The organism is Streptomyces cinerochromogenes (assembly GCF_014648635.1).
GTDB classification, from domain to species: Bacteria; Actinomycetota; Actinomycetes; order Streptomycetales; family Streptomycetaceae; genus Streptomyces; species Streptomyces cinerochromogenes.
Window position 1 is genome coordinate 1 of record NZ_BMRM01000033.1, and the last position, 56548, is coordinate 56548.

Here is a 56548-nt window from a genome sequence, read left to right on the forward strand (position 1 = left end):
CCCGCGGAGCGGGTAAGAAGCTGCTGCGCAGCTTCCCAGCGAACCCCCGCGCGTTGCGCGGGGGTTGACGAAGTGTCACCCCTCGCGTTGCGAGGGGTGGGCTCTGCGCTGCGCTCCGAGCCGTGTTTCCTTCGGTGGGAACTTTCGGTGAATCCAGGATTGGGGCTGGTGTCTTCCGGCCCTGCGCTGCGCTTGAGCCGGTGGCCCCTTGCGCTGCGCTCCAGGGGCCTGAGCCTGCTGAAGCAGGCTCAGGCGGCCGCGGTTCCGCGGCCTTGGCGTCCGTCCGCTGCGCTCCCGGACTTGGCCCGCTTCGCGGGCGGCTGGCTACCAAGGGGGAGGTGGGGGTGTTTCCTTTGCTCAGAAGTTTCCGGGAATCCGGATCTGGGGGTAGTGCCTCCCGGGTGGAGATCAGGTTGGCGGTCGCTGGGGTCGCGTGGGGCAGCCTCGGGGTGTGTACCACGGCACTAGGCGCAGCAGGAGGTCGAGGGTGCGGGTGGCGGCTTGGCGGGTGGAGGTGTTGGGGGCGAAGACCGCGGTGAGGGCGAGGGTGACGGTGATCGCGCCAAGCACGGCGGTGAGGAAGGACAGGAGGCTCGTCAGGTGGCCGGCGTGGTGGAGGGCGAGGGTGATGAGGGTGGTGAGCAATCCGGTGGTGAGGGTGGTGGCGGTTCTGGTTCGGGTGTTGGTTCGGTGCTCTGGGGTCATGGTCGGGCTGGCTCCTTGGAGTTGGCGCGGGTACCGGGGTGGTGTCGAAGGCCAGTGAGCCAGATGCGGGATTCCGCAGAAAATGTCACTTCCCGGGGTTGTAATGGATGGCATGGCACGAGGAGCACCGAGCCCGGCTGACCAGCAGGTGATCCGTGAACTCGGCGGACGTGGAGTGGTGGTGACGGCCAGCCAGCTGGAGGGCTGGCGGCGGGCCGGGCTGCTGCCGCGGCACCGGCGCCGGGGGCTCGGACGGGGCCGGGGGTCGGTGGTGGACACCGTGGACCGGGTAGTGGTCGAGAGCGCGGCGGCGCTCGCGCGGCACCTTCGGCAAGGGCGGGATAGGCGGCTGGCCGTGCTGGAGTGGTTCGCCGAGGCCGGCCTACCGGTGCGCCCCGGAGCGGCCCCGGTGCCGGAGCCCCCGATCGGGGCCGTCCGGGATGCCCTTGTGTGGGTGCTGGAGAGGTCGGTGTCGCAGCGTCTGGTGGCGTTCGCGCGCAGCGTGGCCGGGGCCGGTGAGGAGGGGCAGGATGCGCTGTACGAGGTCGCCGGCCGGCTCATGAAGCCCTACCGTGGGGCGGCGAACCCGGCCCTGGTACGCGCCGCGCTCGAAGCCGGCGGTGACGTGCCCGTCGAGGCGGAGGGGCCGGACTCCAGGAGCATGGTCCACCTGGTCGCCGCGATCGGCTTCGGGGCGCAGGAGGTCGGGGCCGACGCGCTGGCTCAGGCCCTCGCCGCCTCCGGCATGTTCGACCTGACGGTCGAGGACTGGGCGCAGGCACTCGGCAAGGCGGAGCGCGGTGAAGGGCCGCCGGTGGACTGGGGGCTGCTCCAGCAGCACGCGGACACCGCGGGACCAGTGCGACGGGCCAGCGACGAGGGGCTGGTACGGGCGCGGGAGGTACTGGTCGGCCTGCGCGGGTTCTACGGGCTGTACATGCTGCACGGACTGCTCCTGCCGGACACCCCGGCACAGGCCGCACTGCGGCAGCGGATCGACGCCTGGGGCATGTTCGCGTTCTTGGACCACATGATCGCCATCAGCCCCTCCCCCGTGCAGTTCGCCGAGTCCCTGGCGATGTGCACGGAGCCGCTCCTGGACAGCCTGTACGAGACGCTGATGGAGCAGCTCGGCGAGGACCCGGGCATCTTCAGTCTCCCCGGCGACGACACCGGGCCCGTTGGGTTCGGCGAGACCTGGATGCGGACCGTACGCGAACTGTCGGCCTCAGGGGGAGCCATGAGCGGCGGCGAAGATGACGATCCTGGAGAACGGGCGTCGGGACAGCCGGATGACGTGGTGGCGCCGCAGCCTGGGTGACTGCTGCGCTTGTTGGCGGAACCGCAAGACCGGTGGGAGCGATCCGAGAGTGCGTCTTTCCGCCCGGGAGACTCCGCAACGCGGCGGCCGGCGGTCGGTGAGGGGACCGCGAGGGGCTGGCCGTGATCATCTGAGTGGCGCCTCGGGCTGTGCGGGGATCAGCGCCGTCGGCCTGCGGACTGTCGCCGAGTGATCGGACTCCGGCGGCGACACGGCCGCTCGGGCGCTCGGGCGCTGAGCCGGCGGGCTGACCGGGCTGGCTGCCTCCCCATCGCCGTCAGCGCGTCCGCTGTCACGGCGCCGGTGACGCGGGGGCGACTGGCGAACCGCTGCTCCACTCTATAGCACCAGTTGTCTCGTGTCTCCGCAGGTCAGAGGGGGTGCCGAGCATTTTGGGCAGCACAAAATTATGGGAACCAGTGGCCGTTGCTGCCTCAGAAAACGACTCGCTGAGCGTTTCCGGGTCCGTCGACACATGGTACCGACGGACCTGGCAGAGCATGCTTCACGCGACGACTCAAGCCTCACTGCCAGCCAGGCATGGGCAGTTGAGGCTCAGCTTGTGGAGGTCCTCGGCGTCCCTGCCGCAGCGTCCGACTGTGGCAGGGACGCCCGTGGCCTGCCGCATACATCCCGCAGACAACCTGCTTCTGAGCTGGCGATACGCGGGAGTCACTGCCTGTGGTGACGCGACCTGCGGCGCCCAGAAGGGATGCGGTTTGGCACCGGGACGGCAACCGCCGCAAAGTTGTCTGCCCTAATCGCAATCGCTCAGCCTCAATTAGCGGCGGCAGGCGCGCAGCAATCGCCGGGCGACGTCAAAGCCAGCCGCCGGGTCAATCGTGCGACCGGATCAATTTGCAATCACCGGGCAAATCAAACACCCCAGCCCAAAAGTCGGGGAGCAAATGTTGGTCACCAATTAGATTTGGGAACGTGCTAGCCTAGCGGTTAGCAGTCCACACATGGGTGTGGGCCTCGCACCCTGGAAAACGTGCACGAGGCCCACACGGCACGACGTGGACTGAGGGCCCGTCCCGTTGCACCGGGGCGGGTCCTCCCCGCTTTTCCGCAGCTCAGTCCGTCAGTTCGTCCAGCACGCGCAGCGCGTAGTAGACAAACCGCAGGACAGTGGCCACGAGCCGCAGGCGGGCGATGGCCCGCAGGATGCGGCGAAGCAGCTTGGTCCTCGCCGGCCTGCCGTCGGGAGCAGGCTCGGACATGCGTCATACCTCCCTTCTGGTATCCAGACCGCCAATCGGCGATGATCCGTCAGGGAAGGATCACATTACCGCAAGCCCACGGCCGGGTTGTTCGCTCGGCGACCTCTCGGGTGACCTCTCTCCAACAATCCTTAGCGATTTTCCAGGGTTCCCGGGTCGCGGAGCGCCTATTCGAGGTCCTCATTTTCTGTAGGGTTCTCTATAGACTTGCTGGTCAGCGACTCGGGCCAATCGACGGTCCCCGGGCGACCCGACACCCTCTCTCGACGAGGGGTGACGTGGGTCACATTCTCTCGACGGAGCTGCGAAGCCACCCGTTCCGGCCGCGGTCGCGGCGCACCAGCACCCCGGGCAGCGGTAGCTGCGGCCCGGTGCAACGAGGAGCACCGAGTCGGATCTGCACCGGCACAGCCACGCGGCGGAGCGTGGAGGGCCGGCCGGCCGGGGCGCAGAGATGAACGGCTCCTCGGCGGCGGGGATCAAGTCGTTGAACTAGCGGCCTGTTCGGTCTGCCCCGCGGTAGGTGTGAGGGCACTACGCGCGGCAGGAGATCGAGGGAGGCGGACTGCGGTGCGGGCGGCGTCGGATAGAGCGGGTGCTCGCCCCCGTGCAACCGACGGGCGAGCCCTGCCGCGGAGCGCCAACAGGTGGGCGGCGCGCGATGAGCAGCACAGGCCGTTCCCCGCGCCGGTCTCCGGCGAGTGCCCGGCGCCGGCCTCCCGGCGAGTGCCTGTGAACGGGTGTGGACGGCATGCGCGTCGGTCCGGCACCCGAGTGGGATGCCGGACCAACGTGTCGGCAGACGCGGGTCCAACGCGCCTGCCAGGGTGCCGAGACGGGTTCGGGCTTGCGACCAGGAACCGTCAGGAGGACACCGCCGAACTCGCCGCCGGTGTCGTGCTGTCCACCACCATCTTGGTGAAGGGACTTAGATGACAACTCTGCCGGAACGAACGGTGGGCCGCGCCCACGACGGGGTGCCGGCAGGTCGCCGGTGGGATGCCGGTGCTGACGCCTCGGCCGGGCTGCGGATTGGATTGCGGAGTGGGGAACACCCGTGGGGCCAGAATTGCCCATAACGGCCAAAAGGGACCCAGGGTGCGGCGGGGCGACGGCCGTGCGTGGAAGGCTTGTGCCGCGCAGCCCGATGACCGGCAGGGTCCAACTGCCCGCGGGCCAAGCAGTGTTGCGACCAGTACCCCGGGCCCTGGCGTTCTGCCGGCGGCCCCCGTCAGGACGGAGTCCTGCGCACCATGAGCGACACCTTTGCCGCCCTCCCGGCCCACCCAGCCGCGCCTGCGGTCGGCCCGGCTGCACCCTGCTCGTGCCTCCACCCTGCCGCGGCGGACGGCGCGGAACCGGCCCGGCCCGCGGGGCGGTTCGGCCCCACGCATGCGCTGATCCTGCTGCTGTCCGTCCTGGTGTTGGGCAACGGCCTGTTCCTCGCCGGGGCCCCGCTGGAGACCATCTTCACGCTGCTGGGCGGCCTGGGCGCGATCGGCGCGGCCACCCTGGCCGCGGCTGGCAGCGGCCGCCGTCTGCTCACTGTCCTCGCCGAGGCCGCCGTACGCGGCGCGGGCAAGTAGGAGGCCCGGCATGACCCGTGTCCCCGCCGACACCCCTGAGCGTCCCTTCGCCCGCCTCGCCGACCATCTGACCGCCCTGCGGCGCGCCGCGCGGCTGCCCCAGCGCGCCCTGGCCCAGGCCGCCAGCATCTCCCGCGGCGCCGTCCAGCGCGCGGAGTCCGGCACCGCCGCCCCCACCCCGGCCGTCCTCGACGCCTACGTCCGGGCCTGTCGAGGCGGTCCCGACGACTTCGCCAGGGCTCGCCTCCTGCGCACCCGCGGCCGCACCGCCCAGCGCGACCGGATGCGCCACCTCAACGCCCCCCACCCAGCCCTCATCCGCACCGCCGACGACCTCGGCGCCGCTCTCGCCGCCGCCTACGAAAACGCCGGCGCCCCGCCCCTGCGAAACCTCGCACGGGTGCCGCTCGCCACGGCCTCGCGGATCGTCAACCGCAAATCCCTGCCCGCTTCCGTGTGGCAGATGCAGGCGTTCCTGACCGCCTGCAGGGTCCGCCGCCCTGCGCAGCAGCGTCCCTACATCGACGCCTACCTCCGCATTACCGACAGCCTTGGGGCACGCCCCACACCCCCGCGCTCCCTGCGCACGCCCCTCGGCATCCATCCGGACCCCTGGGCCCGCGACGACACCACCGCACTCACCTCGGGGCTCAGGGCCATCGCCATCGGTCTCGACCTCATGAAAGTCCGCCGCGAGAAGTTGACCCCCGGCATCGAGGTAGCCCTCAACATGCTGGCGCGATCACTCGGCCGGGAAGCGCACCGCAACGGAAGATCTCTACCCGCATACCTCGCCGCCGGCCTGGAAGACGTCGCCGCCGTGCTCCCCGAACTACTCCCGTTCCACGACCGCCACCGCATTCAGGTCCGCCACCTCAGACACGGACAGGATCACGCCGAACAGCCATCCACCCTGCCGCCGACCACCGCCCCGCCGACCACCGCCCCGCCCTCCATCTGACCTCCGTCGCCTGCGGACAAGGCGAGGGACGCGCAGCAGCCCGCGGCCCGGTCCGGGCGGCCACGCGGCGGGAGTTCCCCGGCGCACTGTTCTAGGCGGCGCATGTGGGGGCTACGGTGCCGCCTCAGCAGCACCGTAGGACCTCCAGCGGACATCTCGCGTACCAATCGCGGCCGAAGGCCGTGCCCGCGCCGGGCGTATGGCACGTTTCCTCTACCCACAGTAGAGGCACGCGGTAGAGTGAGGAACATGGCAGCAGACGAGACGAGCATCAAGGTGAGCACGGCCGCGCGGGACCGGCTCGCCCAGCTGGCCGCCGAGCACGGCACCACCATCCGCAGCCTGGTCGAGGACCTCGCGCAGAGCACGCCCACGCAGGCCGAATACGCCGAGCGGGCTGAGCTGGCCCGCGCCGAGCTCGCCTCCGCTCTCGGCAGCGCGCCGAGCCCCGAGGCCGAGGCGAAGGCCCGGACACTGCTGGAGCGCCTGGGCGGCGCCGCGCACGGTCCGCGGGCAGCCGCGTAGTGGCGGGCATCGCGGTCGTCCTGGACCACACGACCGCAGGCGCGTTGTACGACCCGAAGGACCCGTTCAACGAGGCGGTCGCCGCGTTCTACGTCCAGGCCTCCGGCGGCCTCGGTGATCTATATGCGCCGGTGCTCTCCCTGACGGCCGGCGACACCGAGCGGCCCGGCCTGCTCGGCTACATCAAGGGGCTGCGGTTCATCCGGATCGAGGCCTTCGATACCGACGCTGCGGTCACCGCTACCGAACTCCTGCGCTTCGGGCACTCCTGGGCCGCCGTCCACGCCATCCACGCCGCCCGCCCCTCCGCCGCCCACCCCGCGGGCCGGTACCTGCTCACCCTGACCCCCAAGGCGTACGCGGGCACCGGCATCCAAGCCGTCCACCCCGACCAGTAACCGTCCGCCGCCCCGGCGGCAGAAGGCGGTGCCCGCGCCGGCCCTGCCGTCGCGACCGGCGCACCGCCCCGGGCCTGGGCCGCCGCCTGACCTTGCGAAGAGCCCGACTGCTTCGCCGGGAACGCACCGCTCGTCCAAGGGCGGCTTTCTGATACGCCCGGCCGCAGGCCGAGGCGCCTTCCGGAGGAACCGTGCAGTTCGCTGTCCTACCCGTCCGCGGGCGGCCCGTCTCTCCCCTGCCGGGGCAGGCCTTCCTGGTTCGGGACAACTGGGACGACTACAGCTTTAAGACGACTTTCCAGCTGCTCTGTGTCGGTTCAGGCGGTGAGGTCAGGGAGATCGGCGCCGTCAAGATCGGCCAATTCGGCATGGTGGCGCCGGCCAGGACGCCGCTGCCGGACGGTTTCGAGACCCTGGACGGAGACTTCTTCTCGCTCGGGCTGAGGGACACGTACTACGAGCGGCTGCGTGAGCTGGGTTCCGATCTGCAGCACACCGTCCTGCGGGCCCTCAATGACGTCTCCTTCGATCTGGACCTCTTCTCCCGCGCCCGCGCCGAGAGCGTGACGGGCACGTCCTTGCTCCGCACCGTTTCCGTCGACACCGTCGTCGGCCGGTTCCGGGGCAGCGACCTATCCGCAGGACCGTCGGCGGCCATCACCGACGTCACCCGGCGGCACCTGTTCGATGCGCTGCGCGGAGCCGGTGTGAGCTGGTCGGGGAGCCTGGACGAGGTCACCTTCCTGCGCAGGCTGTACGACCTGGACCGCCTGAAGAGCCATGACCTGCGGTTCACCACAGCCGAGGGCGACATCCTCCAGCACCGCTACAACAACCCCGAGGACTGGGACGACGACTGGGTCTTCGATGACGAGCGCTTCGGGCTCGCCGACGGCGCCGACGAGGTCCTGCTCCGTTTCCTGGCGGAAATGATCCACCCCGCGGTGCGGACGGACCCCGGTGAGGTCCAGCAGCTGCTGACACTGGTCAACGGCCATCTGGCCCCCGACGGCTACGAGCTCGCCGAGAAGCGCACCGTCAGCGGCTACCCGGTATACGCGGCCCGCCGGATACCGGCGCACCCCGGCACCCCCCACCCTGCTCCCCCAGCCGCCCCGCCGTTTGCACCCTCCGGCCAGGACGCCTACGCCGCGGTCCGCCATGCCGCTCGTGGCGTGCGCAAGGACTACGACTGCCCGCGCACACCGGTCCCGGACGGGGGCCAGGCCAACGTGTTCAAAGCGACCCACAAGACCCTCGGCACCACCGTCGCGCTGAAGAAGCTGCACAACAAGCACCCGGCCGAGCGCCAAGTGGCCCGTATGCGGCGGGAGATCGAGATCGGCCAGCTGCTGGACGGTCATCCCCACGCCATGCCGATTCTCGACTTCGGCGCCGAACACACCTGGTTCGTGATGCCCTGGGCGGACGCGACCGCCGCAGAACGCCAAGAGCTGCTGCGGGAACCAGTCGAGCTGCGCGCCCTGGTCGACGCCCTGGCCTCGGTACTCGCCACCGCGCACGAGCACGGCTGGCTGCATCGCGACATCAAACCGTCGAACATCCTCTACTTCAACGACCGCTGGACCCTCGCCGACTGGGGCATCGGCCGCCGGCCGCGAGGCCAGACCACCAAGGTGGGCCGCACCGGCCACTTCATCGGCACCGAGGGATTCGCCGCCCCGGAACTGTTCAAGGCACCCCACGACGCCACGGCGTCCAGCGACATCTACAGCATCGGCAGAGTCATCGCCTGGGCCCTCACCGGCAAGCTGCCGGAGACCAACCTGCCACTGCTGCCCCCTCCCGGGCCGTGGCGCAGCATCGTGCGCGCCGCCACCCACCAGGATCCTCAACGCCGCCCCCAGACCGTCAGCGACCTGCTCGCCATGATCGACCGCGAGCACGCGGTCATCGCCGAAGACCCCCTCCCTACGGCCGAGACACTGCTCGAAGCCGCCGGCACCGGCGACTCGGCCGCCGTCGACACTCTGCTGACCCTGATCGGCAGCCACCCAGAGGACTACGAACTTCACATCGGCGTGCTCGCCCGCCTCGACACCCGGCAGGCGGGACCGGCCCTGGCACGAGACCCCGCCCAGGCTCACAGCCTCCTGCACGCCCTGGCAGAGCACGTGCACGGAGACGACACCCACACCGTGCAGTTCGGCGACGCCGCAGCGGTCGTGATCTGGCTGCACGGCATCTGCTCCTACGCCGCCGACCACCGTGACTGGGACCTGCTGGAGGAGGCCGCCCACGCCATGTGCACCTGGGACGGCGCCTGGGACCAGTGGAGCGCCCAGGACAAAATCGGCCCCTGGCTGCGGGCTCTGACGAGTGAGGCCGCATCCGTCATCGCCGACGTCCTGCGCGACCACCCGGAATCCGCACAGCACTTCAGCCATATAGCCGACGACCGCACCGCCGACACCCGCATACGCCGGGCACTACGCCCCGGTACGGCTAACTGAAGCGGCCGTCGCGGGCGATCTGCCGGCCGACGGCCGTCCAGACCGGCTCGGCCGCTTCCTCGGGAACGGCCCCGGTCAGGCCGTCGAGGTGCTCGACGGCCTCAACGGTGATGTAGCGGTCGGGGTCAGGGGACTGCAGGTAGCGGCGCAGCAGGTCGGGGTCGAGGTGCTGGCGCTGGAGGTGGGCGGCGAGGGTGCCGACGAGGAGGTGGTTGTGGGCGAGGGCGTCGGTCAGGGCGTACAGGACCAGGCGCTGCCACTGCCTCACGCTGTCGCCGTGCAGGGTCTGCAGGTGCTGGGCGCGGGCGAGGTAGGCGTTGATGCGGCGGCAGTGGTGGGACACCAGCGCCAGCAGCTCCGGTGGCACCCCGTCGCCCACCGGGCGCGGAGCGGGCTCGACCGTGCAGGGGGCGGGCGCGGGCGGCAGGGCGTCGCGGATCTGCTGCAGGCCCGTGTCCTGCTGCGGGCCGTGAGGGATCTCACTGCGCCGCTGCGGCCGCTTGCGCGGGTGGGTGGAGGTCATGGCCGTGCCGTCCCTTACGGCCGGTCCCACGATCCCGGGCCTACTGTGTGGCGTGGCCACTACGGGCGGGGCGCTGTGAGTGACGCGGCGCGTCTAGGGCCTACCCGTCCGCGTCAGTCGTGGGCTGACGCGGCACTCGGCCGGGCACCGTCACAGCGCGGGCAAGGGGCGGCACCAGCCAGAACAACGACGGCCGTCGGGCCGGGGTCACGGCGCGGCGGCCAGCCTGCCGGGACCTGGTCGCGAAGCGGCGTGCAACGGGCCCGGGGTGGGTGCAGCGTGCGGTGCGGGCAGGTGCATCGTCTGTGCCAGGTGGCGGTGTATGCGATCGGCTTCACCACGTACCTGGGCGGGGACGTCGCCGTGTTCGGCGATGAGACGGCTGTAGATAGGGGTGTGCTGGAACACGGGGGTCTGCTCATTCTCGTCTGGGTGGGGCGAGCTTCTGGGTGCTCAGAGCTGCGGGTCGAGGCCGAACTGGTTCATCACGTCGGTGAACAGGTCCTGTGCGGTCTCCTTAAGGGCTTCGGCCTCGTCGAGCGGGGTCAGTGTGGCGGTGACGGGCTGGATCCGGCGGGGGTGGCGGGCGTGGGCGGGAACGTCGGTGAAGCCGCCGAAAGCGGTGATGACCGGGACCAGGGCGGGCGGCGGTGTCGTCGGAGAGGAAGGGACGGCGGTGAGGGTTGCGGTCAGTTGCAGCGCGCTGTCCACCCGCAGCCGGCGGGCCAGTTCCCAGGCGGTGGTGGTCAGGTCGCGGCAGCAGGCGCCGATGAAGTCCTGGGAAACCGCGACGCCCGCGTCGGGCAGGTCACCGGCGACCAGGTGGCGTGCGGCGTTCCAAGAGACGTTGGCGGCCAGCAGCACGGTCCCGTCATGGTGGAGTTCGGCGTGGACTTCGCGGGCGCCCGGCAGGAGGAGCGTGCTGAGGACCCAGCGGCGCAGGCCGGGCCGCGGGTTGCCGGTGACGACCTCCAGGCTGGTCAGGGGGCCGGGTCTCATCGGATCACCGCCCTGGCGGCGGGCGGCCTGGACCACCGCGGTGGTCTCTTCGCGGGTCAGGCGGGGAGCGCTGCGCGGCAGCGGGCGCTCGGGGCGGGCCAGGGCGAAGACGTAGGCGGCCGGCTCGATGTACTGGGCGGACACGGTGTCCGCAGCGTGGGCGAGCAGGTGGTGCGCTTCGTCCTCGGCGCGCTGAGCGCGGGTGAAACGGTCGCGGTAGGCGCGTTCGAGTTGGTGCTCGGCCATCCAGGCGGTGTGGTCGCGGTCGCGGTAGGGGGCGACGGCGGCCTGCTGGTCCTTGTCGCGGGCGGCGGTGCCGTAGACGAGGTGGGGGGCCATGGGGCTGGCCGGGACGTCGGCGACGAGCACGCTGGTGGCGCCGTCGGCGGACCCACTGGGCGTACTGCTCGACGTTCACCTCGTCCGCGTCGATGCCGACCAGCTCGCACGTGGCATCCCGCACGCCGAAGATGATCAGGCCGCCGCGGGTGTTGGCCATCGCGGCGACGTCCTTGGCCAATTCGTTCCAGCGGCCCTCCCGCGGGGGCTGGGGAAGCTGTTCCTTCCAGTCCAGGTCGTCTGACTCCGCCAGCCGGTCGGCAGCCGCCTTGGCGACCATGTCGAAGTCCACGGGGCCGGGCGCAGCCCCGAGATGCTCATGCAGTCGTGTCCAGGAACGGGCCATGCCCGGCACCCTACGGCGCGGCACTGACAACGCCGGCCGGTCGAGGGGAAGGTGCATCCTCTCTCTGGCGCGCCGCCGATGGTGGGTTGCTGCGGGACGGCGGCCCGGGCGAACGTGGTGCGTCGTCCGCTTCTCGTACTGCGGTGATCGGCAGGGACGTGGTGTGGTGTACGGGCCGGCGGTCCGCGCTTCTCAAGGAGCGTGGCGGAGAGCGCTACCGCTTCGGGGTTCGCCACATTGGACAAGATGACGGAATGCCATGCCCTCACCTAGCTGACCTGCGGTGATGGGAGGTGGAGGCCTCGCGTGACGACGGCACGTCCGTGTGGACAGGGGTGCCGGAATGCGGGTGATCGGCCTGGCACGCCGGGGCGGTCGGGTGCCACGATCGAGGCCTCGCCAGGGCCCTCGGGGCGCCTCGCCCCCAACGGCCCTGCCGCGAGCCACATCTGTTGCGTCATCAGTTCGAGGAGCACCATGTTCGTCTTCTCCGCCCACCGGGCCACGGCCGGTGCGGTCGTCGCGGTGGCCGCCGAGTGCGGCATCCCATACCCGCTCGCCGACCGCCTCCCGGCCGGCGACGCCGTCGTCATCGTCATCGTCGTCCTGGCCGTCACCGCGGTGGCCGTGACCGGCCACGAGGTGCCCGCCGTGCTGGGGGCGCTGGCAGCCGCGGCCGCCGGCCGGCTCGCGCGGGCCCGGCCGGGGTCCCGCCTGGACGTGCGGCGCCCGATCGTCGGGGCGCTCTGAGATGGCCGGCCGTCCGCTCAGCCCCATCCCGGCCAGCACGCCCCCCAAGCTGCGGGCTCTCGTCCAGCGTCTGCGCGACGCCAAGGAGGTCTCGGGCAAGACCTTCGCGGCGCTCGCCAAAGACAGCGGGGTCTCGGAGCGCGCCGTAGGCCGCTACCTGGGCGGAGAGGAGGTGCCCCGGCTGGAGACCGTGAAGGCCATCACCCGCGCCTGTGGCCGCAAGGAGGACGACCTGGTGCGGGCCTGGTACGCCGCGAAGGCGGAGGAGGTCCTGCCGCCGAGCGCGCGGAATGTCGGCCCGGAGAGGGTCACTTCGCGCGCCCAGTTCGTCGAGTCGATGATCTTCATGCGGATCGAGGGCGGGTATCCGCCGCTGCACCAGCTGGAGAAGAACGCGGGCCGCGACGAGAACGGCGAGACGCGGTTGCCCCACTCGACCCTCCACCAGGTCCTGCACGGACAGATACCTCCCACCGAGACGCTGCTCACCGCCTTCATAGACGCCCTCTCCATGCCCGCCGCCCGCAGGAGACACTGGCTGGACGTCCACCGCAGTCTCTTCGCCGACGCCCCCGCACGGCGCCCCTGGGGACAACCGCCCCCCGTCGTGCGCGACGAGCCGCCTGCCCTCACCTCGTGCGAGGCGGCCGACCGCGCACTCCTGCGCTTGGAGCAGAGCGAGGACATCAAGCGGAAGACCGGCCAGCTGAAGGAGCCGGACGACTACGAAGTCCTCGGCCTGGGCTACCTCAACTCCCCCGCGCCGGACTTCCTGTGGCCGGAGTACGACGATGAGGAGATCGCCGCCCGGGAGGCCGAGGCAGCAGCTCGGCTTTCCGTCCAGGAGCGTGTCGACCTGCGCGAGAAGCTGCGCGCCATGATCGACCGCAGCGAGCCGGGCTGACTCGCAGGGTCGGCCAGCCACCCCTCGTACCAGGCGGCCTCAACACAGCGGCTCCCAGCAGCGTGCCAGCGCTGCATGGCTCGGTGGAAGTGCGGAGACAACACGTCGAGGGTGTACCGAGGTGGTTCCAGTAGCCCCCGGCCGCTGGTGCGGAAGATCGTCGCCCACCTTGGCATCCGTGGTTGCCGGCCGCCGGGCACACGGTGCGGGACCGGGACGGCGGATCCCTGCCCCGCACCGTGAGATTCGCGGCCGGCCCAGCCCGGCCGGCGTTGTGAGCAGGAAGGAACAGGCATCACCACGCCGGGGGCACTCTGCGGGCGTGCGAGTTGCCCGTCGAGGAAGTGTGACGGGGCCGGCCCGCTGTCGGGCCGGTCCCGCCGGTGCAGGCCCGGCGTCAACCGGTCTGCGGTGTCCCTGGGTTGCTTCGGTTTGCGGCCAGTAGCGTGTCAGGGAGGCCCGAGGTCGGGATGGTGTGGGGGCGGCCCCAGCAGGCCTGCTGGGGCCGCCCCCACACCATCCCGACGCTCGAACGTGGTTAGTAACCAGGTTCCCGTCACAGCCCGGCCGCGGCAAGGCAACGTGGAACGCCGGTGAGCCCACGAACAAGGTGGCCTGCCCGTCGAACTCGACAGAAGGCACTGGTCGGCGAGGCGTGGGTTGGGCGGACGCTCTCGTTCCGGCCGTTGAGCAATTGATAAGGCGCCTAGAACGTACGTGAGCCGAGGAACCACGCGGGTGTGACGGGGCGTGGCATCCTGCACTGCACCGGGGCACGGCAGCGTCAACTGCCTCAGGGGCACCGGTTTTTGCGGCCAGTAGCACATCGCCCGTGCGGGTCGTCGGCATCGAAGTCGTCGGCGGCCCGCCCGTCTGTCAGGAAGGCAGTCCAGCATGTCCACCACCCTCAAGGGCACCCCCACGCCCGACCGCGGCCGCGGCCGCCCGTCCCGGGCGCCGGTCACCGCCGCGCAGGCCTTCGGCATCAGCGTCTTCCCCCTCCTCGGCGCACCTCTGGCCGCCACCGGCATGCCGGTGCGTGACGTGCTCATCCTCCTCGCCGGGTGCGGGGCGATCGGCGCCGCCGTCTACGCCGTCGGCGGGGGCGGCCGTCTGCTGCTGCAGGCCCTCGCGGCCGCGCTGAACGCCGCCGCCCGCCGGTAGAGGGGGGCGAAGAGCATGCGTGCGGTGCGAACCGCCCCCGCCGGCTCGCCCGGTGCCGCTCTGGGCTCGATGCTGGAGAACCTGCGGCAGCGGGCCCAGCTCACCTTCGCCGAACTCGCCGAACGCACCGTCGCGCTCGGCGATCCGGCCCTGGCCGTCTCGGCCGCCACCCTCAAGCGCGCGGCCGGCGGTCACGCCCTGCCGAAGGAAACCACCGTCGTGGCGTATGTGCGCGGCTGCGAGGCCACCCCGCAGCAGGAGCACAAGGCGCTTCAGCTGTGGAGACGGGCCCGGGCCAAGGACCGCGGCATCCTGCGCCAGCTCCACGCTCCCGGGGTCGACAACATCCGCACCCGCCAGGACTTCACCGCCGCACTCGCGGCCGTCTACGAGAGCGCCGGGGCGCCACCGCTGCGCACCGTTCAACAGCGGGCCGGCACGGTCCCGCAGCCGAGTGGGATCCCCAGCGAGCGTGAGGTGTTCCTACTTCCCCTCGGGACCCTCTACCGGATCGTCCACCGGAAGGTCAAGCTCCCCGCCTGGAACCACTGCGAGGCCTTCCTGCGGGGCTGCGGTGTCACCGGCCAGCGCACGCTCGCCCAGTGGCAGAAGGCGTGGCGTCGGGCCTCCACGGGTCCCGTCACGGCGCCTCACGACGCGCAGCAGCCTGTGCGGACAAGGGAGCAGCTCCGCCGTGTCCTTGAGGCGAACCCCGGGGGTGGCTCCGCCCTTGACCGTAAGACGCACCACACCTTGATGTTGCCTGTGCGCGGTTCCCAGCCGGACACCGCCTTCGCCAATCTCTACCGGGAGCTGATGGGTCCCGCGCGGCGCAACGGCCTCGCGTCCGACACCGGGGCCGACGCCATCCTCGTATCCAGCGACGGCTACGTACGGCTCGTGGAGATCAAGTCCACCACACGGCCGTCCGGGGCGGACGGGCGCGGGAAACGGCCTCAGGGAAGGACGGTGTGGCTGGAACCGCGCAGGGCCCACCGGCCTGGTGGGAGCCAAGGGGCGTGACGCAGGTTCGGTCACCGTCCGGGGGCAGCTGTGCGGCTGGAGTGTCGGGGCGGCTGCGCCGTGCTGCAGGCGGGGCGGTGCCTACACCAGGACGGCGGGGACGGCGTCCTCGGTCGTCCAGTCCCCCTCGAACAGGGCGGCAGCACGGGCCGCGCGAGGTAGCCGTTTTTGATGCCCCGGGCCGGGGTGCGGGTGACGCGCGGGCCTGGCAAGTTCCAGCCGTCCTCGTCCTTGGTGCGGAAGGCGCGCTTTCTGGCCAGTACTCGCAGGTAGCGGTACGGGAGACCGGCGGGTGGGGGCATGATCGCGTTGTGTTAGGCGACGACATGCCCGCTTGCGTGCGGTGGGAGATCCTGATGCACGAACGGTTCAGCGGCGTGTGGATTTGCAAGGACTTCGGTCGGGCGACCACCGGCGCGGACCCCGCCGAGCTGGGCCGGACTGTCCTGGCCGCCTACCTGGCCGGCCGGGACAGCCGGGGCGAAACGTTCCGCGTCGTCGTCCGCACCGACCACGGCTGCGACGTCGTCATCACTGCCGACCAACTCACCGCTCCTGTCTGGGAAGCGGACCCGATCATCTGCCAGGCGCTGCCCGCCTACCTCCGCAGCGCTCTCGCCTGACGTCGGGCTCTCGACGACCGAATCGGCAGCCCTGCCCTCCCGCAGAGGCCGGCTCACCCTGACGAGCTCGCCGGGTTGGGTGACTGGCGAGGCGGTCGTCCTGCTGGACTTGTCCGTTCGGCCGCCCCACCGCCCCGTCACCGCTGGGGGATCTCACCGTCCATGAAGTCCCGCAGGTGGTCTTGGCAGTTTGGGCGCCCCTCCAGCGGAGACAGTCCGGCGGCCTCGCCCGCGTGCCACATCACCTCGACCATGATCCCTGCCGCTTCGTACCACTCCTCGTCCCCGTTGAACGGGACGGCGGCCGCGCGGGCCATCGCGCGGGCGGCTTTCCTGGCGGCCACGGCGGTCGGTGTGCCGGGGCCGGTGAGGCCGGCGGCGGTGTCGTACGTGAAGGGGGACCGTCCCTTGGAGCGGATGACGTCCGAGCACCACGTCGGGTCATCGGCGAAGACGTCGAGGGCGGCGCGGGCAAGCGTTCGGCCGTCGGGCAGCGTCCCGGCCTTCGACAGGGCGAGGAAGGCCGCGTGGTACACCTCGGCGTCGGAGTCGTATGAGAGCCTGTCGAACCCGGCCCGCTTCAGGGCCGCGTCAGCGGCGTCTGAGCACGCGTTATACGTCCGCTGGACCCGCTTGTTGTCGGTGTAGTAGAAGAGCCGCTCAATCTCCCCTCCCGCAGAGAGCCACGTGCTCGCCTCTGTGGTCACGGCATCGACGGCCAGGAGGTGGTCGGCGGCCTCGATCAGGCCCGTCGCCCGCAGTTCGCGGGCAAGTCGGGCCCAGCTGCCCTCGGAGGGCTCGAACATCTTGAGGCATCGGGTGTACGGCAGGCCGGTCACAGCCTGGATCTGGCGGGCAAGCTGAGCGGCGCGGGTCTGCTTCTTCGGCATCGTCGTCTCGGATTCCGGCGGACCTTGCCCACGCCGTGCCCGCCCCGGTTGCTCGATGCGCTTGATGATCTACGGGGACGCGGGCCTTGTGAGACCTTCACCCGGGATCGCCTGCTGCGTGGGAGCCGACGGCGGGGGGCTGTACGCGCCTAGCCGTTCGGCAGCATAGCGCGTCGCTCCTGCGGGACAAACCCGACCCTGACCAGCCGTGGTCGGGGCCATGGTCGGGTTCCACCACGCCGCGAAATCCGGGTTATCCACAGGCCGGAGCGTGATCGGTCGTTTCTTCGTACGCTGCTGTCCGAGTCGATCAAGTGGAACCAGTACGGTGCCGCTGCCCGAGCACCGCCGCGAGCTGGCTGTGGCGCCGTTGTCCGGTACCGGCCGGGACGGTCTACCGTGTCGTGTCATGACGGTCTTGGTCATCGGCGGCAGTGGCTTCCTGGGCACGGCGTTGATCCGGCAGGCGGCAGCGGCCGGGCACGCAACGGCCGCGACCTACGCGACCAGGCCCGGCACCACTTCCCACGCCGCGTGGTACCCACTTGACCTGCGGGACCCCGGACGCGTGGACGCCGTCATGGCCGAAGTCGGCGCGGACATTGTCGTCAACGCCTCCAGCGGCAAAACCGACTGGGCGGTGACGGCTCAGGGGCCCATCCTGCTGGCGATGGCGGCGGCGAAGCAGGGAAGCCGCCTGGTCCACGTGTCCAGCGACGCGGTGTTCTCCGGCGCCCGAGTCCACTACGACGAGTCGTGCCTCCCTGACCCCGTCACCCCGTACGGAGCGGCGAAGGCGGCAGCAGAGACCGGGATCCTCCTCGCGCATCCGCAGGCCGTCGTCGCCCGCACGTCGCTGATCATCGGCGACGGGGATTCCATGCATGAGCGCGTTGTGCAGGAACTGGCCACCGGTACCCGCGACGGTGTCCTGTTCACCGACGACATCCGCTGCCCGGTGCACGTCGCCGACCTGGCCGCCGCCCTCCTGGAACTGGCGTGTGGCGACGCGGCCGACGTCCACCATCTCGCAGGGCCCGACGCTGTGAGCCGTCACGAGCTCGGCATCCTCATCGCCAGGCGTGACGGCCTGGACGCCTCCCGGCTGCCCACGGGCCTGCGGGCCCACAGCACGCTTCCCGGTGCCCTCGACGTACGCCTCGACAGCCGGGCCACCCAGCGGAAACTACGCACCACACTGCGCGGAGCCCACCAGTTCTGCACCACACCAGCATGACCGCCCAGGCCGACACCGCGCTGCGGGCTCCGGCCAGGCCGCAGATGGAGGTGGGCGGGCAAGCTGGACGCGCGGACAAGGTGACCCCCGGCCGGAGGCAAGGGCGCCAGGCGACCCCCGCCGGAGCTGGTGAGCCAGGTGTCGGCCGCGGTGGCCCGCGCGCGCGTTTCACGACGCCGGTTCCGGGCGAAGCCAGCCGCGCACCGAGAGCCACGCGGGCGGGAACCGGGAGCGGTCCGCTCCCTCGATCCGGCAGCTGGAGGTCGGTCTCCAGGTCGTCGCCGAGGCCCTGGGCTGGAACATCCACTACTGAGCGGGATGCGGGGCTGGCACCGGTGGTCCATCGCGGCCGAGGGGTGAGGCTTGGTCCTCGCCCCGCCTTCCAGCGCGACAAGCCCCTCCGAGCGCTCGAGGCGCCACAGGTCGGCCCCGGCGCTCTCCCGCTGCTCCGGCCGGGCCGCAGCGGGCAGCGCGCGTCGCGGTGCGGCTGCGGGGATCACTTCCACGGCCGTGCCGCGTCCGCGCGCCGCTGAGGCCCGCTGCCACTCCACGTTGTCGGCGAGCGGCCGAGGCCGGGCCATCGCGGCGCCGGTCACCAGGCGGAGAGACCCGGCGGGCGCAGGCGGGGCCGTCGCCCGGGAGCGAGCAGGCACTGCCGGGCGGGCCCCGCGGACGCTGCTGTCCCGGCTCGGGGGTTACACGGAACGGGAGCCCTCCGTCCATCTTCCTCGCCGCACGCCCGGACACACAGCCAGTGCCCGGGTCCGGCAGCTGCAGCGCCCTGGCGTGCAGCACGGCACGGGCTTGATGTGGCTCTCGTGCATGGGCCCCGTCCCCGGCGCCGGGCATCAGGTCGCTCAGTGCCCTCTCGGGTATGGGACGTGCGCGGGTCGCGGGACTACCGGCCGCTCGGGACCGGCTGGCCCAGCTGGTGGCCGAGCGGGCCGAGCTGGCGCGCGCCGAGCTCGCCTCCGCTCTCGGCAGCGCGCCGAGCCCGGAGGCCGAGGCGAAGGCCCGGGCGCTGCTGGAGCGCCTGGGTGCCTCCTCGCACGGTCCGCGGGCGGCCGCGTAGTGGCGGGGATCGCGGTCGATCCTGGACCACACGACCGCGGGGGCGCTGTACGACCCGAAGGATCCGTGCAACGAGGCGGTCGCGGCGTTCTACCTGCAGGCCTCCGGCGGACTCGGGGACCTGTACGCGCCGGTGCTGTCGCTGACGGCCGGCGACGCCGAGCGGCCCGAGCTGCTCGGCTACATCAAGGGGTTGCGGTTCATCCGGATCGAACCCTTCGACACCGACGCCGCAGTCACCGCCACCGAGCTGCTGCGGTTCGGGCGCTCATTCGCCGCCGTCCACGCCGCCCGGCCCTCCGCCGCCACCCCAGCGGCCGGTTCCTGCTCACCCTGACACCGAAGGCGTACGCGGGCACCGGCGTCCAGGCCGTCCGCCCCGACCAGTAAGCGGCGGCTGCCGTCCGTCGCGTTGGCCCAGGTCTGGCGAGCCACGGCCTGACAGCCGAGAAGGGCCCGGCGCTGCTTCGCCGGGAGCAGCGACGCTCGCACGAGGGCGGTTGCGTTCTCTGTTTCTGACGCGCCCGGCCGCAGGCCGAGGTGTCTTCCGGAGGAACCGTGCAGTTCCCTGTCCTGCCCATCCGTGGGCGGCCTGTCTCCCCCGCGCCGAGGCAGGCCTTCCTGGTTCGGGACGACTGGGATGACTACAGCTTCAAGACGACTTTCCAGCTGCTCTGTGTCGATCCGCGCGGCGAGGTCAGGGAGCTCGGCGGGTAAAGATCGGCCGGTTCGGCATGACCGCGCCGGCCGCCAGTGAGGCCGCATCTGTCATCGCCGCCGTCCTGCGCGACCACCCCGAATCCGCCCAGCACTTCAGCCACATCGCCGGCAACCGCACCGCCGCCCCCCGCATACGCCAGGCACTCCACACCAGCCCTGCTAGCAGCTGAAGCGGTCGACGCTTCGCGGAGACGTGGAACCCCAGCCCGCGGGTCCTGACGAACGGCCAGCAGACCCTGGGCGGTCACGTTCAGCGGTCTTCGTTCAGCGGTCTTCGGCTCTTTTGGCGGAGGGGGGAAGCGCCAGGTCCAGCAGGGCATCGACGGTCTCGCCGTCCAACTCGCTGTCGAGGTGGAGGGACCGTCGCAGGAGGTCACCGACGTCCCTGGGCTCCAACCCGAGGCGCACGCGGGCGAGCAGGCAGATCTCGCCGAAGAGTACCGGCGTCCCGCCCGGCTCCCGCAGGATGTACCAGTCAAGGAGCTTGACGACGTCCCTCCTGATGTCCCCGAGGGAGACACCGGCCCTATTCTTCTTCCCGGCCCGCTCGACGTCTTCGGCGAGGCCTCCGACAACCGCCTCGACCAGCGTGGTGCGCAGGGCCGCGACAGGGATGAAGCCGTTGGTGTCATCGCTGAGGGCGACCGCGGGCCACCAGGCGAGCTGCGCAGCGGACTCCTCAGGTGTCGTCTTGCCTCGCTTGAAACCGCTCTTTCGCTGGGGGCTGTCCGGGTCCTTGAGGACGTCGCTGATGATCTTCGTCAGGCGGTTGTGGTCGGCGACAAGGCCGCGGGGCTGCTGGGTACCGAATGCCGTCGTCGCGGACAGGAGCGTCTGCGGTCCGTGAACCCTGCGGTGCTGCTCGGCCCAGTCGCGGGCCACGGGTTCGGACCAGCGCGGGCCCTCGGCGGTTTCGGTCTGGGGAACAGGCAGTTTGCTGCGCCCGTACTTCGGGTCGGGCAGGTCGTCAGGTGCCAGTCCCGCGATCTGCGCCAGGCCCGTTCGGTCGACGAGGCGAGCCGGTTGGAGTTCCGGGGCCCGCAGGTCGATGACGCATCGGTCGAGCGGCAGGGCGCCGGGCCGGCGGGACGCGGCCCACAGGGCGAGATGATCGCGCCAGTGGGGCAGTGGTTCATCCAAAGCGGTGAAGTCCGCGATCTTCATGATCCGGGCGTTGCCCGGTTCTCCCGGGTGGGTCAGGAGGTCTGCGGCCGTGACGGTGACGGCGTCCTCCACCGGGCGGGCGTCGTAGTTTTCGTAGGCGCGGTCGACGACCTGACCCGGCCGGTGCCATGCGGTTCCGTCCCACCAGTAGCCGCCGTGCCGGTAGAGGAACCCGTTGCGCCCGTACGTCCAGTCGTGGTGCAGGTCACTCATGTCCTGGTCGCGGATCAGCAAGACGGTGCGGCCGTACGTGGGGTGCTGGTGGACAGCCCACGCGTAGGCGCGGTTCTTCGTTTCGGTCGTGAAGGCCACCCATCCCCCGTCGGGTAAGGGATCCGTGCGCCCCCACAGCCCTTCGCCCTGGTTGCGGCCGGTCCGCTCGATCGCGTCGGGGTTGTCCAAGGGCAGCCGCTCGTCGTTGATGAACGGCAGTCCCGGAACCGGGTGATCGCTACGCAGTCCATTGGCGACCGGCTGAATCCAACTCATAGTGCCCCCTCCGATGCGGCATCCCCAGCGTCCCGGACACCTGAACCCGGACACGCTCCCCCCATCCCTGCGACACGGCGGACACCGCCAAACGCGAATAGCTGGACCGGCTGTCACCGCGCATGAGGGTACGGGGCCCACCCGCGCGCCTGATCGACGGAGCCGCGCCTCGGTGGCTTCCCAAGCGGGCGGCCCTGTGAACGCCCGGCCGCGCGACGCGAAGGCCCCACAGCTACCAAGCCGCCGGTCAGTCGGCCCGGGTGACGGCTGGCCGTCCGGTGCAGCCCCGACCTGGTCGAATGCACACCGTTCAACACTGCTTGGAGGCAACCGGCTGACGGCACCGCCACCGGGTCCCGTCAGGCAAAGGCCTGTCACCGCTCTGCCCGAGCGGCCTGCTCCCGCGGCCTGGCCCTGGGAAGCGGTGGCAGGCTTTGGCCTCAGGTGGTGGTGGGCCAGGTCCGCAGCAGAGCGGCGATCTTCCCCGCGGTGCAGGCGGGGTCAAGGAGCAGGTCCTTCAGAGCGATGGCGTCCTCACGGCCAGGCTTGACCGAAATGCCGGCGGCTTCGAGATACATGACGCCGGACGCGGCGGCGACGGCCATGTTGGAGCGCTCCAGCCAGCGGCACCGGCCCAGTGTGTGCACCAGGGCGGCGGCTTTGGCGTAGGGGCCGCCGTAGACGGGCTGCTCGAAAATCTCGGCCCGGTGGCGGGCGACCGCCGAGACGGGAACGCCGTAGTCGTCGGGGGCCGGGTCGTCCGCGCCGGCGGCCTCGGCGACTTGCAGGATCCAGGGAACGTCGATGTGCAGGTCCATCAGGCCGCGTGTGCTCCCCGGGGTGTCTGCTGGGCTTGTTCGGCCTCGTCGAAGACGGCCTGGTGTTCGGCCAGGAAGCGTGCGGCCGCGTCCACCGCTCGGGCGCGCAGGCCGCTGGCATCGTCCTGTACCAGCCGGGCGAGGTAGTCCCCGATGCTCAGTCCCAGGTCGGCGGCGCGCTTCTTCGCGAGTTCGGCAACGTCCTCATCCACGCGCGCGCCCAGTTGTGTCTTCGCCATACCGCTATGGTAACAGCTGTTACCGGAATGGAGGGGCCGTCGCCGGAACGCCGGCCCCCGTCCAGTGCCCGTCGAAGAGGGCGGGGCGACCCCAGCCCGGCGCTTGAGGGACCCCCGGTCTTGGCCGCCGCCGACCCGGGTGGTCACGACCGGCCAGGAGGGGGCCGCGGGCGGGCGCGGCCGGACCGGCGACGCCGCGGAGGCCGGCCTCACCCGGGAAGATGCCCCATCCATGTCTCCAGAGTTGCTGCCATCGCCCGCAGCTCGTGAATGAGTCCCGCGACGTCGTCCCGGCTGGACAGCCGACCGTCCTCGCCGGTCACCTCGACCTCGATATGAGGCGGCTGCGGTGCGCCGTTGGGAGATCCGCCGGATGTCAGGGTCAGCATGAACTCCAGCCAGCCCGCCCGGCCATGCCGGGGAACGGCAAGGCCCGGCCCCATCACCATGTGCACAACGCCCTCGAGAAACGCGACACCTGTGTCTGCTTGGTGCTTCCAGTCGCACCAAGCAGGGCACGTGAAGGGCGGAAGGGCCGGTTGCGCAGTGGCAGTGTCCACGATCATGCATCCCGCCTGTTGCGCCGCTGACCGCGCCGGGAGGCACGCCGGACGCTGCGGCGTGAGCGACGGAGCGGCGTGGCCACGGCTGAGCGCATCGGGCCGGAACTACACAAGGGCCGCTGGAGCAGCGTTCTCGTCGGTCCAGTCTCCGTCGAAGAGGGCGTCGACCAGGCGTACGTGGTGGTCGGGGAGCTGGCCGGTGCGGTGCTTGGTGCGGGCCTTGGCGAGCCAGGCGCCGATCCTGACGGTGTCGCCGTCGACGCGGATCGTCTCGCGGGCGGAGGGAATGCGGCCTTCGCGGTGCAGGAAGAGCTCCAGGAGCTGAACGGTCTGGGCGAAGGTGCGGCGGGTACGGGGGGCGGGGGCGAGCGGGTTGGCCTCGGGGGTGAGGCCGAGGGCGGTCATCAGCTGCTGCTGACCATCGGTGAGAGCTTGCCAGGTGGTGAGCTGGCGGTGCAGCCAGGAGCCGATCTTCACGCCGCCGAGCTGGGTGTCGCGGGTGAGGGCGGCGGGGTCGGCTCCGGTGGCGAGGTGGGCGCGCAGCAGGTGGTATTTGCGGTGCCAGTCCGCTCCGTGCGGCAGACGCCAGTCGGCATCGAGGGTAGTGAGGGCGTCGGCGCGGGCGGGGCCGAGTTCGCCCTTGGTGGCGAGGTGGCGTTGTTCGGCGAGCCAGGCACCGACGGGGGTGGTGGCGGGGGCGGCGAGGTGGCCGTGGGTGCGGTGGTAGTCGGCGGCCGCGGCGAGGCGGGCGCGCCAGGCAGCGTCGTGCTTGTCCCAGATCATGCCGAGGGCGTCGAGTTCGGCGATCCAGTCGGCTTCGAGGCGGCCGGCTTTCGCGGCGTCGCGCATGGTGGTGATGAAGGTGCCGAGCCGGTAGCCGGTGGGGTCGGTGTAGTCGGCGGGGACGTCGAGGTGGCCGTACTCGTCGCGGTAGGAGCGGGCGGCCGCGAGCCCGAGGCGACGGGAGCGGGAGACGGCCGGGTCGCGAGGGTCGAAGGAGATGAGGTCCATCGCCTGGGCGATGCGCTCGGGATGGACGGTGAAGTCGAAGTGCCAGCGCCGGGCGATGACATCGCTGGTCTCCTTGGGTAGCCGGTTGGCCTTGTCGGGGAGGCGTTCGAGGATGCGGTGGTCGTGGCTGGCCAGCGCGCAGGCGATCGCCCACACCGGCTCATACGCGGTGCCCAGGATGTTCTCGCCATCGGCGCCCGGCGGGATGTAGACGGGGACGACCAGGGAGGCGGTCTTGCCGGAGACGTCCAGGCGCAGGGCGCGGCCGAGGGCCTGGACGCAGCGGATGACGCTGCGGGTGGGGTCGGCGAAGACGATCGCGTCGACGGAGGGGATGTCGACACCTTCGGCGATTAGCTTCGAGTTGGCGAGGATCGCGGTGTCGGCGGCGGCGAAGCCGGCGAAGATGCCGGCGCGCTGGGCGGGGGTGTGCTCGCCGTGGGCGAAGAACAGTTGGGGGGTGATGTCCGGGACGAGGCCGGGGTCGGTGCGGGTCAGCAGGCGCAGGGTGTGCGGGAGTTCGCGGGCGAAGCGGCGGGCGTCGGAGACCAGGTGGAAGTAGACCAGGACCTTCTTCAGGCCGTGCTCGGTCATGGCGCGCAGGACGGCCAGGTGCAAGGCGGTCGTGCGTAGCGCGCCGTCGTCCTTCTCCTGCCGGGACATGGCGGCGCCGGTGGCCGTGGTGCCGGGGGCGGGCAGGTTCAGGCGGCGGCGCAGGTCGGTGTCGGTGAGGGTGGGCACCACGATGCGGTAGTCCGCGGCCCGGCCGTCCGCCACAGCCCTCGCGAGGGGGTATTCGACGACCTTCTTGCCGTAGACGGCCTCGTTGTCCATGGAGTTGGCGAACGCGTCGACGTCCGGGCCGGCCGGGCGTCGGCGGCGCGGGCGGGTGGTGTCGGCCGACTCCGCCAGCTCGGGCGCGGCGAAGATGCGGGGCGTGGCGGTCATGTAGAGGCGGCGGTCGGCGCGGATGCGCTGCGCGTCGTTGGCGATGGCCCACTTCTTGTCCGAGCGGCCCGCGATCCGGTGCGCTTCGTCCATGACCGCGAGGTCGAACGGCGGGACGTCGTACCCCGTGTTCTGGGTCTCCTCGATCTTGTTCAGGGAGTCGTAGGTGCAGATCACCGTCAGTGCCCGGATCTGGTCCTCTGCCTCCCCCACTACCGACATCAGACCGCCCAGCGCGTGCGGGCTGGTGGTCGACATGATCCGGGCGGCGACCATGTCGTCCCGGCCGGCTGTGTCCAGGGAGGAGACGATCACCATGTGCTCGCCGTGGCCGTCCGCCCGCCAGGCCAGGGCGGTCTGCGCCGCCAGGTCCAGCGTGGGCACCACGAACAGCACCAGGCGTGCGTCGAGTTGGTCCGCGACGCGGATGGACACGAGTGTCTTCCCGGTCCCTGTCGCCGACACGAACAGTCCCCGTGTCCCCGGGCGGCCCAGGTGGCGTACGAGCCGGTTCACCGCGTCCGCCTGATCGGGAAAGAGCCGGGACCGCTCGGAGCGGCCGGGGCGCGGCAGCACAGTCATGCAGCGCTTCCTTAACTCGTCGGGAGGCCTTCACGGACACTACCACCGAACGCAATCCGTACGTAGAAAGTGCGCGATATGTACGCCGTAGGTCCGTTCTACGGGTAGGATGAGGGTGGAGGTGTCCCATGTCCGAGCTGTTCGATGCCGTCGACGCGCTGGTCGCGTCCCGGTCCCCGCTGCCGCCGCCGGCGGAGCGTAGGCGGTTGCGCCAGGCTCACGCGCTCACCCTGGACGAGGTGGCCGCCGCGCTGAAGGTGCGGCGGGCGACCGTCGGCGCGTGGGAGTCGGGTAAGACCGAGCCGAGGCCGCCGGAGCGTGAGGCGTACGCGCGCATGCTGGAACAGCTCGCCACGCTCTACCCCGCCCCGGAGGGCACCGGTGCCGAGATGGAGGACACCGCGGTGCCGCAGCCCGCTCCGGCGCCCGCAGCGCAGGCCCAGTCCGCGGCAGCGGCGCCGTCGACGCCGAGGGTGAGCCCGCCGACCGTGTCGGCGAGCGGCGCACCCGACGCGACCGGGGCCGACGCCGCCGAGGAGTCTGCCTCCACTCCTCCAGCGGCGGCCGTTCGGGCACCGGCCGCCGTGTCGCGACCGCGTGCCGAGCGAGCGTCGCACGGCACGCGCCGTCCGGGTGCGAGCAAGGCCGCCCCGGCCAACACGCCCGCGCCCGGCGGCGGATACGTGCACGGCCCGCTGCTCGTCCTCGACGCCGACACCGACCGGCAGGTGACCGGCTACGGCGTCGGCGGTCTGATCCTGGACGTGCCCGCCAAGTCCCTGCCCGCCCTCATCGAGTGGACGCTCACCGAAGCGCAGCTCGGGGCGGAGAAGCTGCACGGCTCGGGCAAGGACGCCGACCCCCTGCTGGTCCTCACCGAGGCCGCGTGCGAACGCTACGGCCTGCCCGCCACGCTGTCGCACGAGGAGCGGCTCGCCGGGCGGCTGGCGGAGGGGCACAAGGCCATCAAGCAGCTTGAGCGGGCCGAGTGGAAGCTGACCAAGCGGGGGCTGGGGCCGTGGGCGCGGATCTACCGTCCCGCGCAGGGCAGCCGCCGGCGGTGCGTGCAGCTGTGCATCCCGTCCTGGCACGCCCTGGACGGCCGCGCCTGGGGTCATGCCGCGCAGCTGGAGCCGGCAGAGCTGGCCCGGGTGCTGGGCGTATACGCGCAACGGGTGATGACACCGGTCGGCTCTCCTGCCGTGACGGGCTTGCAGTTGATGACCGCGCTGAACCCGCCGACCCGTGCGAGCGAGCCGGACGCCGACGGCCGGCGCCACCGCGAGCACCGGCCCGGGTCGCTGGGCACCGAGGCGATGGACCCGGCGCCGTGCGAAGCACCCGACGGCCACCCTGTCCTCGCCGACCTGCCGCGCTTCCACGTGCGCGGCCCCGAGGAGAAGCTGTTCGAGGAGGCCTACGACTGGGCCCGGGACCTGACCGACGCCGAGTGCATGAAGCGCCACCTGGTCGGTATCGACGTCAACCTCGCCTTCGGCGCGGCCGCCAACGGCGCCGTCGTCGGCCTCGCGTCACCGCCGGTCCACGTCACCGATCCGGCCTTCGACCCGGCGCTGCCCGGCTCCTGGCTGGTCGACCTCTCCCACGTCGACCTGAACCGGGTGAAGGTCGGCAGGCAGTGGCGCGACCTCGACGGTGATCTGCTGCCCAGCCCGTTCACGCCGACCGGACGGCGCCCTGAGGGGCCGGCCTGGTACGCCACCCCCACCGTGGCGTACGCCGTCGAACTCGGCTACGACGTTGCCCCCGTCGAGGCCTGGGTGCGTACCGAGAGCGGCCGGTTCCTGGACGGCTGGTACAAGCGGCTGCGCGACGCCTACGTCGCCACCATGAAGGATCTCGGGGTGGGCGAGAAGCTGCCCCCGACCGAGTTCCTGGAGGCGATGGACGGCTACAAGAGCCGCGATCCGGAGCTGGGCATCGTCGTGGACGCCATCAAGATGACCGTCAAGGGCGGCATCGGCAAGCTGCGGGAGAAGGCGCGCGGCGGCGGCTGGAGGCCGGGACAGCCCTGGCCCGCCCTCGCCCGGCCGACGTGGCGCCCGGACATCCGCGCCGCCGTGATCTCCCGGGCCCGGATCAACATGCACCGCAAGATGCTGCATCTGGCCGCGGCCACCGGGCAGTACCCGGTCGCGGTCCTCTCCGACTGCGCGGTGTACGCCGCCGACGGGCCCAGTCCGCTGGACGTCCTGCCCTACGACGCCGGCGGCAAGACCGTGCCCGGCAGCTTCCGGCTCGGCGTCAGCCCGGGCATGGTCAAGCACGAGGGCACCCAGAGCGTGCTGTGGGGGCTGGAAGTGCTCGAACAGCTCGCCGGCGACGGCCATGTCGCCAACCTCGCCCGCTACATCAAGACCGGCGAGGTCACCGCCAAGGACACCGGAGAGTAAGGGGGCAGGGGTCGGTGGTCACGATCGGCGAAGAACTCGACAAGGCGGTGCAGGAGGCGTTCACGCGCCCCATCCCGAAATCCGCCGGCGCGCAGATGCGCTACCTGGTCCGCCAGCACCAGCGCAGCACCCGGCGGGTGGCCGAGCTGCTCGGCATCACCCAGCGCACCGTCGAACGGTACGTGAAGAACCAGATCAAAAAGCCCCGCCCGGAGCTTGCCGACCGCCTCGAGCGTGAAGTTCGCGTGCGCTGGCAGCCGCAGATCAGGGCCAAGGCCAAGCAGACCGCGGCCACCACCGCAGGCATCATGATCGATGTCCAGGCCCGGTTCGGCTACACCGCCGCCCCCGGCAGCACCGACGACGCCCGTGTACGCCACCTCACCCTCGCCCTGCCCCCACAGCACGCCGGCCGCCTATTCCAAGCCCAGGAGGCCGGACTCACCGAGGACCAGCTCCGCCAGATCGCCGCCGAAGCCCTCGGCGAGGTCTACTTCCGCGACAGCGGCCGCCGCGCCCAGGGCCTCGAAGTCGAACTCACCGACCTGATCGACCTCGAATTCGAGCTGTAACCCAGGCCGGCACGGCGACGCGCCGGACGGTGAGCGGCAGCGGCGCCTCGTCGGACCGCGCCCAAGGGCCGGCCGTTGCACCTTTCCACCCCGCCGAGCGCTGAGGGCTGTTCGCCGCTCCACGGCTAAAGGGTGTTGCACATCGGTCCGGAAGATCGCGCAGCGCCTCGCGCGAACATCAGCAGGCATTGCCAGTCGCCAGGAAATCGGACCAAGCGACGCGCTCGACAGGGCAGATCATGGGGTGAAACCAGCGCTGACTGCGTTGTGCAACACCCTTTACGACGACGAGCCGGCCGCGGATTCGGCGGCGCGTGGCGACCGTCTCGGCTGACCTCGCACGGCTTTCGCCCATCAGCTCCGGCGGGCCTCGCTAGGGTGCCGCAAGACAACGGACCACGCTGCCGAGGGGACCATCGTGGACATCGCCGAGGCGCAGAGGCTCGCCTGGGAGAACAAGCTCAGCAAAGGGTTCAACACCACAGACGTGCCGCTGGAGTTCGGGCTCCTGACGGCGGAGGTCGGTGAAGCTTTCACGGCCTGGCGCAAGCAGCTTCCCGACCGGGGCGAAGAGCTGGCCGACGTGTTCCTGTACCTGGTGGGGCTTGCCCAGATGCAGGGTGTGGACCTGGCTGAGGAAGTCGCGCGCAAGATCGAGAAGAATGCACGCCGTACCTACGCCCCGGGGGCCAACGGCACTCTCCTGCGAACCGGGGAAGAATAGGCCGGGCGGCTCCCTGTGCCGGGCGGGTGTGCCGGTTCCGCATGGACGGTCAGACGGTGCCCGATGCGCTGGCGCGGACCGGCCTGCTGTCGCAAATCCGCGTCTTGGCCAACAAGCTCTGCAGCCGGGCGGGCATGTCAGCGCATCGTCGGGTGGTGCGCAGCGGCGCTGGTGGCCAGGGCGCGGTGTGCGCCGCGTTGCGCGCCTGTGCCCGCGGTGCGGACATTTGCCCTGGCTGCGCAGGTGGGCGCCGGGTCATGATGGGGTACCGTGCCCGGCCGGGGCGGGGCCGTGGCGGTCAGGCGTGAGGAGAGCTGTGGCAGCAGGGGCGTTACGGACCGTGCCGCTGGCTGGGGAGCTGACCGCGTCGCTGATCAACCGGGCCGCGGACCGCTACAGCCTGCCGGCCGCGGGCGTGCTGCGGCTGTGGACGTGCCGTAACTCCCCCGTGCGGCACGAGGGCGGGGGTGTGCGCGCCGATGCGGAGGTCGTCCTCAACGAGGCCGGGCGGGGTGTGCTCGCCGAGCTGTGCGGGATGGGGCCGGAAGTGCTGGCGCGGGCACTGCCGGGGTTCACCGTGGACGATCCGAGGACCGGCACCGGCCGGGAGGCCGCCGTGGCGCAGGCGCGGTGGCGGGCGGCGGGCGCGGTGGTGGGGCCGGCCGCGTTCGGGTGCCGGTTGTGCACCGCGCGGCGCACCGGGCAGGCGGTGCGGGCGGTGCGGTACCTGCCGCGCTGGCGACGGGTGTGCGTGCGGCACGCACGGTGGCTGCTGGACGCGGACGCCGACCAGCCGCTGGAGTTTTTGGATCTGCGCCGTCTCCCGGAGGTGGTACAGGCACAAAGGCGGTGGGCGAGTGTGGCGCGGCGTGCGGGGCGGGCCGGGGTGGATCCGGAGCAGGCATTCACGGCGGCCCATGCGGCGGTGGCCCGGTGGTGGGAGCAGGCTCTGCACTGGGAGCAGGAGGAGCTCTGGCCGCGCCGCCTGCACCAGTTGGCGGGTGGCGACGCCGGAACGGATCTAGGGCGGTGGCGGATCGTGGGCCGGGATGCGGCAGTCTTCCCCGAGGTGGTGGCCGTGGCCGACGCGCTGCTGGACCCGGCCATGGCCGAGCTGGTGTGGACGGACAGTGGCGCGGGGCGGCCACGGCCGCTGCCCGCCGACGGGGCGTTCTGCCGCCGGCTGGGCGAACGGGTGGGACGGGACTGGCTGGGGCCGCTGTGCGCGGTTGACTACGGCGGACCGCTGATCGACTGGATGGGCACAATCGTGCGCGGCCGGCGCGGAGGCGGGCCGCCGGGGTGGCGGGACGATCCGTGGTTCGTGAAGCGGGAACAGCAGCCCGCGATGATGGCCGGGCAGCTGCGGGTCCTGGCTGCGGAGAGGAAGGCGGGCGGTACCGGTACGCGGTGGCGTGCCGCCGTGCCCGCCGAACACCGCCTGCACCTTGACCAACTGCTCAGCGATGCCCGGGAGGGGCTCGGGCAACTGCGCGGTGTGCAGAACGGCACCACGGCTGAGGTGGCCCGCACGCTGCTGGAGCAGCTCAGCCACAGCGCCGGTCTGATCGACCAGGCGCTTGTGCATACCGCCGCCGCGGCGGTCGCCGCCGGGGTGGCGCTGGAGGACGTGGCCCAGTGGTTGCGGCTGCCCGCCCGGGAACTCGCGGAGATCCTGGCCGCGGCAGGGGACGACGGCTGACGCCTCGAAGGCTGGTGCCGTGGGACTGTGAAGCGCGCTCTGGTAGGCGGTCTACTCGGACGTCAGTTGCCCAATGGGGTGGCTTTCTCCAGATCGAGCTCGATGGTGTTCTCGTGGTCAGGGTCGAAGCGGGCGTTGAAGTGGAGAACTACCGGGCGAGTGCCTTCCGCTTCGTAGGTGTAGTCGTTGACGAGGGAGACTGAGAAGTCGGAGTCCTGGTCGTGCTCGGAGACGTGGAGGAAGCCCTCCACGTGGGCTTCGGCCTCGGCGGTGACGGTGGCGAGGAGCTGAGCGGGCTCGGCGTCGGGATCGGTTCCGTAGACAGCAGCTCGTACGGTGTCCGGGTGCACGTCGATCGCCGCAAGGCGTGGCTCGTCGAGTGGGAGACGGAGTTCGTCGAAGTCCAGGCCGGCTCCGTACGGCTCGACCCGGTCGACGTCGTCGATCTCCCTGCCGGCCAGCTCGTCACACGCATCTTTGACAGCCTGTTGCAGGCGGGTGCGCAGGTGAGCATCCGTCGCCAGCCGGTCCTGGAACGTCAGCTCGGCGGTGTCCTGTGCGCTCTTCGGCAAGATCTGGGCAAGGTCCGTCAGCCTGTCCAGGCGCTGTACCGCCGGGATCTTGCCGTCCAGGGGCTGCAAGCCCATGGCGTAGACCTGTTTGTCCTGCGGTGGCTGTCCGGTGAGGTCCGCGAGGAGGGCACGGGCGACCGTGCTGGTCTTCTGGTCTTCGCAGAAGTCGCTGTGGTTGCTGGTGATGAAGTACAGAGTGTCGTCGGGGCCGAGGCGTTCGGCTCCGTGCTCGGCGATGCTCGCCCAGATGAGCATGTCGCGGTATCCGTCCGAGCCCTTCTTCCCTCCGCCGCCCTTGGCTCGGAAAGGCCGTTCCTCACGCAGCATGCGTCTCAGGATCTCTTCGTGGGACATGCGTGGGAGGGGCAGGATGACCGCGCCGACCCTGTCCAGGCGCGCTCGAAGCCACTTCTCGTAGCCGCTCTGCAGAGCGGCGACTTCGTCGTGCCGTGGCTCGACGGAGGACTGGCTGTCCCGGTCCCAGGCCAGTTCGTACAGGGCGTTGTCGGCGTCGCTCAGCTTCCTCAAATGGTCGTCGAGGTGGCCCCGGTAGTGCCGCGTTGCCTCTTGGATCACGACCTCCGGGACCCATAGCTCGGCATGGCCCTTCAGGGCCCAGACACGCATCTGCGACCAGGCGATTTTCGAGAGGGTGAGGTCGGTGAAGAACTCTGTGGTGTCCACTGCGACCACAGGGATGCGCGTTGGCGGCATCGGCGGCATGTCTTCCTTCCGGGTGACTGAAGATGCCTCATTGTGCAGCGGAGAGCCGCTCCGCGTGGCGCGCACGTTGCTCGCGGGGCGGGCGGGAAGGTGCAGGGGCCTGCACTGACACGGGCGGCATCAGGTGGCAGCGTGGGGCACGCACATGGCATGGGGCCGAGAGCCGAGAAGAACTTGACCTGGTTACCGGCCGGTTCGCCTGCGCGGCGCGACCGGTATGACGTTGTGTGGAGTACGTGATCATCGACAGCAGCCAGGACGGCACGCCGGCCGGCTTACCCGCCGTCGCCGGCAGCGTCTACCGGGTACCGGGACCCGGCTCGGTGGAGGCGGAGTTCACGGGTGTGGACGGCACGCTCGTGCAGCGCCGCTGGGTGGAGGCGGCCGTCGCGGTCAAGTTCGAGCAGTTGGCGCCGGTGGCAGCGTTCCCGGTGGTGCCGGGGCGGCGGTGGGGGCCGGGCTGGTGGTGGTCGGCCACGACCGGGCGGCATGTGATGCACGGTTCGCAGGCGATGTGCACGCAACTGATGCTGCTGGACCGCGATGCGCAGGTGGTGGGGCTGTCGGCGCGGCCGGTGCGACTGATCTGGCGCGATCCTGACAGCGGGCGGGTGCTCACCTGGGTGCCGCAGGTGTTCGCCCGCTACGCCGACGGGCGCGCCCTGCTGGCCGACTGCCCTGCCACCACGGCGCCGACCGGGGAGCGGGCCGCGCGCGCCGCCGCGGTGCTGGGCGCCGCGTGTCAGGCGGTGGGGTTCGCCTACCGGCGCCTGGGGCCGCCGGATGCGGTGGTGGCGGCGAATGTGCGGTGGCTGGCCGGCTACCGCCATCCCCGCCACCGCGATGCCGGCGGGCTCGAGCAGGCAGTGCTGGAGGCGTTCGCCGCGCCGCGGCCGCTGATGGCCGGGGCCACGGCGGCGGGGGATGCACTCACGACACTGCCGGTGCTCTACCACGCGCTGTGGAGCGGGCGGCTGACCGCGGACCTGACCCGGCCGCTGGGCGAGCACACCCTCGTCTCGGCCGGCCGCCCGGACCCGGTCGAGGACGACGCGGAGCAGGAGCGGGAGCGGGAGCAGCACGCGAGGTGAGCAGGAACCGTACGGCCGTCCCTGGTGGGCGGTGCGTTGAGGTGGGTGCGCAGGTCCGGTTCGAGGACCGCGCCTGGCAGGTGATTGGCCTGGCCGACGGACGGGTGTATCTGGTGGCCGGGGATGGAGCCACCGCCTGTGTGCTGGCTGCCCGTCTGGTGGTCGCGCCCGGCTTCGCGGTGATCGGCGCGCCCGCCGCGCAGCCGGTCACCCCGGTGCTGTGGGAGGCGGTGCCACTGGCGGCGCAGGAGCGGGCCCTGGCCTGGCTGCGGCACATCCGCGAGGTGGAGACCGGGTTGCCGGGCGGCCCCGGAAGCGGCACGCCGAGGCCCGAGTACGACCCGCGGGCCTTCACCCTGGCCGAGCGGGAAGCGGCCAAGGCCCAGGAGCTCACGGGGCTGGGCTGGGCCAGGGTGAGCCGGGCCACGGTGCAGCGGATGCGGCTGGTCTACGGCCGGCAGGGCCTGTGGGGGCTGGTCGACAAGCGCCACCTGCGGGGCCCGTCTCCCACCGGGCGTACGGACGAGCGGGTGGTGGCCGCCGTGCTGGAGGCGCTGCGCCGGTGCCGAGGACGGAGGAAGACCACCATCCGGCAGGTCATTGAGCTGACGGAGCAGATCGTGGCGGACACCCACGGGCCGCATCAGGTGCGGCTGCCTGCCCGTTCGTCGCTGTACCGGCTGGTGAAGGCGCTGGCGGATCCGGCCGAGCCGCCGGGTAGCGCGGCGCGTACCGCCACCGCGGGCGGCCGGGCCGGTGGCCCGCCTGCCGCGCTGCGGCCCGGGGAGCGGGTGCAGGTAGCCACCGCCCGGCTGCCGGTCGGCGCGGTGGGCGAGGACGGGACCCCGGTGGTGGTGGCGGTGACGGCCGCGCTGGACCAGGCGAGCGGCTGCGTGCTGGCCGCCGTGCTGCACGCGGAGCAGGACGGGCCGGTGGAGCTGTCGGTGCTGCTGGCCGAGATGGCCGTGCCCCGGTCGCTGCGCCCGGGCTGGCCCGCCCTGCTGGAACAGGCCCACGCGGGCGGGCCGGTGCAGCGGCTGATGTCCTTGCCCGATCGGATCGAGGCCACCGCGTCGCGTCCGGCGGCCGTCCCCGAGACACTCGTCCTCGACCGGGGGCCGGCCGGTATCACCTCGGCGCACCTGACCGTGTGCGAGAGCCTGAGCATCAGCCTGGAGCCGGCCCCGCCGAGGGCGGCGGGCGCCGCCAGTGGTGCGCTGCGCACGCTTCAGGTGCTCGCCGGCCTGTTCACCCGGCACGCGGTGGCAGTCCGGCCGGCCGTCACCGCCGGACAGGAGGACCGGGCGGACGGGGTGTACTGGAGCATGCCGCAGCTGCAGGACCTGCTGGACGAATGGATCACTGGTGTCTGGCACCACCGTCCCCAGGAGCAGTTGCGGCATCCGCTGCTGCCCCGGGCGGGGCTGACGCCCCAGGAGATGTGGCAGGTGCTGCTGGGCGCGGCCGGGAGGGTGCCGCTGCCGCTGGCCGGGCAGGCCTACGGCGAACTGCTGCCAGCCCGGCGGAGCGCGGTGACCGAATCCGGGATCCGGCTGGGCGGGCGCTGCTACGACGATGCGTGCCTGGACGAACACCGCGGCCGCGGGGACCGGTTCGAGGTCCACCACCATCCTCATGACCCGCGGCAGGTCTTCGTCCGGCTGCCCGACGGCCAGCTCCACGCGGTGCCCTGGGCGCAGGGCGAGCACGGCTTGCGGCCCTTCGACGAGCTGCTTCGGCGCCGCACGGGCACGGTCCTCGCGCACCGCGCCGCCGGTGCCGGTGCCGGTGCCGACGGTGGTGTGCAGCCGGGCAGCGACAGAGCAGGCCCCTCCCTCGCCGCGGCGCAGTCCCGGCAAGCGGCTGCCCGGGGCGGGACCGGCGGTGCGGTGCCCGGCACCGCCAGCGGCGGCAAGGTGGCCGTGGTACCGGGCGGGTTGTCGGTGTATGACGCCGAGGCGGAGGCCGGACAGTGGTGAGCACCCCCGGCCGCCCGGCCCGCGCTGTGGCCGCCGCCCGGCGCCGGCAGGTCAAACTCGGGGCGTATGTGACGTTCGAGGGCCGCCCCTGGCAGGTGGCCGCCGTGGCCGGGGCCTCGGTACGCCTCGTCGACGAGGACGGGCAGACGGCCTCGGTTCTGACCTCGCTGCTGTTCGCCGATCCCACCTTCGCGGTGGTGGACTGCCCGGTCCCCGCCGCGGCGCCGTGGGGTCTTTTGGAGGCGGTGCCCGAACGGGAGCGGGAGAGGGCGATGGCCTGGCAGCGGCACATCCGCGAGATCGAGACCGGGCTGCCCGACGGGCCCGGCAGCACCGGCTCCCCCCGGCCCGAGTACGACCCGCAGCGCACCTCGATGGCCGAGCGGGAGCAGGCCAAGGCCGACGAACTCGCGGCCCTGGGCTGGCCGCGGGTCAGCCGGGCCACCGTGCGCCGCATGCGCGCCCGCTACCACACGGGCGGCGTCATGGGCCTGGTCCGGCAGCGTAAGCCGTCGAGCGCGACCGGGCGTGCGGATGAGCGGGTGGTGGCCGCGGTACTGGAGGCGCTGCGCCGCCAGCGCGGCCGCTCCACGGGCACGCTGAAGGGGCTGCGGGAGGTGACCGGGCAGGTCCTGGCCGAGGTCCACGGTCCGGGCGCGGTGGCGCTGCCGGCGCCGTCGACGTTCAACCGGCTGGTGCGGGTCCTGGCCGATCCGCTGGAACACCCGGGGCGTCCCGCCCGCACCGCCACCGCCGTGCCGGTGCGGCCGTTCACGCCGGTGGTGGCGCTGCGGCCGGGGGAGCTGGTGCAGGTCGACACCACCCGGCTGGACATCATGGCCATCGGCGAGGGCGGAAAGCCGGTGCGCCCGGAGCTCACGATCGCCCTGGACGTGGCAACACGGTCGGTGGTGGCGGCCGTGCTGCGCGAGCAGAGCACCCAGGCGGTGGACGCGGCCCTGCTGCTGGCGGAGATGGCCGTGCCCCACCCGGTGCGGCCCGGCTGGGGCGAGCATCTGCGCCTGGCCCACGCCGCCGTCCCCTACGACCGGCTCCTCGCCCTGGACGCGCGGCTTGAACAGGCGGCGGCGCGGCCGGTGGTGGTGCCGGAGACGATCGTCATCGACCGCGGGCGGGTGTTCCTCTCCGCCGCTTTCCTGGCCGCCTGTGAATCCCTCGGGGTGAGCGTGCAGCCCGCCCCGCCCCGCTCTCCCACCGCCAAGGGCGCCGTGGAACGGACATTCGGCAGCATTAACACCCTTTTCACCCAGCACGCCGCCGGCTACACCGGCCCCCACATCCTGGCGCGCGGCGGGGCGGTGGAAGACGAAGCCCGCTTCACCGTGGCCCAGATGCAGGAACTGCTGGACGAGTGGATCACCGCGTGCTGGCAGCACCGCCCCCACGACGGGCTGCGCCACCCCTTCCTGCCCAAGAAGGCGCTGTCCCCGGGCGAGATGTGGGGTGCGCTGCTGGGCGCGAGCGGCTATGTGCCGCTGCCGCTGACCGGAGCCGACTACACGGAACTGCTGCCGGTGCGCTTCCACCCGGTCACCGGCCGCGGCATCCGCATCAACTACCGCACCTACGACCACGCCATCCTCAACGAACACCGAGGACGGTCCTGCCCCACCGGCCCCGGCGGCAAGTGGGAGGTCCACCTCAACCCGCACGACGTCCGCCAGATCTACCTCCGCCTGCCCGACGGACACCTGCACGAGATCCCGTGGATCCACCGCGACCACGTCCACGCGCCCATGAGCGAGACCACCTGGCGCCACATCCGCAGCACCCTCGAGCAGCGCGCCGAACGCGAGGCACACGAAGCCGTCCTCGCCGAGGCCGCCGACCAGATCCTGCGCCACACCCGGCCCACCACACCGGCGCCGCCGGCCGTGCCCGCCACGGCGCCGGGCCCGCGCGCCGGGAAGGCAGCCTCCCAGGCAGCAGGCGGCGAACCGGCAGCACCGCACCGTACTGCGGCCCAGGCCGCAACGGAGGCGGAGGACAGCCTGGATGCGCTGGACGCCCGATCCCCCGCCGAAGACCGGGACGACGTCGGCGCCGATGAGTCCGGCGCACTCACGCTGCCGGGAAGCGGCGCGCTGACGCTGTACGACGCCGACCAGGAGGCCGAACTGTGGTGAGCCCTGCCCGTCCTTCGCCCCCGAACGAAGGGGAGGCGGCCGCGGGCACGGTGACGACGTTCGACGGCTTCGCCCGGTTCGCCCACGCCGCACCCCCCACGCCGCCGCAGCCGGGCCAGGCAGCCCGCTCGGCGGAGGAACGCCTGGCCTACCACTCGCAGTTCGTCACCGTGCGCACCCCGGCCATCGAATCCCTGGCACGCCAGGTCCGCACCCTGATGATCCTCGGCCGCCACCAGCAGGCCACAGCCCGGCCGTCGCTGATCGTCACCGGCCCGGCCACCACCGGCAAGACCACCGCGCTGCTCCAGGTCGGCCGCACCTGCCACCTCGCCCACACCCGCCGCGCCCACCCGGGCGACACCAGCGTGCCCGTCGCCTACGTGCTGGTACCGCCCGGCGCCACCGCCAAGACCCTGGCTGCCGAGTTCGCCCGCTACCTCGGCATCCCCGTGACCGGCCGCATGACCACCGCGCAGATCACGACCGCCGTCTGCCACACCTACACCACGGCTGGCGTCAAGCTCGTGCTGATCGACGAGATCCACCGGCTCAACCCGCGCTCCTCCAGCGGCGCGGAGGCCGCCGACTGGCTCAAGGACCTCACCGAACGTATCGGCGCCACATTCGTCTACGCAGGCATCGATGTCACCGCCAGCGCCGTTTTCAGCGGAGTACGCGGCGCACAGCTGGCCGGACGCGCCTCTCTGATCGACTGCGGAGCGCTGCCCGCCCGCGCCGGCCACCGCGAGCCGTTCCGCGAGCTGATCGCCACCCTGGAAGCGGCCCTCGACCTCACCGCGCACCGCACCGGCAGCCTGCCCAGGCTGGCGCCGTACCTGCACGAACGGACCGCCGGACGCATCGGCAGCCTCTCACGCCTGATCCGCCAGGCCGCCATCGAAGCCATCTGTGAAGGCACCGAGCGCATCACCAAGACCCTGCTGGACAGCATCGCACTGGACCACCTCGCCGAAGAGCACTACCGGCCCCGCACCCCCGCCCGCCGCACCCGCCCCGGCCGGTGACCGCCCCCACCCGGACCCGCCCCACGCCCGCGGTGCGGCCCGGCACGATGTGGCCCAGCCCGCCCGGTGCGCTGCGCGTGCGACCGCTGCCCCGCGAAACGGCAGCCTCCTACCTCACCCGCCTCGCCGCCGCCTACCACCTCTCCCCCGCCCACCTCCTGGACGGCCTGCACATCACCGCCACCGGCACCCCCGCCGCCCCGCACGCCACCGAACTCCACCTCAGCTGCGAAGCCGCCCGCCGCCTGGCCGCCTTCACCCGCATCCCGCCCGCCCACCTCAACCGCGCACTGAGCCGCCGCCCCCCGCCCGCCACCATCGCCACCGCCCCCACCGCCACCGCCCGCTGGCAGCCCCTCACCCCCGCCGTGCAGCCCCTGCCGGCCTGCACCGCCTGCACCCTGCGCCGCCCGCCCCACCACGCCGCCCCCGCGTGGATCCACCCCGCGCCCGACCTGCCCCGGGCCATGCTCTGCACCCGTCACCAGCAAGCCTCCAGCGACCCCCGACAGCGCATCCCCCTCGACATCCGCACCCTGCCCGAACTCACCCACGCCCGCCTCACCGCCCGCCGACCGCCCACCACGGCTTCCCTGAGCTGGGCCACCACGATCACCACCCGCTGGTACGACCACCACCAGCACCTCCACACCCGCTGGCACACCCGCCTGCACCAGCTCACCACCGCCAACCCCCACCTCACCCCAGGCCCGGCCTCCCCCGCCCTGACCTGCCGGACCCTGATCACCTACCCCGAAACCCTCACCCTCGCCACAACCCTCGACCGCCTACCCCGCCACACCCCCCTGACCCGCACCCAGCAGACCGCCTTCCTCCACCACCTCGCCCGCCGCCTCCACCTGACCCGCCTCGCACCCGCCGACCACGACCTGCTCTGGCAACGCCTCACCACCCGCTGAACCAACCCGCACCCACACCGCCCCAGCCCCCCACAGCCGGCCAGCACCGGCACCTATAGACGCGCCAACCACACTGAGCAAAAACCACCACACCGCTCAGCACACTGCGCAACACCAAACACCCAGCTCAACCCAGGTATCCCCGGACACCGGACACTCCGTTCCGCATAAACCCCACCGACTGACCAGGACTACCACCCAGTACAACTGAACAACAGCAGGCCACAATCAAGATCAATAAGCACACCATCAGCTACGCCATAGGTGCCCGGCCTGGCCGGTGGAGTGGCAGCGCGCCTTCCACCTCACCCGGCAACACCTGCAGGCCGGCGGCGAGATGCCGACGGAGCCGGGCGTCGTCGTGCACCGGGGCGAGGACCTGGGGCGGTGGGTACGGGCTCAGCGACTCGGCTGGGAGAAGCTCACAGGCGCACAGCAATGGCTGTGCGAGCACGTCCTCGGGATCAAGCCCGCCACCGACGGCGAAAAGCCGCGACCGCGCCGTACGCAGGCCGACAAATGGGCGCTCAACCTCGCCGCCGCCACGCAGTACTACCAGCGCGAAGGACATCTGCGGGTACCGAGGAAGCACGTCGAAACGATCGTCGTCGGCGACGGGAAGGGCGGCAGCGGCCAGGGCCAGGAGGAACGGCAGATCCGGCTTGGTGCATGGATCGGGAATCAGCGCAGTCGAGCCGCGACGCTGTCGCCCGAGCGAGTAGAGCAGCTCTCCACCATCGGCATGCGATGGACATAACCAGACGTACTGCGTACCCGTGGCGCCCGTGAAAGCGTACGCATGGCGTACGGGCCGCAGGTTGCCGTCGTCCTTCTGATCGCGGTCGTCATCGGCCTGGTTGTCGGGAGGGCTCACCTTCCTCAGCGGCGGTGCCGTTGGTCTGACCACAGCCGTCGGTATCCACGTGCTCCGCCCACTCATCGGCTGAGGTCCGGCCACGGTCTTCATGGATCTTCTGAAGGAGGCACCGTGGATCAGCTCCCCGCCGGGCTTCAGGAGAGGGCGCTGCTCATCGGGGGATGATCAGATCGGTGAGCTGCCCCGCGGTTGGCATCCGCCCGCGATTGACTACGACCGCGACGAAGATGACCACGACCGGCAGCAGAGGGACGAGAGCCGCGTCGGGCAGGCCGAGGAACGCTGCGCCAGCCATCACCAGGACGACCGTGAACCCCACCACGATCCCCCGCAGACGCTCTCTCGGTGCGGCCGGAGTCACGCCTGCGAGGTGGTCTGCGTCGAGAAGGTCGTCGATACGGCCCTCGTAGCGTTCGGCGATGGTCAGGAGCATCACGGTGAGGTCCTCCAGGGCAGGGCCCGGCTTAGAGTCCTGTCGTGCTTCGGCTTGCCGCAGCGCGCCCACCACCAGGGCGGCATGGGCTTTGAACTGCCGTTCGTTGTGTCGTCTGGCTCTGGCGCGGCGGGTGCGGTGGGCCCTCCAGATGGCGCGCTCGACCGGCTGCACGGAGACGCGTGGGATCTGGCAGTCCGGCTGGGTTTCCTCCCAGCGTCGAAGAACCGCGGCACACTGGGCAGCGACCGTCAGCAGGGCCACGACCGGCCAGCAGCGTCGGTCCTCCATGCGAGCGCTGTTCCCGTCCGCACGTCCGGTGAGGCCCTCAAGGTCGTAGGCGGCCAGTGTGGTGCCTCTGCCGGAGCTGGTCAGATTGACACGCTTGATGACCCGCACCTCGGCGATCAGAATCAGGACCACGAGCGAGAGCGCCGACACTCTGCTGATCGCGGAGGAGTCCCAGGTGACCACCGCCCTCGGCACGGCCACGAAACTGCTGAGCAGTTCCTGCTTCACACCAGGATGCGGTCCGGGGTCCGCGCTCCACCGCAAACCTTCCCAGTCGATCACGTCGTCGACGTGCCCCACGATGTACAGCAGCAGCACAAACCGGATGATCTTGAACGGCCCGGCCAGAGGCCGGGCACGCCACCACCGCACGACATACCCCGGGGCCAACCCATGGCCGCCGACACGATCTTGAATGCGCGGCGGCACCAACAGCATCTGCGTCAGAAGCGGAGCAGCTCGACGCACCCCCGAGTCGGCACGCCATCGCTCGAAGCGCTCCAAAGACGCCGATCCCCAGCGCTGAACTGGCCCAGGAACGACGAACAGAGCCATTGCGACCAGGACCAACCACGGAGTGACCGCGAAAAGGAGACCGTTCAGCACCTTCGCAGTCTCACGCATGCCACCGTCAACAGCCCGGGGAACGTGAGGAATCGACGACGGTGCATCGCGGCGCACCAGTGACGGAAGTGGTGTGGTCTTGCCCGGCACGTCTCTCTCCGGCTCCGCCTGGCCGCCCCGCCCCGTGGGATCACACGGCCTGGATGGGTGCGGCATCCGGACGGTCCAGGCCTCCATCCGGCGGGACTTTTCGGCCTCATACCTTGGTGGGACTCGGTACCGAAGGACAGCACCGGGGTGCCGGCAACGTCCGTCCTGACGCACGCCGCCAGCTTGTCGCCGGTTCCCCCAGGGGGCTCTTAGCCTGCGTCATCCAGTGCTGTCCCGAGAATGCAGAAACTGGCAGGCAGGGGCGGGCGATGCGGGAGAACTGGACGCTGCGGACTGTGGGGGCGCCGTCCGTGCCGGCTGGTCGCTTGGGGAGGCGGACGTGGGACAGATCGAGCAGGGACTGGAGCGCGCATTACGCACCCGGCCCATTCCCTCAAGCGCCTGCGGTTTTTACTGGTGGCGCACCAGGGTTCTACCGGGAGGGTGGCCACGGCGCTGGGGGTGTCGCAGCGCACTGTGCAGCGGTGGGTGACGAAGAAGTCCGGAGCACGTCGTCTGCCCGGTCCGCTGCAGGTCCGGGCGATCGAGGAAGCGGTGCTGGCTCGGTGGCAGCCCCGGATACGGGCCCGTCGACGTCCCCAGGCAGAGGCGGAAGGCTTCGTCTTCCATACCCGTGCGCGATTTGGGTTCACGGCTCCTGCCGGGTCTTCGGACGATCCGCGGGTGCGGTGGATCACCCAGGACCTGCCGGGAGAGGTAGCCCGGGAGCTGTTCGCCGCCCGGGATGCCGGCGCGGGCGAGCAGCAGCAGACGGTCATACTCGCCCGTGCGCTGGGGCACGCCTACTTTCGCGAGTGGGGCCGCCGGGCCCACGGCCTGCACGTGGTTTTCAGCGACGTCGAGTTCGCCGACTTCTCGATCGGCTGAGCCTGGCCCATCGAGCGAGCACTGCAGGGTGGTCAGCGTCGCGACGGCTTCGCTCGGTCAGCCGGAATCGCTCTATACCTCTCGGCTTCCTGGCGCTCGCGCCAATCCCACTCCACACGTCCGACCGGGCTTTTGCGGCGGGCTGTGGGCGGCTGGGGCGGGCGCAGCCTGGCCGTCTCCGCCATGCACAGCAGGTGCCCGCGGTCACCTGGCGCGGCGAGCAGCTCCTGGTCCTCGCCGGAAAGGAGCCGGGTGAAGCAGGCCGCGGCCCGCAGGAAGATGCCCGCCCAGGGCGGTACGGGGTAGGCGGCGCAGCCGTCGGTGTAGCGGGCGCGGTCGTGCAGGGCGAGTGTGGTCGCGGCGTCGTCGTAGTCGCGGGGGCGTGCGGTGGCGAGTTGCTGGAGGGAGGCGCCGGTGAACAGTGCGGCGGCGACGGCTGCGGCCAGGCGAGGGTGTGCACTCGCCGCGTGCAGCCGATAGGCGACGCGCTGGGCGGTGTGCGCGGTGAGAGGCACGGGCGGTGGGCGGTGCCGCCAGGCGATCGGGGGCGGCGTGCACGGGTCGGCGCAGGGGCGGGGGCTGTCGTAGGAGACGAGGCGTTCCCGTGCCGGCAGGATGAGCCACCGGCTGGCTGGCGCGGCAGGCTCGTCTGCGGGCGGGGGTTCGGCGACAGGCGTGCCGTAGTAGTGGCGGCGGGCGGCCTCGAAGTCGGCGGTGAGGGAGTAGTCGGCCGTCCGCAGGGCCTTGTGCAGAGCGGCGGGAAGGTGTGGGCGGTGGCAGACCAGGGTCAGGTGGAGACCGGTGCGGTCCTGTAGCTGCAGGAGTCGCATCGTGTGGCGGGCGGTGAGGCGGTGGGCGCGCAGGACGGTCAGCCGGGTGACGGGCAGGGCGGTCATCCAGGCCGTGGCGGCTTCCCAGGCGGGCTGGCGGCCGCCGGGAAAGCGGCCCGGGAGTAGGGGGGTGGTTTGCCCAGGGCGGCGAGAAGGTCGTGGGCGAGGCCGGTTTCGCTGGTGGTGCCCGGGCCGGGGTGCAGGGTGATCCGGCCGGACGGCGGATGGTGGGCGGCCAGAGCGGTGTGCGTGTGCAGCGTGTCGTCGTGGCGGTCGAGAACCACGGTGACGGACGGGTGCGGCGGGGCGGAGGCATGGGCGGTGTGGTCAGGCGAGGCGGCTGAAGGCCCAGCGCAGCAGCTCCTGGTCGACGCGCGGGCGACCTGTGCGGGCCAGGGCGGTGCGGGCCAGGGCGGTGCGGGCCAGGGCGGTGCGGGTGTGGGCGGTCAGCTGGGCCCAGGCGCGGAAGTTGCCGTGTGCGGCGTGGCTGTCGGCGAAGGTGATGTCCTTGGGGTCGGCGTCGGCCCAGACCGGGTGGAACAGCGGGATGATCTCGAGGACCTCGTCGGGTGTGAGGCGGGTGAACTGCTGCCAGATGAAGATGCGGGAGGAGAGCATCGGCTCGCGGCGCAGCACGGTGTGGCAGCCCGCGCCACCGACGAAAATGATCGCGAGCCGGGTGGAGGGTTCGTCCCACAGGTAGCGGAGGTATTCGAACGCCTCCCCGTTGAGCCACTGCGCCTCGTCGACGAGGAAGGTGCGGGGGCGTTCGGCCAGGGCCGTCTTCAGCAGGCGGTCGAACTCGCTGGGGTGGCGCGGTGGCTCGCCGGCCAGGTCCAGCGCGGTGAGCAGTTCATAGCGCACCGCACGGGCCGTGGGCCGGGCCCGGAAAGTGATCTTGCGGACGTCCTCGCCCGGTTCGAGTGCGCGCAGGCAGATGTTGACGGCGAGGGTCTTACCGAAGCCGGCACCGCCGTGGATGCACATCATCGCGCGTGCGGCGACCGTGTCGGTGATGTTCTCCCGCGCCGCCAGCAGCGCGCGGGTGGTGACCACGGAGGCGTCCGGCAGGTCGACGTACTGGTAGGTGGCCGCGGTCACGAGGCGTCTCCGTCTTCATCGGTGGTGGAAGGTGCGGCCCGCCCGTCGCGGCCGTCCGGGGCGGAGGCGCCGTCACGGCCGTACGGGTGCCGGACGGGCGGCCCTGGTGTGGTCAATGCGGCCAGGGAAGCCGGGGTGCGCCAGTCGGCCGTGCGCGGCGTGCGGGATGAGGTCTGGCATCGCGAGCTGCGCGAGGTCGGAGTCGGCGGTCTGGGCGAGTTCGGCGTCGGCCTGCGCGGTGGTCAGCGCGCCGAGCCGCCGGGGGGCTTCGGGCTGGTTCACGGCGGCGTAGCGCTCGCGCTGCGAGGCCTGAAGGTCCTTCTTCGGGCGGCGTGCGCGAGCGGACCGCGCCCTTCGTACGCGCTGATCTGTTCGTCGGTGGCCTGGTCGGCCAGGTCCGCGGGGCCCAGGTAGCGGCCGGTGGCGGCGTGGTAGACCTCGATGCGGTGGTCGTGGTGAGGCATGAAACGGATACGGACCTGGATCCCGGCCTGGCCGGTCATCCACGCACCCACGTAGTCGCGTCTGCGGAAGCGGATGCCGCGGGTGGTCAGCGTGCGGGTACCGGCGTCCTCAAGGGTGAACGTCCGCAGATCCGCGGCCGGCACGTCCCGCAGCGGGGTGGGATCGTCCTGCCACGCCTGAAGCGGAGTCCTGCCCCGCAACGGTGAGGGGCGGTGCTCGGTGTTCCACCACAGCGTCCAATCCAGCAGCCGGGCGGTGAAGTCCTCGAAGCCAAGCAGCACCTCGTCCTCCGGCCGGGAAGCCCGTTTGCCGGGGCGCGGCTGGCGGGCATAGCCGGGCAGCGCGGCCAGGAACATGCCCTCCACCGCCCGGTTCAGGCCCTCCACGGTGCCCTTGAGGTGCGGGGTGTAGGCGGGCAGGTCCTCCACCGTCACGTCCAGCAGATCGAACGCGGCGGTCACCGTCCGGGACAGGAATTCCTTACCACGGTCCACCCGTACCTTCTCGGGCACGCCGCCGAACGGGCCGTAGGGTTCCTCACGCAGGACCGCGGAGCGCAGCGCGGCCAGCACCGACTCCCACGACGGATCCCCCGGCGTGACCGCGATGCCGGTGATCGCGTTCGTCGAGCAGTCGGTGAACCAGGTGATCCACGGCCTGCGGGCCTTGCCCTCGACGTCGACCAGCACCGGCACCTGGAAGTGGTCGGTCTCCCCCACCTGGTTGCGCCAGCCCCGCGGCGGGGCCAGGAACACATCGTGCTTGCGGATCGCCCGCTCCCCTCCCGCGAGCCCGGCCCGCTCCCCCGGCGTCAGATCACGGCGGATCGCCCGGTGCAGCGTCGGAATCGACGGAGGCGGATCCCCCTCGCCCCTGGCCGCGCGAGCGGTCAGCTCACGATGCACCGCCGCGACGTTGCCCTTCCACAAGGCCAGCAGGCGGCGCACTTCCGGAGTGACGGAGAAGCGGTCCTTGCTCTGGGCCCGCGCCCCGGGCTCCGCGGCCGCGGCCTCGTCACGCTCGGCAGCGGCAAGCCACCGCCACACCGTCCGCTCGGTCACTTCCAACGACTGAGCCATCAGCCGTACATGCCGGGTCGTCAGTTTCTGGTCCTGCCGCAGGGCGAGCAGCCGGCGCACGGCAGGGCCGCGCAGCGCCGACAGGGAGGTGGTCAGCCGGATGCGCGCCGCGACACCTCCATGCCGCCGGCCGCCCTGCCGGAGGAGGCCGTTCCCGTCATGAGCCGCCCGGCCCGGTGCCGCACGGTTTCTGGCAGCACCGCAAGCCCGCGGTGGCGCGATCCCTTCAGCGTTTGTCCACCGGTTCGTGGGCGGGCACCTGGCCGACACCGCGCCGCTGGCGGTCGCCGGAGAGCGCGACGATCCGGTGGACCGGCAGCGCGACGGCCGGGTGGCCGCCGGTGGGGGAGAAGCCCACCCGGCCGGTATCGGGCTCGACGTACGTGACCGTGCCGTACAGCCGGTGGAGCGCGGTATCCGGCCGCCTCCCGCACTCGACGTCCACCCACAGCTCGCATACGCCGGACCCGCGGTCCGGGCCGCCCATCGTTCCGCCGCGCGGCTACGGTGTCGACGATCACATCGCATCCCGGAGGCCGTCCGCCTGCTGGCGAATTCCTCACCCCTGTGGTCAGCGAATTCCCCACCCTCCCGTCCGGTGTGCACTGGTCATCTGAGGGCTGAGGAGGTGAGTGGCGACAACCGGTGAGGGTCAACAGCCCGGGTTCAGCACCTCGTTCAAGGCAGGGTGCACGCGTCCTGGAGTGATCGTGGTGATGGTGTATTCCGCGACGTTGTTGACGACGAAGGGGTCTTGAGCGGTGATCTCCTCGATCGCGGAGCGGTCGACGCCGTGGGCGATGATCACGCCGCCAATTGACGTGGGGACGGTTTGGCCGGAGACCAGAAAGGTGCCGTCCTGATGGTGTCGTTCCAGGTAGGCGACGTGGCCGGGGATGAAGGGCTCCGCAGCCTGTTCCGGGGCCGTGTAGTGCAGTGACAGCAGATGCAACATGATCCTCTCCGGTTCGTGCAGGGTCCGGAGAGGATCATGTCACCGCGTCCGGGACGGGCCCGTCTGCAGGGCTGGGCGGTTGGCTACCGCTTCGGATCGGTAGGGTCGGCTGGGCCCTTGGGCCGCTTGTTGGGCCGCTGGCTTGGGCCGTTCTGATCACCTGGTGGCCAGCGTTGATCAGCCGGTCCAGAAGTCACTCCGCGACGACGGGGTTGGGGAAGAGCGGATACCAGTCGCTCGGCGCCCTGTTGCTGGTGATGATCAGGGAGCGCCCCTGCCGTTTCGCCAGTCTGTGCTTCGCAGGAGAAAGAGAGGCAGTCGGTCGGGGGGCTTGCCCGGTTCAGGCACGGTGCGAGAAGTCACACGTCCCGCCGCGCGGGAGCAGCAGCCGAACTTTCCTTTCAGGTGCCCGTCACACGGGAAGCGGCTCCGGTCGGCGAGCCAGTGTCATCGCTCTCCGGCCGCACCCGACAACCCCCCTGAAGGGCACCACCGAGCACCACCTACACACACTGCCAAGGAACGACCGCCTACCCAGCCCCCGGCAACCGCCGCAGGGCTTCGTCGTGCTGCCCGAAGGGCACCCTGCCCGCGTACGAGACACTCCCCCGCTTCACCGCCGACCTCCAGAACCTCGGCCCCTGTCCAGCGCCGGCGCTGCAAACGGCCGTGAGCCCGGACCCGTGTCCGGGCTCACGGCTGTCACTGCAGCAGCTCCGGTGCAGCTACGGTCACTGCGCTCCAACGCTGATGCCGTAGCTGTCGGTCCGACGGAGCACCACAGCCTCCTGAACGGGTGCGGGCCATACCTGGATGAGGTACCACTCGGTGGCATCGTCCGGGGCGAGGTCGACGGCGGTGTCCCGGCTGCGCGCATGCACGCGCAGCCGGTAGTCACCGGGGCCGTTGAAGGACAACTCGAGCAACTCCTCGTCCGACATCGACTTCAACGGCCAGCCCTACGTCAAACGCGCCGTCGACGGGTCGGTGCGGCACCTGCCGGACTACATCCGCGGCGAGGGCAGCTCCATCATCAACAACAGCAGCCTCACCGCACGCGTCTACCAGAAGGACAACTACTTCGGCCGGCACGTCTGCATCGGACGCGAAGGCAGCACCATCAGCGACCTGCGCTCCTACCAACTCAACGACACCACACACAGCCTCCGCAACAACAACACCCCCTGCGGCGCCTGATAACCGCCGGGAGAGCCCCCCCCGGACCAACCCCATAGACCGACCTGCCAGGCGCCATGGTCCGCGGCGGCGACGAGGCCCGCGTCCAGCGGGACGGCAGAGCCCGGCGCGCGGGACGGCGGGCTTCGCCCGGGCCGACGCCGGGGCGCCGCAGCCCGGGGGCGAACCAACCTCCACACCCCGTGGACGGTCCTGCTCAGCCCGTCAGCGACAGGACCAGTGCGGCGCTGGGAGCGCAGCGGAGCCGGCCCTCGCGTACGGCAGCGACGGCTTCCGGCAGAGGGACGCGGAGGACCCTGAGGTCCGCCTCGGACGACTCCGCAGCGGTCGGACCGGACGTCGGCTGGTCGACGCGCCACAGGTGGACCCGGCAGTTGGTGAGGCCCGGAAGGGGGTGGAGGAAGCCGTGCCCGATCCAGGTGCCGCCGTGGTACCCCGTCTCCTCGGCCAGCTCACGCCGCGCCGCGCTCAACGCGTCGTCGTCGTCCGGGTCGACGGCCCCGCCGGGCAGCTGCCACAGGGCACCGGCAAGGTAGTGGTACTGCTCGACCAGGAGGAGCTGCCCGTCGACGAGAGCCGCCACCCGCACCTGGTCGGGTGCCTGGACCCAGTCGTAGTCGCCACGCCGTCCGTCAGGTCCGGTGACCTCGTCACGGTGTGCCTGAAAACGGGGGGTGCGGTACGGCGTCGTACTGCTGTACCTGGTCCACGGTCCTCTGTGCTCCACAAGGAGCACCGTACCGGCCCGGCAGGCGGGTCCGGTCGGACACGGCTCCCTGGGGTGCCAGCTGCTCACGGGTCAACGGGGCAGCGCCACGGTACGGGGGCAGTGACCCAAGGGTGCGTCGATCATCGCTTCAGCGTCCCGGACGCCGGCGAGTCGCGCGAACGCCAACAGGTAGTGGCGGGCATTGTCCTGGAGCAGCCGCAGTTCGGCGCGGCAGTCCGCAGCGAGGGGCCACTCCGTCTCGGGACGTCCCGGTGACGCCTCCTCGAAGGCCCGCAGACGCGGGTGCCAACGGGACAGAAACGGACGCAGTTCGAGGTTGAGAAAGTTCACGGCCAGGCACTCCACGGTCATCCCGACGCTCACATGAGTGGAGGGGCGACTAACCTTCAGCGTTTCCCGGGTGGTCGCGAACAGACCGTACAGGGACGTCAGGGCCTCCCGCAGCAGGCCGTCCTCGTCGTCGAGTCGCTGCACCGACACACGCGTCACCGACTCGACGAACAGCTGCCAGGCGACCTGTCGCGAGTCGTTGTTCACCACGAAGGTGAGTTCACTGAGCTGCGGACCGTACGCCCGGCCCCACCTCACACTCGCCACCAGCCTTCGCCCCACGCAACGACGTCACTGGCCCTGGCTGTCGGCGTGGCCGGCGGCATCTACAAAATCGGGGGCGGCTCGCTGCTCGGCCCGATCCTCGTCGGCCGCGGCGCACCGGTCGCCACCGTCGCACCCGCCGCCCTGGCCTCCACCTTCGTGACTTCCATCGTCGGCGCGGCCACCTACGCACTGCGGTAAGGGCGTGCTCGTGGTGAGGCGGCTCCATAGGCGAGTTCCGGTGCGACGGGATGGACGCTTTGCCGGACCGGGTTGGTTCGGGCCCGGTCCGGCCGTGCAAGGACGTACCCGCGTGGGCGGCTCCTGCAGCCGGATCGCATGGCTGCGGGCGCCGGTGCTGAGAGCGGGGTGGCTCTGCTCACCAGGTTCGACAGCACATGTGCACCAGTTTGGGAGGTGCGTGGACGGTGTGGGAATTCGAACGGGCTCCCTGCCTGGGAGTTCCAGGTGCCTCACAGGCCGAAGACGCCGCCCTCGATGAGGATGAGCAGGCCGATGGTGATCAGGACCAGGGGCAGCAGGATGTGTCCCCAGCGGCTGAGGGCCTTGGCGATGACGGGGCGGGTGGCGAAGAAGCGGCCCGCGAAGCACCACACGGCCACCAGGATCAGGAAGACGATCGCGTACACGCTCATGCCGCCGACGCCGGCGGTGGCGAGGACGGGAACGTAGACCCCGATGTTGTCGCCGCCGTTGGCGGACGTGACCGCGGCGACCTCCAGTGCCTTCGGGCCGCCCTCGGTCGTCTCCTGTTCGTCGTCCTCGTCGTCGCGGTGCTTCCACGCCTGCCAGGCCGCCTTGAGCCCCAGGGCGAGGGGCAGCAGGCCGAGGTAGGGGATCGCCGGCTCGGGCAGGAAGGTGGCGCCGAACGCGGCGGCGACCGCCACGGCGAGGATGGCGGCGAAGCCGAGGTACTGGCCGACGACGATCCGGCGAACGGAGCCGTGCTGTCCGGCGCCCTGGGCGAAGAACAGCGACAGGATCAGGATGTCGTCGATGTTGCTGACGGCGAACAACCCGGCGGCCTGCCCGACGATGCCCAGGTTCACGAGTGGGTGCCCTCTACTTCAGCGCGAGTGTCCCGGTGACGCTACCGGGAGCCCTCACCATGCCCTCGCTGGGGCCGAGGTTCAGTGCTGCTGCTTCTCATGAACATCGAACACGACCACGTCAGGGCGCCTCCCGAAGTGATGGACCACCTCTGTCGAGAGTCGTGAACAAAGCCAGAGCGGGCCTAGAGGTTGTCCCGTATGGCGCGGTGACTATCCCGTGAGGGCCAGGTTGTGGAGCCGAGCGATGCCGAGCATCGCCCGGTGAACACCGTGGCCCTTGAGCAGGCAGTCCCGCAGGATCTTCCAGTTCTTCAACCGCGACAGGGCGTGTTCCACCCGGGCTCGCACCCGGCGGTGGACGGCGTCTTCCGCTTCTTGCTGTGGGCTGAGGTGAGTCTGACCTCGGCGTTTGCGGTGCGGGATGAGCGGGCCGGTGCCCTGGTATCCGCCGTCGGCGATGGTCGGTGTGCCGCGCAGGCTCGCTCGACGCCAAACTCCGTGAACGCCCGGCCGTCGTTGCGGCTGCCGGGCAGCGGCAGGCCGATCGCCACCACCAGGCGGCTGTTGGCGTCGATCACGACCTGCAGGTTCGTCGAGTACCGATAGTTCTTGCTGGATGCGGCCACGCTGCGATCACGGGTGGACATCATCTCTTGATCGCAGCGCACCCAGCACGGCGCCGGGCGGCACCGCCGCCATCGCCCCCAACGGGGAAACTCAGGCCCTCGGCCCCGCCGTCGCCTTCGCCACCAGGAGCACTGCCGCCAGGCCTGTGCCGATGAGGACGTAGCCGGAGGCGGTGAGCGCGCCGAGGGTGCCGAGCACCGCGACGCCGAGGGCCGAGCCGGCCTGACGGATGCCGTTGAGTGCGCCCTGGCTGGTGGCGGCGTACTCCGGAGGGGCGGAGACGGCCATCGCGGCGGCGGCGCCGGGGATGGACAGGGTGCCGGTCGCGGCGAGGGCCAGCTCGGCGGCGAGGATCAGCGGCAGCGGCGGGTGCTGACCCCTGGCGAAGGCCAGCAGCACACCGGAGACGACGGCGGCGGACATGCCGGTCAGCAGGATCGGGCGGGGGCCGTGGCGGGCGACGAGCCGGCCGGTGAAGAACGGCATGACACAGACGGGGAAGGCGATCGGCAGCGAGGCGAGACCGGCCTCGAACGGGGGCAGACGGTAGGTGCGCTGCAGCCATACCGCGAACATGTACATACCACCGAAGTAGGCGAAGCAGGACACTGCGGCGGCGACCATCGCGGCCCGTACTCCGGGCAGCGCCAGCAGGGCCGGTGGCAGGACCGGGGAGGCCGCCCGGCGCTCGACGAGGGCGACCACGACGAAGCAGACCAGTGCGGCCGCGACGGGCGTCAGGGCCTGCGGCGAGCCCCAGCCCTGCGTGCCGGCCTCGACCAGGCCGAAGGTGAGCAGGCCGAGCCCGGCGGTGGACAGGGCGAGGCCCGGACGGTCCAGGGCTCGGGTGGCACGCAGCGGCGGTACGGGCAGCCGGCGGGCAAGGAGCAGCGCGGCCAGCGCGATCGGCGGGTTGACGAGGAACACCAGCCGCCAGCCGCCGAGTTCGACCAGGGCGCCGCCGAGTACCGGTCCGGCGGCGGCTCCCAGGCCGCTGAGCGCGGTCCAGGCGCCGATGGCGCGGGTGCGCCGTGCGGGGTCGGGGTTCAGGTGGATCAGCAGCGCCAGGGAGGCGGGCACCAGACCGGCGCCCGCGGCCCCGAGCAGCGCCCGGCCGGCGATGAGGGCGCCGACGTCGGGCGCGAGGGCGCACACGAGGGACAGGGCGGCGAAGAGGCCGAGCGCGGTGGCGTACACGCGCCGGGCACCCCATCTGTCGGCGATGACGCCGCCGGCGAGCAGCAGCCCGGCGAAGACGACGGTGTAGGCGTCGACGGCCCAGGGCAGCGCGGCGGCGGCCGGGTGCAGAGACTTCTGCACGTCGGGCACGGCCACGTTGAGGATCGAGGTGTCGAGCAGGACGAGCAGGTTGCCGGCGGCGATGCCGGCGAACGTCAGCTTGGCGAGCGGCGTGGACGGTGCGGGCGTCCCGGCAGACGCCCCCGGCGTCGCGACGCCGGCGGGGCGGGTCGGGGAGTCGGCTGTGGTCATGACCGCAGCGTGCGCCAACGGCCCTGGACCTGCGACGCCGCACATCCGATACCCCCATCGGAAAGTCCGATGGGGGATTATGCTGCCGCCGTGGACTCTCGCTATCTGCGCGCTCTCGTCGCGGTCGCCGACCAGGGCGGCATCTCCGCCGCCGCCCAGGCGCTGGGATACGCGCAGTCGAGCCTCAGCGCCCAGATCAAGCGGCTCGAGGCGGATCTCGGGGTGAGCGTGCTGGTGCGCTCGGGCACCGGGGCGGTGCTCACGGAGGCCGGCGCCCGGCTGCTGCCGCACGCCCGCGAGGCCCTGGAACTGGAGGAGCAGATGCGCCGGGCGGCGCGCGGCGACCGGCCTCGGCTGCGGATCGGGGCGCAGGAGTCGCTGGCACACGTGTGGATGCCGGATGTGCTCGCCGCGCTGGAGTACGGGGCGAACGGCACCGACAGCGGCGTGGACGCGGAGCTGACGGTCGCCAACCGGCGGACACTGGAAGCGGCCTTCAGCGCAGGCGAGTTGGACCTGGTCTTCCAGTACGACAACGGCATCGGGGCCCTCGGTCCGCACACGGTCGTCGGGCACGACCGGACGGTACTGGTCGCGGCGCCGAGCCATCCGCTGGCCCGCAAGGACGTCGTGACGCCCGGAGACATGCTGCGGTACGACTTCCTGGTGGCCGAGCGTGGGTGCACCTCGGAGATGCTGGTGGACCGCTTCGGCCGCGATCTGCTGGCCGGGGACCAACTGGCGATGATCCAGGGCTCGTTGTCAGCACTGCTTCGGCTGACCGGACACGGGCACGGGGTGACGCTGCTGCCGGAACTGGCGGTAACCCGGGAGCTACAGGAGGGGGAGCTGGTCGAGTTGCGGCTGACCGAGCGGATCCGCCCGGTCAGCATCGTCGCCCAGTGGCGGCCCCGGCTCGGTGCGGCCGAGCGCGGCCTGCACGCGCTGCTCGACGTAGCCCGACGGGCCGACCCGCTTCCCGAGGCGACCCGCGCGGCAGGCCCGGCAGGTAGCCCGGTACGGGCTTCGGCGATCAGGCGGCGTTGAGAGGCGGGCTGCCCGCGGAACACCCCCACGCCCGCTGACCGCGAAGGCGGGCTGGAACCACATCACCTGCCCGCCCGGCGACGCGATCCGGTGGATACACCAGAGGCGTGTGCACCACCACACCGGGCCGGGTGGCACCCATCTTCCGTGCGGTGCACGTACGCCTCACAGGTGCAAGCCCTCGTGCAGAGGGAGCCGCACAGACACGGAACGCTCCAACGCCCCCACTCGAAGCGGGAACCGCTGTGGAATGGCTCCCCCGTGTCCGCTGGTGGTCTTGGTTCTCCTGTTCCCTCGGCTCCAGACTGCGGACACGCAGACCCAGACATCCGGTCGTCGCGTCCGCGCCCGCCCATCCCACCAGGCCCTGCGCCCCGTCCAGCTGATCGCGCCGCGCGGGACGTCCCCCGCGGTGCAGCTCACCGCTCTGGTCCTGCCGGCCCACACGTCCGACGGCTTCGGAAGCCCGGAAGGCGACGTCCTTGCCCGGCTCGGCGGTCACGCCCCGCAGCAGGTGGAGGATCTCCTCGACCAACTGCTCCGCTGCCGTCTCCTGGCCGCCTGGCAGCCCCTCAGGGAACACGACGAGATCTGCTGCGCCTGCCAACGCGACGCACCGAGCAACGCCACACCAGGAAGGTGATCACCTGGCAGCCCTCGTGTCCCTCCGAAACGGCGCGGAAGGCAGCACCTTGAAGCCGCGTCCCGCCACGGTGAGATGAAAGACGCACGGCAGGTGGGCCGCAGCTCCCGGCCCACGGCGGCAGGGGTCAGATCCGGTCATGTTGTTTCGAGGCAGAGTGAGACGCCATGAGACTCAGGGAGACACCGACGGACACCCATGAACGCCAATGAACGACAACGACCGCCAACACCCCTGGCCAGGCGTTTCCGAGACGGGGCACCGGGTTGTTTCGACGTTGAGGAGGAGAGCAACACTTGCCGGTATGACGAGCTTTCAGCAAAGGAAGGCCGTGGGCGACGCGCACGAAAAACGTGTCGCTGAGGAACTCGCCCTGCGCGGATGGGACGTCAGCCCCTGGGGCCAGGGCGTGCTGACAGAGGCGGTGCGAGTCGCCCTGCGGGGCACCGAGAGTTCGCTGCGGTGGACACCCGATCGGGTGGCCGCCAAGGACCGGCAGGTGTTTTTGATCGACTGCAAGAGCCGCATGACCAGCCGCATCACCCAGCGCCATGCGGTGGAGCGGGCCGCCGTCATGGCGCACCTCCAGCTCGCCGCATGGACGCAGCTGCCGATCTGCTACGTCTTCGACAACCTCGACGTCCTCACTCCCCTGGACGTCCTGATACTGGGCCGCACAGGTCCGCAACCCACCGCAGGCTCAGGCTCCCCCTACCACCTGGTGCCCACGAGATACTCCCTCCCATTCGACGAGGTGTTCGGAACCACGCAGCAGCTAGACACCTCAAAACTCGGCGCCGCCTGACCCCGTCGTGATATGCAACTGGTCGGCCGATGACGACAACTGACCACGTTGCGCGCATGGTCGGGCAAAGAAGCGGTCCCCCTTCGTTCTCAGTGGCCGGGCATTGCCGTGCGGACGCTAGCGTCCCCCCGGAGTGCGCACTTCTGCGGGACGCTGGACGTCATAGGGGAAGCGGTCTTGGAACTTCTCACCCTCAGAACGGACTATGCGGCCAAAATCGATGCCGACCTGGAGCTCGTCGAGAAGGAACGCGAGCGTGTCCGTGCGGAGATCACCGCGTTGCACGATCAGCTGCACACCCTGGACGGCAATCACGCGCCGCTACCGAGCATGCAGGAGGCTCTATCGGGTCACTCCCCCGCCACCTGTCCGGAGCCGGGACCGGACGGTGCAGCCACGACCGGCCGCAATCCTGCCGCTCCGCCTGCGTCCGACGGCGTGAGCGTTTCGACGGGCGGGCGTTCACCCCAGCTACGGCGCTGCGGCCCGGCGAGCAGGTCCAGGTCGACACCACCCGCCTGGACGTCCTCGCCCTCTTCGACGCCGGCCGCCTCGCCCGGCCCGAACCCACCATCGCCGTCGACGTCACCGCCCGCGCCATCCCCGCCGCCGTGCCGTGCCCGAATGCGACCAAGGCCGTCGACGCGGCGCTGCTGCTGGCAGAGATGACCGTTCCGCACCCCGCCCACCCAATTTCGCCGGACATCCTGGACCACGCCCCCGCACTCCCCCACCAGCGGCCGACCGCGCTGGACGAACGACTGACCGGGACTGCAGCTTGGTCCTTCGTCCTGCCCGAGACGATCGTCGCCGACCGCGGCAAAGCCTTCGTCTCCGCCGCGTTCACCGCCGCCTGCGAACACCTCGGCATCAGCGCCCAGCCTGCCCCGCCCCGCGCCCCTACCGCCAAAGGCATCGTCGGACGGACCTTCGACACCCTCAACCACCTGCTCCGCCAACACCTGCCCGGCTACACCGGATCCGACGTCACCCGCCGCGGCCCCGACACTGAACAAGAGGCCTGCTACAGCGTCCCCCAGCTCCAGGACCTGCTCGACGGTTGGCTGGTGCACTACCACCACCAGCCCCACGAAGGCCTGCGCCACCCGATGATGCCGAAAAAGGCCCTCACCGCAAACCAGATGTGGGCCGCGCTGGTCGCGTCGCCGGGTACGTGCCCGTCCCGCTGACCGGCAGCGACTACCTCGAGCTGCTGCCCGTGCGCTGACAGGCCATCACC

At 71.4% G+C, this 56548-nt stretch carries 51 protein-coding genes and 5 pseudogenes; 31 read left to right on the forward strand and 25 right to left on the reverse strand.

Annotation, left to right across the window (positions count from 1 at the left end; translation table 11 throughout):
* Positions 1 to 408 precede the first annotated feature (408 nt).
* Entirely contained in the window at positions 409 to 705 is a 297-nt protein-coding gene (locus IEZ20_RS37845) for a hypothetical protein (protein WP_189307402.1), read from the reverse strand.
* A gap of 112 nt (positions 706 to 817) precedes the next feature.
* Here IEZ20_RS37845 and IEZ20_RS37850 point away from each other — a divergent pair, with 112 nt between their 5' ends.
* Complete coding sequence (locus tag IEZ20_RS37850) at positions 818 to 2026, forward strand: hypothetical protein (protein WP_189307404.1); 1209 nt, start codon at positions 818 to 820, stop codon at positions 2024 to 2026.
* Between the two features lie 1076 nt (positions 2027 to 3102).
* On the opposite strand, the gene IEZ20_RS37855 is transcribed toward IEZ20_RS37850, so the two are convergent.
* A complete protein-coding gene (locus IEZ20_RS37855; protein WP_189307406.1) occupies positions 3103 to 3249 on the reverse strand; it encodes a hypothetical protein in 147 nt (48 codons plus the stop codon).
* Between the two features lie 1253 nt (positions 3250 to 4502).
* On the opposite strand from IEZ20_RS37855, the gene IEZ20_RS37860 reads away from it, so the two are divergent.
* The 5 genes from IEZ20_RS37860 to IEZ20_RS37880 all read left to right on the forward strand — a co-directional run bounded on the left by IEZ20_RS37860 (position 4503) and on the right by IEZ20_RS37880 (position 9193).
* Positions 4503 to 4835 (forward strand): hypothetical protein, encoded by a 333-nt coding sequence (locus tag IEZ20_RS37860; protein ID WP_189307408.1) that lies wholly within the window; start codon positions 4503 to 4505, stop codon positions 4833 to 4835.
* Between the two features lie 10 nt (positions 4836 to 4845).
* On the forward strand, positions 4846 to 5796 hold the full coding sequence (locus tag IEZ20_RS37865) for a helix-turn-helix domain-containing protein (protein WP_189307409.1): 951 nt from the start codon (positions 4846 to 4848) through the stop codon (positions 5794 to 5796).
* A 249-nt stretch (positions 5797 to 6045) separates the two neighbouring features.
* Positions 6046 to 6321 (forward strand): hypothetical protein, encoded by a 276-nt coding sequence (locus IEZ20_RS37870; RefSeq protein WP_189307411.1) that lies wholly within the window; start codon positions 6046 to 6048, stop codon positions 6319 to 6321.
* On the forward strand, positions 6321 to 6719 hold the full coding sequence (locus tag IEZ20_RS37875; protein ID WP_189307414.1) for a PIN domain-containing protein: 399 nt from the start codon (positions 6321 to 6323) through the stop codon (positions 6717 to 6719). The genes IEZ20_RS37870 and IEZ20_RS37875 overlap by 1 nt, the downstream gene beginning before the upstream one ends.
* A 191-nt stretch (positions 6720 to 6910) precedes the next feature.
* The gene (locus IEZ20_RS37880; protein ID WP_189307416.1) at positions 6911 to 9193 is read left to right on the forward strand and encodes an AbiJ-related protein; all 2283 of its coding nucleotides are present in this window, start codon (positions 6911 to 6913) and stop codon (positions 9191 to 9193) included.
* Here the strand turns inward: IEZ20_RS37880 and IEZ20_RS37885 are convergent.
* From IEZ20_RS37885 to IEZ20_RS40855, 3 genes and pseudogenes are all read right to left on the reverse strand, one after another.
* Positions 9186 to 9716 carry a hypothetical protein gene (locus IEZ20_RS37885; RefSeq protein ID WP_189307418.1) on the reverse strand — a complete coding sequence of 177 codons (531 nt, stop codon included), beginning with the start codon at positions 9714 to 9716 and terminating at the stop codon, positions 9186 to 9188. The genes IEZ20_RS37880 and IEZ20_RS37885 overlap by 8 nt on opposite strands.
* A 453-nt stretch (positions 9717 to 10169) precedes the next feature.
* Positions 10170 to 11054, reverse strand: coding sequence for a hypothetical protein (locus IEZ20_RS40210; protein WP_229896469.1), 885 nt, complete (start codon positions 11052 to 11054; stop codon positions 10170 to 10172).
* A 121-nt stretch (positions 11055 to 11175) separates the two neighbouring features.
* Positions 11176 to 11457: pseudogene (locus IEZ20_RS40855) on the reverse strand (AlbA family DNA-binding domain-containing protein); the annotation flags it as partial.
* Between the two features lie 420 nt (positions 11458 to 11877).
* Here IEZ20_RS40855 and IEZ20_RS37895 point away from each other — a divergent pair.
* The 5 genes from IEZ20_RS37895 to IEZ20_RS37915 all read left to right on the forward strand — a co-directional run bounded on the left by IEZ20_RS37895 (position 11878) and on the right by IEZ20_RS37915 (position 15864).
* Entirely contained in the window at positions 11878 to 12150 is a 273-nt protein-coding gene (locus IEZ20_RS37895; RefSeq protein ID WP_189307422.1) for a hypothetical protein, read from the forward strand.
* A gap of 1 nt (position 12151) precedes the next feature.
* Positions 12152 to 13054, forward strand: a complete 903-nt coding sequence (locus IEZ20_RS37900) for a helix-turn-helix domain-containing protein (protein WP_189307424.1) — start codon at positions 12152 to 12154, stop codon at positions 13052 to 13054.
* Between the two features lie 894 nt (positions 13055 to 13948).
* Positions 13949 to 14218: a hypothetical protein gene (locus tag IEZ20_RS37905; RefSeq protein WP_189307426.1), complete on the forward strand. Its 270-nt coding sequence runs from the start codon at positions 13949 to 13951 to the stop codon at positions 14216 to 14218.
* 15 nt (positions 14219 to 14233) lie between these two features.
* The gene (locus IEZ20_RS37910; protein WP_189307428.1) at positions 14234 to 15241 is read left to right on the forward strand and encodes a helix-turn-helix domain-containing protein; all 1008 of its coding nucleotides are present in this window, start codon (positions 14234 to 14236) and stop codon (positions 15239 to 15241) included.
* 356 nt (positions 15242 to 15597) lie between these two features.
* Positions 15598 to 15864, forward strand: a complete 267-nt coding sequence (locus IEZ20_RS37915) for a hypothetical protein (RefSeq protein WP_189307430.1) — start codon at positions 15598 to 15600, stop codon at positions 15862 to 15864.
* 137 nt (positions 15865 to 16001) lie between these two features.
* Here IEZ20_RS37915 and IEZ20_RS37920 read toward each other — a convergent pair whose 3' ends face one another.
* Positions 16002 to 16754, reverse strand: coding sequence for a hypothetical protein (locus IEZ20_RS37920; RefSeq protein ID WP_189307432.1), 753 nt, complete (start codon positions 16752 to 16754; stop codon positions 16002 to 16004).
* A gap of 409 nt (positions 16755 to 17163) precedes the next feature.
* Here IEZ20_RS37920 and IEZ20_RS37925 point away from each other — a divergent pair, with 409 nt between their 5' ends.
* The 3 genes from IEZ20_RS37925 (at position 17164) to IEZ20_RS40220 (ending at position 19399) form a co-directional block, all read left to right on the forward strand.
* Entirely contained in the window at positions 17164 to 17991 is an 828-nt protein-coding gene (locus tag IEZ20_RS37925; RefSeq protein ID WP_189307434.1) for an SDR family oxidoreductase, read from the forward strand.
* Positions 17992 to 18865: 874 nt separating this feature from the next.
* A complete protein-coding gene (locus tag IEZ20_RS37930) occupies positions 18866 to 19063 on the forward strand; it encodes a hypothetical protein (protein WP_189307519.1) in 198 nt (65 codons plus the stop codon).
* Positions 19064 to 19195: 132 nt separating this feature from the next.
* Positions 19196 to 19399, forward strand: a complete 204-nt coding sequence (locus IEZ20_RS40220) for a hypothetical protein (RefSeq protein ID WP_229896471.1) — start codon at positions 19196 to 19198, stop codon at positions 19397 to 19399.
* A 647-nt stretch (positions 19400 to 20046) separates the two neighbouring features.
* Here the strand turns inward: IEZ20_RS40220 and IEZ20_RS37940 are convergent.
* The 5 genes from IEZ20_RS37940 to IEZ20_RS37960 form a co-directional block, all read right to left on the reverse strand.
* The gene (locus tag IEZ20_RS37940; protein WP_189307436.1) at positions 20047 to 21435 is read right to left on the reverse strand and encodes a hypothetical protein; all 1389 of its coding nucleotides are present in this window, start codon (positions 21433 to 21435) and stop codon (positions 20047 to 20049) included.
* Between the two features lie 440 nt (positions 21436 to 21875).
* The gene (locus IEZ20_RS37945) at positions 21876 to 22253 is read right to left on the reverse strand and encodes a fic family toxin-antitoxin system, toxin component (RefSeq protein WP_189307438.1); all 378 of its coding nucleotides are present in this window, start codon (positions 22251 to 22253) and stop codon (positions 21876 to 21878) included.
* Positions 22253 to 22492 (reverse strand): hypothetical protein, encoded by a 240-nt coding sequence (locus tag IEZ20_RS37950; RefSeq protein WP_189307440.1) that lies wholly within the window; start codon positions 22490 to 22492, stop codon positions 22253 to 22255. The genes IEZ20_RS37945 and IEZ20_RS37950 overlap by 1 nt, the downstream gene beginning before the upstream one ends.
* A 209-nt stretch (positions 22493 to 22701) precedes the next feature.
* Positions 22702 to 23058, reverse strand: a complete 357-nt coding sequence (locus tag IEZ20_RS37955) for a DUF6907 domain-containing protein (protein WP_189307442.1) — start codon at positions 23056 to 23058, stop codon at positions 22702 to 22704.
* Positions 23059 to 23160: 102 nt separating this feature from the next.
* Positions 23161 to 25596 (reverse strand): DEAD/DEAH box helicase, encoded by a 2436-nt coding sequence (locus tag IEZ20_RS37960; protein WP_189307444.1) that lies wholly within the window; start codon positions 25594 to 25596, stop codon positions 23161 to 23163.
* Between the two features lie 128 nt (positions 25597 to 25724).
* On the opposite strand from IEZ20_RS37960, the gene tap reads away from it, so the two are divergent.
* From tap to IEZ20_RS37980, 4 genes are all read left to right on the forward strand, one after another.
* Positions 25725 to 28010, forward strand: a complete 2286-nt coding sequence (gene tap, locus IEZ20_RS37965) for a telomere-associated protein Tap (protein ID WP_189307446.1) — start codon at positions 25725 to 25727, stop codon at positions 28008 to 28010.
* A 14-nt stretch (positions 28011 to 28024) separates the two neighbouring features.
* Positions 28025 to 28582, forward strand: coding sequence for a telomere-protecting terminal protein Tpg (gene tpg, locus IEZ20_RS37970; protein ID WP_189307448.1), 558 nt, complete (start codon positions 28025 to 28027; stop codon positions 28580 to 28582).
* A 418-nt stretch (positions 28583 to 29000) separates the two neighbouring features.
* Complete coding sequence (locus tag IEZ20_RS37975; RefSeq protein ID WP_189307450.1) at positions 29001 to 29306, forward strand: MazG nucleotide pyrophosphohydrolase domain-containing protein; 306 nt, start codon at positions 29001 to 29003, stop codon at positions 29304 to 29306.
* A 340-nt stretch (positions 29307 to 29646) separates the two neighbouring features.
* A complete protein-coding gene (locus IEZ20_RS37980) occupies positions 29647 to 31008 on the forward strand; it encodes a DNA-binding protein (protein ID WP_189307452.1) in 1362 nt (453 codons plus the stop codon).
* A gap of 62 nt (positions 31009 to 31070) precedes the next feature.
* Here IEZ20_RS37980 and IEZ20_RS37985 read toward each other — a convergent pair whose 3' ends face one another.
* Positions 31071 to 32303: a PIN domain-containing protein gene (locus tag IEZ20_RS37985; protein ID WP_189307454.1), complete on the reverse strand. Its 1233-nt coding sequence runs from the start codon at positions 32301 to 32303 to the stop codon at positions 31071 to 31073.
* A 227-nt stretch (positions 32304 to 32530) separates the two neighbouring features.
* Here IEZ20_RS37985 and IEZ20_RS37990 point away from each other — a divergent pair, with 227 nt between their 5' ends.
* The 6 genes from IEZ20_RS37990 to IEZ20_RS38015 all read left to right on the forward strand — a co-directional run bounded on the left by IEZ20_RS37990 (position 32531) and on the right by IEZ20_RS38015 (position 40225).
* A complete protein-coding gene (locus IEZ20_RS37990; RefSeq protein WP_189307456.1) occupies positions 32531 to 33394 on the forward strand; it encodes a TnsA-like heteromeric transposase endonuclease subunit in 864 nt (287 codons plus the stop codon).
* A 41-nt stretch (positions 33395 to 33435) separates the two neighbouring features.
* Positions 33436 to 35373: a Mu transposase C-terminal domain-containing protein gene (locus IEZ20_RS37995; protein ID WP_189307458.1), complete on the forward strand. Its 1938-nt coding sequence runs from the start codon at positions 33436 to 33438 to the stop codon at positions 35371 to 35373.
* Positions 35367 to 37520, forward strand: a complete 2154-nt coding sequence (locus tag IEZ20_RS38000) for a TnsB C-terminal domain-containing protein (protein ID WP_189307460.1) — start codon at positions 35367 to 35369, stop codon at positions 37518 to 37520. The genes IEZ20_RS37995 and IEZ20_RS38000 overlap by 7 nt, the downstream gene beginning before the upstream one ends.
* A complete protein-coding gene (locus IEZ20_RS38005) occupies positions 37514 to 38548 on the forward strand; it encodes a TniB family NTP-binding protein (RefSeq protein WP_229896472.1) in 1035 nt (344 codons plus the stop codon). The genes IEZ20_RS38000 and IEZ20_RS38005 overlap by 7 nt, the downstream gene beginning before the upstream one ends.
* Positions 38545 to 39468 carry a TniQ family protein gene (locus tag IEZ20_RS38010; RefSeq protein WP_189307462.1) on the forward strand — a complete coding sequence of 308 codons (924 nt, stop codon included), beginning with the start codon at positions 38545 to 38547 and terminating at the stop codon, positions 39466 to 39468. The genes IEZ20_RS38005 and IEZ20_RS38010 overlap by 4 nt, the downstream gene beginning before the upstream one ends.
* 280 nt (positions 39469 to 39748) lie before the next feature.
* A complete protein-coding gene (locus IEZ20_RS38015; protein ID WP_444545271.1) occupies positions 39749 to 40225 on the forward strand; it encodes a helicase associated domain-containing protein in 477 nt (158 codons plus the stop codon).
* Positions 40226 to 40496: 271 nt separating this feature from the next.
* On the opposite strand, the gene IEZ20_RS40225 is transcribed toward IEZ20_RS38015, so the two are convergent.
* Complete coding sequence (locus IEZ20_RS40225; RefSeq protein WP_229896473.1) at positions 40497 to 41783, reverse strand: hypothetical protein; 1287 nt, start codon at positions 41781 to 41783, stop codon at positions 40497 to 40499.
* A 240-nt stretch (positions 41784 to 42023) separates the two neighbouring features.
* Between IEZ20_RS40225 and tpg (IEZ20_RS40930) the strand changes: the two genes are divergently transcribed.
* The gene (tpg, locus tag IEZ20_RS40930) at positions 42024 to 42671 is read left to right on the forward strand and encodes a telomere-protecting terminal protein Tpg (RefSeq protein WP_444545272.1); all 648 of its coding nucleotides are present in this window, start codon (positions 42024 to 42026) and stop codon (positions 42669 to 42671) included.
* Between the two features lie 32 nt (positions 42672 to 42703).
* Here the strand turns inward: tpg (IEZ20_RS40930) and IEZ20_RS38030 are convergent, their stop codons facing one another.
* From IEZ20_RS38030 to IEZ20_RS38055, 7 genes and pseudogenes are all read right to left on the reverse strand, one after another.
* Entirely contained in the window at positions 42704 to 43567 is an 864-nt protein-coding gene (locus IEZ20_RS38030) for a hypothetical protein (protein ID WP_229896474.1), read from the reverse strand.
* A gap of 261 nt (positions 43568 to 43828) precedes the next feature.
* Positions 43829 to 44602 carry an AAA family ATPase gene (locus tag IEZ20_RS38035; RefSeq protein WP_189307464.1) on the reverse strand — a complete coding sequence of 258 codons (774 nt, stop codon included), beginning with the start codon at positions 44600 to 44602 and terminating at the stop codon, positions 43829 to 43831.
* Positions 44599 to 46206: pseudogene (locus tag IEZ20_RS38040) on the reverse strand (TnsB C-terminal domain-containing protein). Before IEZ20_RS38040 ends, IEZ20_RS38035 begins: the two are co-directional and overlap by 4 nt.
* 166 nt (positions 46207 to 46372) lie before the next feature.
* Positions 46373 to 46633 carry a hypothetical protein gene (locus IEZ20_RS38045; RefSeq protein ID WP_189307466.1) on the reverse strand — a complete coding sequence of 87 codons (261 nt, stop codon included), beginning with the start codon at positions 46631 to 46633 and terminating at the stop codon, positions 46373 to 46375.
* Between the two features lie 165 nt (positions 46634 to 46798).
* Positions 46799 to 47101: a YciI family protein gene (locus IEZ20_RS38050; RefSeq protein ID WP_189307468.1), complete on the reverse strand. Its 303-nt coding sequence runs from the start codon at positions 47099 to 47101 to the stop codon at positions 46799 to 46801.
* Between the two features lie 83 nt (positions 47102 to 47184).
* Positions 47185 to 47390: pseudogene (locus IEZ20_RS40935) on the reverse strand (ATP-binding protein); the annotation flags it as partial.
* A gap of 442 nt (positions 47391 to 47832) precedes the next feature.
* On the reverse strand, positions 47833 to 48018 hold the full coding sequence (locus IEZ20_RS38055; protein ID WP_189307470.1) for a hypothetical protein: 186 nt from the start codon (positions 48016 to 48018) through the stop codon (positions 47833 to 47835).
* Here IEZ20_RS38055 and IEZ20_RS38060 point away from each other — a divergent pair.
* On the forward strand, positions 48008 to 48298 hold the full coding sequence (locus tag IEZ20_RS38060; RefSeq protein WP_229896477.1) for a peptidase inhibitor family I36 protein: 291 nt from the start codon (positions 48008 to 48010) through the stop codon (positions 48296 to 48298). The genes IEZ20_RS38055 and IEZ20_RS38060 overlap by 11 nt on opposite strands.
* A 196-nt stretch (positions 48299 to 48494) precedes the next feature.
* Here IEZ20_RS38060 and IEZ20_RS38065 read toward each other — a convergent pair whose 3' ends face one another.
* Both IEZ20_RS38065 and IEZ20_RS38070 read right to left on the reverse strand, forming a co-directional pair.
* The gene (locus IEZ20_RS38065) at positions 48495 to 49025 is read right to left on the reverse strand and encodes an NUDIX domain-containing protein (protein WP_189307472.1); all 531 of its coding nucleotides are present in this window, start codon (positions 49023 to 49025) and stop codon (positions 48495 to 48497) included.
* A gap of 72 nt (positions 49026 to 49097) precedes the next feature.
* Positions 49098 to 49625, reverse strand: coding sequence for a hypothetical protein (locus IEZ20_RS38070; RefSeq protein ID WP_189307521.1), 528 nt, complete (start codon positions 49623 to 49625; stop codon positions 49098 to 49100).
* On the opposite strand from IEZ20_RS38070, the pseudogene IEZ20_RS38075 reads away from it, so the two are divergent.
* Positions 49590 to 49817: pseudogene (locus IEZ20_RS38075) on the forward strand (sulfite exporter TauE/SafE family protein); the annotation flags it as partial. The gene IEZ20_RS38070 and the pseudogene IEZ20_RS38075 sit on opposite strands and share 36 nt — an antisense overlap.
* Positions 49818 to 50095: 278 nt before the next feature.
* On the opposite strand, the gene IEZ20_RS38080 reads toward IEZ20_RS38075, so the two are convergent.
* The 3 genes and pseudogenes from IEZ20_RS38080 to IEZ20_RS38090 form a co-directional block, all read right to left on the reverse strand.
* A complete protein-coding gene (locus IEZ20_RS38080; RefSeq protein ID WP_189307474.1) occupies positions 50096 to 50692 on the reverse strand; it encodes a cadmium resistance transporter in 597 nt (198 codons plus the stop codon).
* Between the two features lie 213 nt (positions 50693 to 50905).
* Positions 50906 to 51354 (reverse strand): annotated as a pseudogene (locus tag IEZ20_RS38085) (transposase); the annotation flags it as partial.
* Positions 51355 to 51412: 58 nt separating this feature from the next.
* Complete coding sequence (locus tag IEZ20_RS38090; RefSeq protein ID WP_189307476.1) at positions 51413 to 52813, reverse strand: MFS transporter; 1401 nt, start codon at positions 52811 to 52813, stop codon at positions 51413 to 51415.
* Between the two features lie 90 nt (positions 52814 to 52903).
* On the opposite strand from IEZ20_RS38090, the gene IEZ20_RS38095 reads away from it, so the two are divergent.
* The 4 genes from IEZ20_RS38095 to IEZ20_RS40640 all read left to right on the forward strand — a co-directional run bounded on the left by IEZ20_RS38095 (position 52904) and on the right by IEZ20_RS40640 (position 56498).
* On the forward strand, positions 52904 to 53860 hold the full coding sequence (locus IEZ20_RS38095; RefSeq protein ID WP_189307478.1) for a LysR family transcriptional regulator: 957 nt from the start codon (positions 52904 to 52906) through the stop codon (positions 53858 to 53860).
* 412 nt (positions 53861 to 54272) lie between these two features.
* Complete coding sequence (locus IEZ20_RS38100; protein WP_189307480.1) at positions 54273 to 54503, forward strand: hypothetical protein; 231 nt, start codon at positions 54273 to 54275, stop codon at positions 54501 to 54503.
* 304 nt (positions 54504 to 54807) lie between these two features.
* Positions 54808 to 55308 carry a hypothetical protein gene (locus tag IEZ20_RS38105; protein WP_189307482.1) on the forward strand — a complete coding sequence of 167 codons (501 nt, stop codon included), beginning with the start codon at positions 54808 to 54810 and terminating at the stop codon, positions 55306 to 55308.
* Between the two features lie 611 nt (positions 55309 to 55919).
* Complete coding sequence (locus IEZ20_RS40640; protein WP_308434729.1) at positions 55920 to 56498, forward strand: TnsB C-terminal domain-containing protein; 579 nt, start codon at positions 55920 to 55922, stop codon at positions 56496 to 56498.
* The last annotated feature ends 50 nt before the right edge of the window (positions 56499 to 56548 follow it).

Bases quoted from the DNA above. Each gene is read 5' to 3' on its own strand.
- IEZ20_RS37845 (WP_189307402.1), bottom strand. From the start codon at position 705: ATGACCCCAGAGCACCGAACCAACACCCGAACCAGAACCGCCACCACC.
- IEZ20_RS37850 (WP_189307404.1), top strand. From the start codon at position 818: ATGGCACGAGGAGCACCGAGCCCGGCTGACCAGCAGGTGATCCGTGAA.
- IEZ20_RS37855 (WP_189307406.1), bottom strand. From the start codon at position 3,249: ATGTCCGAGCCTGCTCCCGACGGCAGGCCGGCGAGGACCAAGCTGCTT.
- IEZ20_RS37860 (WP_189307408.1), top strand. From the start codon at position 4,503: ATGAGCGACACCTTTGCCGCCCTCCCGGCCCACCCAGCCGCGCCTGCG.
- IEZ20_RS37865 (WP_189307409.1), top strand. From the start codon at position 4,846: ATGACCCGTGTCCCCGCCGACACCCCTGAGCGTCCCTTCGCCCGCCTC.
- IEZ20_RS37870 (WP_189307411.1), top strand. From the start codon at position 6,046: ATGGCAGCAGACGAGACGAGCATCAAGGTGAGCACGGCCGCGCGGGAC.
- IEZ20_RS37885 (WP_189307418.1), bottom strand. From the start codon at position 9,716: ATGACCTCCACCCACCCGCGCAAGCGGCCGCAGCGGCGCAGTGAGATC.
- IEZ20_RS40210 (WP_229896469.1), bottom strand. From the start codon at position 11,054: ATGGCCCCCCACCTCGTCTACGGCACCGCCGCCCGCGACAAGGACCAG.
- IEZ20_RS37895 (WP_189307422.1), top strand. From the start codon at position 11,878: ATGTTCGTCTTCTCCGCCCACCGGGCCACGGCCGGTGCGGTCGTCGCG.
- IEZ20_RS37900 (WP_189307424.1), top strand. From the start codon at position 12,152: ATGGCCGGCCGTCCGCTCAGCCCCATCCCGGCCAGCACGCCCCCCAAG.
- IEZ20_RS37905 (WP_189307426.1), top strand. From the start codon at position 13,949: ATGTCCACCACCCTCAAGGGCACCCCCACGCCCGACCGCGGCCGCGGC.
- IEZ20_RS37910 (WP_189307428.1), top strand. From the start codon at position 14,234: ATGCGTGCGGTGCGAACCGCCCCCGCCGGCTCGCCCGGTGCCGCTCTG.
- IEZ20_RS37915 (WP_189307430.1), top strand. From the start codon at position 15,598: ATGCACGAACGGTTCAGCGGCGTGTGGATTTGCAAGGACTTCGGTCGG.
- IEZ20_RS37920 (WP_189307432.1), bottom strand. From the start codon at position 16,754: ATGCCGAAGAAGCAGACCCGCGCCGCTCAGCTTGCCCGCCAGATCCAG.
- IEZ20_RS37925 (WP_189307434.1), top strand. From the start codon at position 17,164: ATGACGGTCTTGGTCATCGGCGGCAGTGGCTTCCTGGGCACGGCGTTG.
- IEZ20_RS37930 (WP_189307519.1), top strand. From the start codon at position 18,866: ATGGGACGTGCGCGGGTCGCGGGACTACCGGCCGCTCGGGACCGGCTG.
- IEZ20_RS37940 (WP_189307436.1), bottom strand. From the start codon at position 21,435: ATGAGTTGGATTCAGCCGGTCGCCAATGGACTGCGTAGCGATCACCCG.
- IEZ20_RS37945 (WP_189307438.1), bottom strand. From the start codon at position 22,253: ATGGACCTGCACATCGACGTTCCCTGGATCCTGCAAGTCGCCGAGGCC.
- IEZ20_RS37950 (WP_189307440.1), bottom strand. From the start codon at position 22,492: ATGGCGAAGACACAACTGGGCGCGCGCGTGGATGAGGACGTTGCCGAA.
- IEZ20_RS37955 (WP_189307442.1), bottom strand. From the start codon at position 23,058: ATGATCGTGGACACTGCCACTGCGCAACCGGCCCTTCCGCCCTTCACG.
- IEZ20_RS37960 (WP_189307444.1), bottom strand. From the start codon at position 25,596: ATGACTGTGCTGCCGCGCCCCGGCCGCTCCGAGCGGTCCCGGCTCTTT.
- tap (WP_189307446.1), top strand. From the start codon at position 25,725: ATGTCCGAGCTGTTCGATGCCGTCGACGCGCTGGTCGCGTCCCGGTCC.
- IEZ20_RS37985 (WP_189307454.1), bottom strand. From the start codon at position 32,303: ATGCCGCCGATGCCGCCAACGCGCATCCCTGTGGTCGCAGTGGACACC.
- tpg (WP_444545272.1), top strand. From the start codon at position 42,024: ATGCAGAAACTGGCAGGCAGGGGCGGGCGATGCGGGAGAACTGGACGC.
- IEZ20_RS38030 (WP_229896474.1), bottom strand. From the start codon at position 43,567: ATGACCGCCCTGCCCGTCACCCGGCTGACCGTCCTGCGCGCCCACCGC.
- IEZ20_RS38045 (WP_189307466.1), bottom strand. From the start codon at position 46,633: ATGGGCGGCCCGGACCGCGGGTCCGGCGTATGCGAGCTGTGGGTGGAC.
- IEZ20_RS38050 (WP_189307468.1), bottom strand. From the start codon at position 47,101: ATGTTGCATCTGCTGTCACTGCACTACACGGCCCCGGAACAGGCTGCG.
- IEZ20_RS38090 (WP_189307476.1), bottom strand. From the start codon at position 52,813: ATGACCACAGCCGACTCCCCGACCCGCCCCGCCGGCGTCGCGACGCCG.
- IEZ20_RS38105 (WP_189307482.1), top strand. From the start codon at position 54,808: ATGACGAGCTTTCAGCAAAGGAAGGCCGTGGGCGACGCGCACGAAAAA.